At 59.9% G+C, this 57,671-nt stretch carries 46 protein-coding genes and 1 other RNA gene (1 of these 47 running past the window's edge); 28 read left to right on the top strand and 19 right to left on the bottom strand.

Features of this window, described 5'->3' with window-relative positions; all coding sequences use genetic code 11:
* Positions 1 to 701, bottom strand: the 5' portion of a protein-coding gene (gene pdxB / locus AC3WP4_RS20785; protein WP_074875111.1) for a 4-phosphoerythronate dehydrogenase PdxB. 442 nt of this gene lie to the left of the window's left edge; the window shows 701 of its 1,143 coding nt (coding positions 1-701); its start codon is at positions 699 to 701; its stop codon lies off the left edge, out of view.
* 331 nt (positions 702 to 1,032) lie between these two features.
* Here pdxB and AC3WP4_RS20780 point away from each other — a divergent pair, with 331 nt between their 5' ends.
* On the top strand, positions 1,033 to 2,442 hold the full coding sequence (locus tag AC3WP4_RS20780) for an MATE family efflux transporter (protein WP_102616078.1): 1,410 nt from the start codon (positions 1,033 to 1,035) through the stop codon (positions 2,440 to 2,442).
* Here the strand turns inward: AC3WP4_RS20780 and tusA are convergent.
* Together tusA and rlmM are read right to left on the bottom strand one after the other, a co-directional pair.
* A complete protein-coding gene (gene tusA / locus AC3WP4_RS20775; protein ID WP_007907805.1) occupies positions 2,439 to 2,690 on the bottom strand; it encodes a sulfurtransferase TusA in 252 nt (83 codons plus the stop codon). The genes AC3WP4_RS20780 and tusA overlap by 4 nt on opposite strands.
* A gap of 195 nt (positions 2,691 to 2,885) precedes the next feature.
* On the bottom strand, positions 2,886 to 3,959 hold the full coding sequence (rlmM, locus tag AC3WP4_RS20770; protein WP_008157308.1) for a 23S rRNA (cytidine(2498)-2'-O)-methyltransferase RlmM: 1,074 nt from the start codon (positions 3,957 to 3,959) through the stop codon (positions 2,886 to 2,888).
* Positions 3,960 to 4,181: 222 nt separating this feature from the next.
* Between rlmM and acnA the strand changes: the two genes are divergently transcribed.
* From acnA to AC3WP4_RS20755, 3 genes are all read left to right on the top strand, one after another.
* The gene (acnA, locus tag AC3WP4_RS20765) at positions 4,182 to 6,923 is read left to right on the top strand and encodes an aconitate hydratase AcnA (protein WP_074875107.1); all 2,742 of its coding nucleotides are present in this window, start codon (positions 4,182 to 4,184) and stop codon (positions 6,921 to 6,923) included.
* 242 nt (positions 6,924 to 7,165) lie between these two features.
* A complete protein-coding gene (locus AC3WP4_RS20760; RefSeq protein ID WP_102616079.1) occupies positions 7,166 to 7,957 on the top strand; it encodes a CPBP family glutamic-type intramembrane protease in 792 nt (263 codons plus the stop codon).
* A gap of 103 nt (positions 7,958 to 8,060) precedes the next feature.
* Entirely contained in the window at positions 8,061 to 9,626 is a 1,566-nt protein-coding gene (locus AC3WP4_RS20755) for a methyl-accepting chemotaxis protein (protein WP_074875103.1), read from the top strand.
* 52 nt (positions 9,627 to 9,678) lie between these two features.
* Here the strand turns inward: AC3WP4_RS20755 and AC3WP4_RS20750 are convergent, their stop codons facing one another.
* Positions 9,679 to 10,356: an alpha/beta family hydrolase gene (locus AC3WP4_RS20750; RefSeq protein ID WP_102616080.1), complete on the bottom strand. Its 678-nt coding sequence runs from the start codon at positions 10,354 to 10,356 to the stop codon at positions 9,679 to 9,681.
* Between the two features lie 109 nt (positions 10,357 to 10,465).
* On the opposite strand from AC3WP4_RS20750, the gene ccoN (AC3WP4_RS20745) reads away from it, so the two are divergent.
* From ccoN (AC3WP4_RS20745) to ccoP (AC3WP4_RS20710), 8 genes are all read left to right on the top strand, one after another.
* Positions 10,466 to 11,890 (top strand): cytochrome-c oxidase, cbb3-type subunit I, encoded by a 1,425-nt coding sequence (gene ccoN / locus AC3WP4_RS20745; RefSeq protein ID WP_074875101.1) that lies wholly within the window; start codon positions 10,466 to 10,468, stop codon positions 11,888 to 11,890.
* Between the two features lie 10 nt (positions 11,891 to 11,900).
* Positions 11,901 to 12,509: a cytochrome-c oxidase, cbb3-type subunit II gene (ccoO, locus tag AC3WP4_RS20740; protein ID WP_074875099.1), complete on the top strand. Its 609-nt coding sequence runs from the start codon at positions 11,901 to 11,903 to the stop codon at positions 12,507 to 12,509.
* 9 nt (positions 12,510 to 12,518) lie between these two features.
* Positions 12,519 to 12,731 carry a cbb3-type cytochrome oxidase subunit 3 gene (locus tag AC3WP4_RS20735; RefSeq protein WP_371916913.1) on the top strand — a complete coding sequence of 71 codons (213 nt, stop codon included), beginning with the start codon at positions 12,519 to 12,521 and terminating at the stop codon, positions 12,729 to 12,731.
* Positions 12,728 to 13,681 (top strand): cytochrome-c oxidase, cbb3-type subunit III, encoded by a 954-nt coding sequence (ccoP, locus tag AC3WP4_RS20730; protein ID WP_074875094.1) that lies wholly within the window; start codon positions 12,728 to 12,730, stop codon positions 13,679 to 13,681. The genes AC3WP4_RS20735 and ccoP (AC3WP4_RS20730) overlap by 4 nt, the downstream gene beginning before the upstream one ends.
* Positions 13,682 to 14,164: 483 nt before the next feature.
* Positions 14,165 to 15,607, top strand: a complete 1,443-nt coding sequence (gene ccoN / locus AC3WP4_RS20725; RefSeq protein ID WP_008157290.1) for a cytochrome-c oxidase, cbb3-type subunit I — start codon at positions 14,165 to 14,167, stop codon at positions 15,605 to 15,607.
* Positions 15,607 to 16,215 carry a cytochrome-c oxidase, cbb3-type subunit II gene (ccoO, locus tag AC3WP4_RS20720; protein WP_017337535.1) on the top strand — a complete coding sequence of 203 codons (609 nt, stop codon included), beginning with the start codon at positions 15,607 to 15,609 and terminating at the stop codon, positions 16,213 to 16,215. The genes ccoN (AC3WP4_RS20725) and ccoO (AC3WP4_RS20720) overlap by 1 nt, the downstream gene beginning before the upstream one ends.
* A gap of 5 nt (positions 16,216 to 16,220) precedes the next feature.
* A complete protein-coding gene (locus AC3WP4_RS20715) occupies positions 16,221 to 16,406 on the top strand; it encodes a CcoQ/FixQ family Cbb3-type cytochrome c oxidase assembly chaperone (RefSeq protein ID WP_003175465.1) in 186 nt (61 codons plus the stop codon).
* Complete coding sequence (ccoP, locus tag AC3WP4_RS20710) at positions 16,403 to 17,386, top strand: cytochrome-c oxidase, cbb3-type subunit III (RefSeq protein WP_102616081.1); 984 nt, start codon at positions 16,403 to 16,405, stop codon at positions 17,384 to 17,386. Before AC3WP4_RS20715 ends, ccoP (AC3WP4_RS20710) begins: the two co-directional genes overlap by 4 nt.
* Positions 17,387 to 17,456: 70 nt before the next feature.
* Here the strand turns inward: ccoP (AC3WP4_RS20710) and AC3WP4_RS20705 are convergent, their stop codons facing one another.
* On the bottom strand, positions 17,457 to 18,467 hold the full coding sequence (locus tag AC3WP4_RS20705) for a metallophosphoesterase family protein (RefSeq protein WP_076030365.1): 1,011 nt from the start codon (positions 18,465 to 18,467) through the stop codon (positions 17,457 to 17,459).
* Positions 18,468 to 18,939: 472 nt separating this feature from the next.
* Between AC3WP4_RS20705 and ccoG the strand changes: the two genes are divergently transcribed.
* From ccoG to AC3WP4_RS20665, 8 genes are all read left to right on the top strand, one after another.
* Positions 18,940 to 20,352: a cytochrome c oxidase accessory protein CcoG gene (gene ccoG / locus AC3WP4_RS20700; protein WP_076030364.1), complete on the top strand. Its 1,413-nt coding sequence runs from the start codon at positions 18,940 to 18,942 to the stop codon at positions 20,350 to 20,352.
* 11 nt (positions 20,353 to 20,363) lie between these two features.
* Entirely contained in the window at positions 20,364 to 20,903 is a 540-nt protein-coding gene (locus AC3WP4_RS20695) for a FixH family protein (RefSeq protein ID WP_102616082.1), read from the top strand.
* A gap of 135 nt (positions 20,904 to 21,038) precedes the next feature.
* On the top strand, positions 21,039 to 23,489 hold the full coding sequence (locus AC3WP4_RS20690) for a heavy metal translocating P-type ATPase (RefSeq protein ID WP_102616083.1): 2,451 nt from the start codon (positions 21,039 to 21,041) through the stop codon (positions 23,487 to 23,489).
* A 22-nt stretch (positions 23,490 to 23,511) separates the two neighbouring features.
* Positions 23,512 to 23,730 (top strand): cbb3-type cytochrome oxidase assembly protein CcoS, encoded by a 219-nt coding sequence (ccoS, locus tag AC3WP4_RS20685; RefSeq protein WP_102616084.1) that lies wholly within the window; start codon positions 23,512 to 23,514, stop codon positions 23,728 to 23,730.
* Positions 23,723 to 24,406 carry a sulfite exporter TauE/SafE family protein gene (locus AC3WP4_RS20680; protein WP_008146819.1) on the top strand — a complete coding sequence of 228 codons (684 nt, stop codon included), beginning with the start codon at positions 23,723 to 23,725 and terminating at the stop codon, positions 24,404 to 24,406. Before ccoS ends, AC3WP4_RS20680 begins: the two co-directional genes overlap by 8 nt.
* Positions 24,407 to 24,598: 192 nt before the next feature.
* The gene (gene hemN, locus AC3WP4_RS20675; protein WP_074880565.1) at positions 24,599 to 25,981 is read left to right on the top strand and encodes an oxygen-independent coproporphyrinogen III oxidase; all 1,383 of its coding nucleotides are present in this window, start codon (positions 24,599 to 24,601) and stop codon (positions 25,979 to 25,981) included.
* Positions 25,982 to 26,112: 131 nt separating this feature from the next.
* Positions 26,113 to 26,847, top strand: a complete 735-nt coding sequence (gene fnr / locus AC3WP4_RS20670) for a fumarate/nitrate reduction transcriptional regulator Fnr (RefSeq protein WP_008146816.1) — start codon at positions 26,113 to 26,115, stop codon at positions 26,845 to 26,847.
* 79 nt (positions 26,848 to 26,926) lie between these two features.
* Positions 26,927 to 27,475, top strand: a complete 549-nt coding sequence (locus AC3WP4_RS20665; RefSeq protein WP_102616085.1) for an adenine phosphoribosyltransferase — start codon at positions 26,927 to 26,929, stop codon at positions 27,473 to 27,475.
* 135 nt (positions 27,476 to 27,610) lie between these two features.
* Here the strand turns inward: AC3WP4_RS20665 and AC3WP4_RS20660 are convergent, their stop codons facing one another.
* From AC3WP4_RS20660 to dnaX, 5 genes are all read right to left on the bottom strand, one after another.
* Positions 27,611 to 28,759 (bottom strand): acyl-CoA dehydrogenase family protein, encoded by a 1,149-nt coding sequence (locus AC3WP4_RS20660; protein WP_102616086.1) that lies wholly within the window; start codon positions 28,757 to 28,759, stop codon positions 27,611 to 27,613.
* Positions 28,760 to 28,938: 179 nt separating this feature from the next.
* Positions 28,939 to 29,541 (bottom strand): recombination mediator RecR, encoded by a 603-nt coding sequence (gene recR, locus AC3WP4_RS20655; RefSeq protein ID WP_074875078.1) that lies wholly within the window; start codon positions 29,539 to 29,541, stop codon positions 28,939 to 28,941.
* Between the two features lie 65 nt (positions 29,542 to 29,606).
* Entirely contained in the window at positions 29,607 to 30,641 is a 1,035-nt protein-coding gene (gene curA / locus AC3WP4_RS20650; protein WP_102616087.1) for an NADPH-dependent curcumin/dihydrocurcumin reductase, read from the bottom strand.
* A gap of 276 nt (positions 30,642 to 30,917) precedes the next feature.
* Positions 30,918 to 31,256 (bottom strand): YbaB/EbfC family nucleoid-associated protein, encoded by a 339-nt coding sequence (locus AC3WP4_RS20645; protein ID WP_008028561.1) that lies wholly within the window; start codon positions 31,254 to 31,256, stop codon positions 30,918 to 30,920.
* 67 nt (positions 31,257 to 31,323) lie between these two features.
* Positions 31,324 to 33,414 (bottom strand): DNA polymerase III subunit gamma/tau, encoded by a 2,091-nt coding sequence (dnaX, locus tag AC3WP4_RS20640; RefSeq protein ID WP_074875074.1) that lies wholly within the window; start codon positions 33,412 to 33,414, stop codon positions 31,324 to 31,326.
* A 144-nt stretch (positions 33,415 to 33,558) separates the two neighbouring features.
* Between dnaX and AC3WP4_RS20635 the strand changes: the two genes are divergently transcribed.
* Positions 33,559 to 34,308, top strand: a complete 750-nt coding sequence (locus AC3WP4_RS20635; RefSeq protein WP_102616088.1) for a substrate-binding periplasmic protein — start codon at positions 33,559 to 33,561, stop codon at positions 34,306 to 34,308.
* Positions 34,309 to 34,450: 142 nt separating this feature from the next.
* Here the strand turns inward: AC3WP4_RS20635 and AC3WP4_RS20630 are convergent, their stop codons facing one another.
* Complete coding sequence (locus AC3WP4_RS20630) at positions 34,451 to 36,151, bottom strand: putative bifunctional diguanylate cyclase/phosphodiesterase (RefSeq protein WP_102616089.1); 1,701 nt, start codon at positions 36,149 to 36,151, stop codon at positions 34,451 to 34,453.
* A 283-nt stretch (positions 36,152 to 36,434) separates the two neighbouring features.
* Between AC3WP4_RS20630 and AC3WP4_RS20625 the strand changes: the two genes are divergently transcribed.
* Complete coding sequence (locus AC3WP4_RS20625; RefSeq protein ID WP_102616090.1) at positions 36,435 to 36,749, top strand: helix-turn-helix domain-containing protein; 315 nt, start codon at positions 36,435 to 36,437, stop codon at positions 36,747 to 36,749.
* A gap of 182 nt (positions 36,750 to 36,931) precedes the next feature.
* Here AC3WP4_RS20625 and ffs read toward each other — a convergent pair.
* From ffs to AC3WP4_RS20595, 6 genes are all read right to left on the bottom strand, one after another.
* An RNA gene (gene ffs / locus AC3WP4_RS20620) (signal recognition particle sRNA small type) lies at positions 36,932 to 37,028 on the bottom strand.
* 299 nt (positions 37,029 to 37,327) lie between these two features.
* Entirely contained in the window at positions 37,328 to 38,494 is a 1,167-nt protein-coding gene (locus tag AC3WP4_RS20615) for a zinc-binding metallopeptidase family protein (protein ID WP_102616672.1), read from the bottom strand.
* Positions 38,495 to 38,648: 154 nt separating this feature from the next.
* Positions 38,649 to 41,006 (bottom strand): NAD-dependent DNA ligase LigA, encoded by a 2,358-nt coding sequence (gene ligA / locus AC3WP4_RS20610; RefSeq protein ID WP_102616673.1) that lies wholly within the window; start codon positions 41,004 to 41,006, stop codon positions 38,649 to 38,651.
* 234 nt (positions 41,007 to 41,240) lie between these two features.
* Complete coding sequence (zipA, locus tag AC3WP4_RS20605) at positions 41,241 to 42,095, bottom strand: cell division protein ZipA (protein ID WP_074875062.1); 855 nt, start codon at positions 42,093 to 42,095, stop codon at positions 41,241 to 41,243.
* 258 nt (positions 42,096 to 42,353) lie between these two features.
* The gene (smc, locus tag AC3WP4_RS20600; RefSeq protein WP_102616674.1) at positions 42,354 to 45,842 is read right to left on the bottom strand and encodes a chromosome segregation protein SMC; all 3,489 of its coding nucleotides are present in this window, start codon (positions 45,840 to 45,842) and stop codon (positions 42,354 to 42,356) included.
* Positions 45,843 to 45,844: 2 nt separating this feature from the next.
* Positions 45,845 to 46,504 (bottom strand): GntR family transcriptional regulator, encoded by a 660-nt coding sequence (locus AC3WP4_RS20595; protein ID WP_102616675.1) that lies wholly within the window; start codon positions 46,502 to 46,504, stop codon positions 45,845 to 45,847.
* A 266-nt stretch (positions 46,505 to 46,770) separates the two neighbouring features.
* Here AC3WP4_RS20595 and xdhA point away from each other — a divergent pair, with 266 nt between their 5' ends.
* From xdhA to guaD, 4 genes are all read left to right on the top strand, one after another.
* Positions 46,771 to 48,225, top strand: a complete 1,455-nt coding sequence (gene xdhA / locus AC3WP4_RS20590; RefSeq protein WP_102616676.1) for a xanthine dehydrogenase small subunit — start codon at positions 46,771 to 46,773, stop codon at positions 48,223 to 48,225.
* Positions 48,218 to 50,617 (top strand): xanthine dehydrogenase molybdopterin binding subunit, encoded by a 2,400-nt coding sequence (xdhB, locus tag AC3WP4_RS20585; RefSeq protein WP_074875055.1) that lies wholly within the window; start codon positions 48,218 to 48,220, stop codon positions 50,615 to 50,617. The genes xdhA and xdhB overlap by 8 nt, the downstream gene beginning before the upstream one ends.
* Positions 50,618 to 50,745: 128 nt before the next feature.
* Positions 50,746 to 51,603: a xanthine dehydrogenase accessory protein XdhC gene (xdhC, locus tag AC3WP4_RS20580; protein ID WP_102616677.1), complete on the top strand. Its 858-nt coding sequence runs from the start codon at positions 50,746 to 50,748 to the stop codon at positions 51,601 to 51,603.
* Positions 51,604 to 51,611: 8 nt separating this feature from the next.
* The gene (gene guaD / locus AC3WP4_RS20575; RefSeq protein ID WP_102616678.1) at positions 51,612 to 52,916 is read left to right on the top strand and encodes a guanine deaminase; all 1,305 of its coding nucleotides are present in this window, start codon (positions 51,612 to 51,614) and stop codon (positions 52,914 to 52,916) included.
* Positions 52,917 to 53,088: 172 nt separating this feature from the next.
* On the opposite strand, the gene AC3WP4_RS20570 is transcribed toward guaD, so the two are convergent.
* The gene (locus AC3WP4_RS20570; protein WP_008146364.1) at positions 53,089 to 53,853 is read right to left on the bottom strand and encodes a GntR family transcriptional regulator; all 765 of its coding nucleotides are present in this window, start codon (positions 53,851 to 53,853) and stop codon (positions 53,089 to 53,091) included.
* A 358-nt stretch (positions 53,854 to 54,211) separates the two neighbouring features.
* Here AC3WP4_RS20570 and AC3WP4_RS20565 point away from each other — a divergent pair, with 358 nt between their 5' ends.
* Positions 54,212 to 55,402: a benzoate/H(+) symporter BenE family transporter gene (locus AC3WP4_RS20565; protein WP_102616679.1), complete on the top strand. Its 1,191-nt coding sequence runs from the start codon at positions 54,212 to 54,214 to the stop codon at positions 55,400 to 55,402.
* Positions 55,403 to 55,545: 143 nt separating this feature from the next.
* Here AC3WP4_RS20565 and AC3WP4_RS20560 read toward each other — a convergent pair whose 3' ends face one another.
* On the bottom strand, positions 55,546 to 55,890 hold the full coding sequence (locus AC3WP4_RS20560; protein WP_007896965.1) for a YggL family protein: 345 nt from the start codon (positions 55,888 to 55,890) through the stop codon (positions 55,546 to 55,548).
* A 233-nt stretch (positions 55,891 to 56,123) separates the two neighbouring features.
* Here AC3WP4_RS20560 and dacB point away from each other — a divergent pair, with 233 nt between their 5' ends.
* Positions 56,124 to 57,584, top strand: coding sequence for a D-alanyl-D-alanine carboxypeptidase/D-alanyl-D-alanine endopeptidase (dacB, locus tag AC3WP4_RS20555; RefSeq protein WP_074875047.1), 1,461 nt, complete (start codon positions 56,124 to 56,126; stop codon positions 57,582 to 57,584).
* Positions 57,585 to 57,671 lie beyond the last annotated feature (87 nt).

The following is a 57,671-nucleotide window of genomic DNA, read 5'->3' as shown; positions in this document are numbered from 1 at the left end:
TCCCAGACGTCCAGCACTGCTTGCAGGTCTTCACGTTGCAGCAGCACCTCGCGCAGGGCGGCGTTGTCCACCACCGGGCCACGACTGGCGTTGATCAACCAGGCGCCAGGCTTGAGCTGGTTCAAGCGGTTTTTATCCAACAGATGCCAGGTCGACTGGGCACCGTGTTTCTTCAACGGCGTGTGCAGGCTGATGACATCGCACTGCTCGATGATCTGTTCGAGGCTGACGTAATCGCCACCTTCTGCCGCTTGCCTTGGCGGATCGCAGACCAGCACGTTCCAGCCCAGACCTTGCAGAACCTTGACCAGTCGGCCGCCCACTTCACCGGCACCGACGATGCCGTAGGTGCGTTGTGCCAGGTCGGCGCCTTCGATTTCGGCCAGGGTCAGCAGACTGCCGAGCACGTAGTCGACCACGCCGCGGGCGTTGCAGCCGGGTGCACTGGACCAGGTGATGCCGGCCCGCTGAAAGTAATCCAGATCCAGGTGATCGGTGCCGATGGTGCAGGTGCCGACAAAGCGGACCTTGCTGCCTTCGAGCAACGCGCGGTTAACGTTGGTCACCGAGCGCACCAGCAGCACATCGGCCTGTTCGACGGTGGCGCGGTCGATTGAACGTCCCGGCACCCGGCGGATTTCACCGAAACCTTCGAAGAAGGCATCGAGCAGCGGGATATTTTCGTCGGCAACAATCAGCATGGCAGGCTCCTTTGGCGGATCGGCAGTGTAGGCGGAGATGGCCGGTGTGAGCCAGCAAGCATTGCACAGACCCTGTAGCAGCTGGCGCAGCCTGCGTTCGGCTGCGAAGCAGTCGTAAACCCTGTGCTCGCGGTTTACCTGATACACCGCGCTGCCTGATTTCACGACTGCTTCGCAGCCGAACGCAGGCTGCGCCAGCTGCTACAGGGTCTGCGGCGCCATAGAGAATCGAAAACCGATTACAAATCCGCAACACAGCACTTTTCCTGACCACTGCGTCAGGGCGTAGAATGCGCCGCCTTGCGCATCAATATCTCTGGACGTTTCGCCCTTGAATTCCGTGACTGACCGCCCCGCCGCTACTTCCCTCACCCGCCCGGCCCGGGTTCGCCTGGAGCTGAAAAACCTGCTCGGCCTGGCCTTGCCGATCATGATCGCGCAGCTGGCGACCACCGCCATGGGCTTCGTCGATGCGGTAATGGCGGGCCGGGTCGGGCCACGGGATCTGGCAGCGGTGGCGCTGGGCAACTCGATCTGGGTGCCGGTGTTTCTGTTGATGACCGGCACGCTGCTGGCGACCACCCCGAAAGTCGCCCAGCGTTTCGGCGCCGGCACCCACAGCGAGATCGGCCCGATCGTGCGCCAGGCTCTGTGGCTGGCATTAGTGGTGGGATTGATGGCGACCGGCATGTTGTTCAGTGCCGAACCGATTCTGCACATCATGAAGGTCGATCCCGAATTGATCGGCCCGTGCATGCAATACCTGCACGGCATCGCCACCGGTTTGCCCGCCGTTGCCTTCTACCATGTGCTGCGCTGCTTCAGTGACGGGCTGGGACGTACGCGCCCGGCCATGGTGCTGGGGCTGTGCGGACTGGCGTTGAACATTCCGCTGAACTACATCTTCATCTATGGCCACTTCGGTGTGCCGGCCATGGGCGGTGTCGGTTGCGGCTGGGCCACGGCGATCGTGATGTGGGTAATGGCGCTGGGCATGGCCGGCTGGGAGCGCTGGGCGCCGGCGTATCAGTCGAGTGAGTTGTTCAGCCGTTTCGACTGGCCGCAATGGTCGGTGATCAAACGCCTGCTGGGCATCGGCCTGCCGATCGGCATCGCGGTATTTGCCGAATCGAGCATCTTCGCCGTGATTGCGCTGCTGATCGGCAGCCTCGGCGCCACCGTGGTGGCCGGGCATCAGATCGCGCTGAATTTCAGCTCGTTGGTGTTCATGATCCCCTACTCCCTCGGCATGGCCGTGACCGTGCGAGTCGGTCAGGCGCTGGGCCGCGAGGAGCCACGTGAAGCCCGCTTCGCCGCCGGTGTCGGCATGGGCACCGCCCTGGCTTATGCGTGTTTGTCGGCGAGCCTGATGCTATTGCTGCGTGAACCCATTGCTGCGATTTACACCGCCGACCCGACGGTGATTCAGGTGGCTGCCATGCTGATTGTGTATTCGGCGCTGTTCCAGTTTTCCGATGCGATCCAGGTGACGGCTGCGGGCGCGTTGCGCGGCTATCAGGACACGCGGGTGACGATGATCCTGACGCTGTTCGCTTACTGGGGCATTGGTCTGCCGGTGGGTTACGCGCTGGGCCTGACCGATTGGTTCGGCGCGCCGAGCGGCCCGAGCGGGCTGTGGCAGGGATTGATCGTGGGCTTGAGTTGCGCGGCGTTGATGCTGTCGATCCGCCTGACGCGCAGTGCACGCAAGCGGATCCGCATCAGCCATTCGGCGGGTTAAGCGAGTTTCTTGCGGATCCAGTAGAGGTAGGTGCCTGCCTCTTCGTGCTGCGCCACCAGTTCGTGGTCGAGAAACACACAGAACTTGGGAATGTCGCGACGGGTCGACGGGTCGGTGGCGATCACCTTGAGCAGGCCGCCGGGCACCAGGTCACGGATGTGCTGGTGCAGCATCATCACCGGTTCCGGGCAGTTGAGGCCGGTGGCGTCGAGGGTGCCGTCAACCGGCGTATCAATCATTTCACTCATGATTCACTCCTGAAACTTGCCGGCATTGTCGCGCATTGCCGGGTGTTCGGTCATCTGTGGCGTTACACCGCTGATCGTTCCCACGCTCTGCGTGGGAATGCATCCCGTGACGCTCCGCGTCACATTCAAAGGCGGAACGCGGAGCGTCCCCGGCGGCATTCCCACGCAGAGCGTGGGAACGATCAGTGTGCAAGATCAGCGGGACTTGGGTTTCTTCACGTCGAGCCGGCGCAGGTGGCAGGTCACTTCTTCACGGTCGTGGTACAGCTGTTTGCAGCCGATCTCGACCCGAATCCCGCGTTCCTTGAACCCGTCGGCAATGCGTTCCAGCAAGCGCTTCACTTCGGCGTAACGCTGTTTCATCGGCAGCTTGAGGTTGACCACCGCTTCGCGGCAATGCCCTTCGCCAATCCACTCTTCCAGCATCGCGGCGTTGCGCGCCGGTTTCTCGACGATGTCGCAGACCATCCAGTCCACCGGCTGCTTGGGTTTGAAGGTGAAACCGTCGGCCATCAAGTGTTGCACCAGACCTGTGTCCATCAGGCTTTCGGCCATCGGGCCGTTGTCGATGGCAGTCACCAGCATGCCGCGGTTGACCAGTTGCCAAGTCCAGCCGCCGGGTGCGGCGCCAAGGTCGACGCCAGTCATGTCGCTGTGCAGACGCTCGTCCCACTGGTCGCGCGGGATGAAATGGTGCCACGCCTCTTCGAGTTTCAGCGTCGAACGGCTCGGCGCTTCACGCGGAAACTTCAGGCGCGGAATGCCCATCGGCCACATCGCCGAGTTGTTCGACTCGGCCAGGCCCATGAACACTTCTCGGCCACTTTTGAAAGTCAGCAGCAGGCGCGGTTTGTGGGCATCTTCAACCAGTTTTCCAGCGGCCATCAGCGCCTTGCGCAGGTGGCCTTCGAACTTCTTGCAGAAGTTCGACAGTTCCTTGCCATCGTTGGTGTCGACCATTTCCAGCCACAGGCTGCCGCACAGCGGAAAGTCCGCCATGTGCGCGAGGATCACGCTGATGCGGTCGGTTTCCGGCAGATCGATGAAGATCCCGCGAGCCCACTGCCGCGGGAAGATCAGATCGGCGAAACGCTGGCCACGCATCAGGCGCTCGGCACCGTCTTCTTCGGTGCAGATGAATTCGGCGCAGGCGCTGGCGGTCTTGGCCTTGGCATAACCGGCCACGTTCAGCCGCGCGGCGTGTTCGGAAATCTCGGAACAGACTTCGCCTTCGAAGCCCGGCCGGCAATGCATAAAGAGGGTGTTCATTCTTACTCCTGGGCAGATGGCGAGAAATTCAACCACTGCGCGATGCCCAGACTTGCGTTGAAGCAAAGCCTGTCACGAAAACCGGCGCATGATAGCCGAGTTCGGAACCCTGGGCTTGGCCATAGAGTCCAGTTATTAGCGTTAACGAATGAACAGGGCTAGGTTAAAGGCTCTGTCTGTCCCGTCAGTCCGTAGCCGTGCGGACTCAAAGGAGTCATTTCAATGCCGTCCCTCGATAGCCTGAAAACCCTTAAAACCTTACAAGTCGACGACAAGACCTATCACTATTTCAGCCTGCCGGATGCCGCCAAAAGCCTGGGCGACCTGGACAAGCTGCCGATGTCGTTGAAAGTGCTGCTGGAAAACCTGCTGCGCTGGGAAGATGAAAAAACCGTCACCGGCGCCGACCTCAAGGCGATTGCCGCCTGGCTCAAGGAGCGTCGCTCCGACCGCGAAATCCAGTACCGTCCCGCGCGGGTGTTGATGCAGGACTTTACCGGCGTTCCCGCGGTGGTCGATCTGGCCGCCATGCGCGCCGCGATGGCCAAGGCCGGCGGCGACCCGCAGCGTATCAATCCGCTCTCCCCCGTGGACCTGGTGATCGACCATTCGGTCATGGTCGACAAATTCGCCAGCGCCAGCGCCTTCGAACAGAACGTCGACATCGAAATGCAGCGTAATGGCGAACGTTATGCGTTCCTGCGTTGGGGCCAAAGCGCCTTCAACAACTTCAGCGTGGTACCGCCGGGCACCGGGATCTGCCACCAGGTGAATCTGGAATACCTGGGGCGCACGGTCTGGACCAAGGACGAGGACGGTCGCACCTACGCCTTCCCCGACACCCTGGTCGGCACCGACTCCCACACCACCATGATCAACGGTCTCGGCGTACTCGGCTGGGGTGTCGGCGGGATCGAAGCGGAAGCGGCGATGCTGGGTCAACCGGTGTCGATGCTGATCCCGGAAGTGATCGGCTTCAAACTCACCGGCAAGCTCAAGGAAGGCATCACCGCCACCGACCTGGTGCTGACCGTCACCCAGATGCTGCGCAAGAAAGGCGTGGTCGGCAAATTCGTCGAGTTCTACGGTGACGGCCTCGCCGACCTGCCGCTGGCCGACCGCGCGACCATCGCCAACATGGCCCCGGAATACGGTGCCACCTGCGGCTTTTTCCCGGTGGATGACATCACCCTGGACTACCTGCGTTTATCCGGTCGCAGCAGCGAAACCGTGAAACTGGTCGAGGCCTACAGCAAAATCCAGGGCCTGTGGCGCCTGCCGGGTCAGGAACCGGTGTTCACCGACAGCCTGGCGTTGGACATGGGCAGCGTCGAAGCCAGCCTTGCCGGGCCGAAACGCCCACAAGACCGGGTATCGCTGCCGCATGTCGCGCAAGCGTTCAGTGACTTCGTCGATCTGCAATTCAAACCCACCAGCAAGGAAATCGGTCGTCTCGAAAGTGAAGGCGGCGGTGGCGTTGCGGTGGGCAATGCCGACCTGGCTGGTGAAGCCGACTACGAGTACGAAGGTCAGACCTATCGATTGAAAAACGGTGCGGTGGTGATCGCGGCGATTACCTCCTGCACCAACACTTCCAACCCGAGCGTGATGATGGCCGCCGGCCTGGTGGCGAAGAAAGCCGTGGAAAAAGGCCTCAAGCGCAAACCGTGGGTCAAGAGTTCGCTGGCCCCGGGCTCGAAAGTGGTCACTGACTACTACAAGGCTGCCGGCCTGACTCAATACCTTGATGAACTGGGTTTTGCCTTGGTCGGTTACGGCTGCACCACCTGCATTGGCAACTCCGGGCCATTGTCGGAGCCGATCGAAAAAGCCATTCAAGCCGCCGACCTGACCGTCGCCTCGGTGTTGTCGGGCAACCGCAACTTCGAAGGCCGCGTGCATCCGCTGGTGAAAACCAACTGGCTGGCCTCACCGCCGCTGGTCGTCGCCTATGCGCTGGCCGGGACGGTGCGCATCGACATCAGCAGCGAGCCTTTGGGTACCGACAAAGAGGGCAATCTGGTGTATCTGCGGGACATCTGGCCAAGCACCAAGGAAATCGCCGACGCGGTGAACCAGGTCAATACCGCGATGTTCCACAAGGAATACGCCGAAGTGTTTGCCGGCGATGAGCAATGGCAGGCAATCGAAGTGCCGCAAGCGGCGACCTATGTCTGGCAGGACGATTCGACGTACATCCAGCATCCACCATTCTTCGACGACATCGGCGGGCCGCCGCCGGTGGTCAAGGACGTCGCCGGTGCCAGAGTCCTCGCGCTGCTGGGTGATTCGGTGACCACCGACCACATCTCCCCGGCCGGCAACATCAAGGCCGACAGCCCCGCAGGCCACTACCTGCGCGACAAAGGTGTGGAACCACGGGACTTCAACTCCTACGGCTCGCGACGGGGCAACCACGAAGTGATGATGCGCGGCACCTTTGCCAACATCCGCATTCGTAACGAGATGCTCGGCGGCGAAGAAGGCGGTAATACGATTTACATTCCTACCGGGGAGAGGATGCCGATCTACGACGCGGCTATGCGTTATCAAGCCTCGGGCACGCCGCTGGTGGTGATTGCCGGGCAAGAATACGGCACCGGTTCGAGTCGCGATTGGGCGGCGAAGGGCACCAATCTGTTGGGGGTCAAAGCGGTCATTGCCGAGAGCTTCGAACGGATTCACCGTTCCAACCTGGTGGGCATGGGCGTGTTGCCGTTGCAGTTCAAACTGGATCAAAACCGCAAGAGCCTGAACCTGACCGGCAAGGAGACGCTGGATATTCTCGGCTTGACCGGCGTGGAGCTGACGCCGCGGATGAACCTGACGCTGGTGATCACCCGTGAAGACGGCAGCCGCGAGAAAATCGAGGTGTTGTGCCGGATCGATACCCTCAATGAGGTGGAGTACTTCAAGGCCGGGGGGATTTTGCATTACGTGTTGCGGCAGTTGATTGCCTCGTAATAGCCAACTGACACAGACACCGCCTTCGGGCGGTGTTTTTGTTTGGGCCGCGAGCCACCCTATACTCCCGCGCCCTATGTAGCAGCTGCCGAAGGCTGCGTTCGGCTGCGAAGCAGTCGTAAACCCTGAATCCACGATAAATCTGAAAGACCGCGGTGCCTGATTAGCGACTGCTTCGCAGCCAAACGCAGCCTTCGGCAGCTGCTACAGGTTATCCGCTGACCAAAAACCAAGGACTTCAAATAATGACTCTGCCATGGAACTACCTGGCCCTTCTTTCTATTGGCTATGGTCTGGCACTGAGCTACGGCCATCTCGGATGGCTCGCCGGGATATCCGTCGCGCTGCTGCTGACTGCCGGTTTTGCGGTGCGCCAACAACAGGTGCGGATCGGCCACTACCTCGGTCATGGCTTGTTCATTTTCATGGCCTTGGCGTTGGCGCTGCACTGGCTCCCCGGGTTCTACAACGGTCGAGGGATCAACCCTCAACGTTTTACCGATGATGCCGTGACGTTTGCCATGTACCTGAATCTGGACAAGCCCCTGATCGGTTTCTGGCTACTGCTGGTCTGCCCGTGGATTGTCGGCCGACGTTCGCTGCGCCTCGGCGTTTATGCCTCTGCGCTGGCGCTGTCCCTGAGTGCCGTGCTGGCCTTGGGTGGCGCACTGTTGCTGGGCGTGATCAGTTGGGCACCGAAGTGGCCGGATCAAGCCTGGTTGTGGCTACTGAACAACCTGCTGCTGGTGACGCTGGTCGAGGAAGCGCTCTTTCGCGGCTATATCCAGGGTGGTCTGACCCGGTGCTTCAAAAACCTGCCCTACGGTGAAAACCTCGCCCTGCTCCTCGCCTCGCTGCTGTTCGGTCTGGCGCATGTGGGGGCCGGGTGGCAATGGGTGTTGCTGGCGAGCCTGGCAGGTGTCAGCTATGGTCTGGCCTACCGTTTTGGTGGCTTGGGTGCGGCCATCGCCACCCATTTCGGCCTGAACCTGCTGCATTTCGGACTGTTCACCTATCCGATGCTTGCCAGCTGACGCAAGGGTCGTTTTGCGACGCGCCACTGATTACCGAAAAATAATCTCAATAAATGGCTGACGATGCCGACAACCCGTCAAAGCCTTGCGGATTGAAAAAGCCATGCGTAACAACCAGCCAATTACACAACGCGAACGGACCTTCCCGGCTCAGCAACGGTTGATTTCCACCACCGATGCCAAGGGCGTGATCACCTACTGCAACGACGCTTTCGTCGAAATCAGCGGGTATTCTCGTGAAGAGCTGATCCGTGCGCCGCATAACCTGGTCCGTCACCCTGACGTCCCGGCCGCGGTATTCGCGCACATGTGGGGCACACTGAAACAAGGCTTGCCATGGATGGGCATTGTCAAGAATCGCTGCAAGACCGGTGATCACTACTGGGTTAACGCCTATGTCACGCCGGTTTTCGAAGGCAATCAGGTGGTCGGTTACGAATCGGTGCGGGTCAAACCCACCGCCGAGCAGATCCGCCGTGCCGAAGCGCTCTACCAACGCATCAACCAGGGCAAGTCGGCGATTCCTTCAACGGACAAATGGCTGCCGGTGCTACAGGACTGGCTGCCGTTCATTCTGGTCAGCCAACTGAGCTTCATGATCGGTGCGTCGCTCAATTCCCAATGGGGTTTTGCGTTGGCCGCCGGTCTGTCGGTGCCATTGGGTCTGTTGGGGTTGAGCTGGCAACAGCGCGGCCTCAAGCGTCTGCTGCATCTGGCTGGGCAGACCACCTCCGACCCGCTGATCGCGCAGATGTACACCGACAGCCGCGGCGCTCAAGCGCGTCTGGAGATGTCGATCCTCAGCCAGGAAGCCCGCCTGAAAACCTGCCTGACCCGTCTGCAGGACACCGCCGAGCACCTGAGCGAACAAGCGAAACAGTCCGACACCCTGGCGCATAACAGCTCCAATGGTCTGGAACGCCAACGCGTCGAAACCGAGCAAGTGGCCACTGCCGTCAATCAGATGGCCGCCACCACGCAGGAAGTCGCCAGCCACGTGCAGCGCACGGCCGATGCGACTCAAGAAGCCAATCGCCTGACCGGTCGCGGTCGCGACATCGCCGGGGAAACCCGCGAAGCCATCCAGCGCCTGTCGGTGGTGGTGGGTGAAACCGGGCTGACCGTGACCCAACTGGCCAAGGACAGCGACGAAATCGGTGGCGTGGTCGATGTGATCAAAGGCATCGCCGACCAGACCAACCTGCTGGCCTTGAACGCGGCTATCGAAGCGGCCCGTGCCGGTGAAATGGGTCGTGGCTTCGCGGTAGTCGCCGACGAAGTTCGCCAACTGGCGCAACGCACCAGCGAATCCACCGGGCAGATCCACGCGTTGATCGCCAAGCTCCAGCAAACCGCCAGCACCGCGGTGCAAACCATGGAGGCTGGCCATCGCCAGGCCGAAGAAGGTGTGGCGCGGGTTCTGGAAGCGGATCAGGCGCTAGTGGGGATCAGCGAAGCGGTGGCCAACATCACCGACATGACCACCCAGATCGCGGCGGCGACCGAAGAGCAAAGCGCTGTCGCCGAAGAGATCAGCCGTAACATCAGCAACATCTCGCACCTGGCGGATCAGACCTCGGAACAGGCGCAACACTCGGCATTGTTGAGTGAAGAGCTGACGAAGACGGCGAATACCCAGTATTCGTTGGTGGAGCGGTTTAACCGCTGATAGCGCCTCGCCTGATCCTGATCGTTCCCACGCTCTGCGTGGGAACGATCGCTTAGCGCAGGAAATCAGCAACCTTCTGCGCCGCAGCCTCCAAATGCTGCTCATGGGTAAACCCGGAAGCCTTCAACGGCTTCAAATCATGATCCCCCGCGACCAGCCAGAACACCTCGATACTCGGTGCCAACGTGTAAGCCTCGACGGCCTCACGATTGCCCAACGCATCCCGCTCGCCCTGCACAATTAACGTCCGCGTCTTCAGCCCGGCCAAATGCTCGACCCGTGGTTTCTCAGGTTTCCCTACCGCATAAAACGGATATCCGAGGCACACCAACGCATCGGCCTCCAGTTCATCCGCCAACAAACTCGCCATCCGCCCGCCCATGGACTTGCCACCAATGGCCAGACGCCCAGCGACATGGCGTCGCACCACGGCATAGACCTCACGCCAGCACTCGAGCAGTTTCGGCGCTGGGTTCGGTGGACGTTTACCCCCATCAACACGCCGTTGCGCCATGTACGGAAACTCGAAGCGCAGCACGTTGATCCCAGATGCAGCAAGGCGCGCAGCCATGTCGTTCATCCAGGCGCTGTCCATGGGTGCGCCGGCACCGTGAGCGAGAATCAGCGTCGCCGATGCTGGAGTGGTGGCGGCATTCCATAACCATCCATGATCCCGTACACACCGCGCCCATTGATCCTCGTCAATACTGGCCTTGTGCTCTTTGTCCATGCTTGCCTCGCTTTTAGTCTGCCTATAACTCCAGGCGAAGGGAGCGTCTGCCGTGCGGCTTACTCGCAAAGGCAGGCCCTCACTTCGGCTGAACCGTGGATGGGGAACCATGAACACTTCTATCAGTACCGCCTACAACTACAAGGTGGTCCGCCAATTCGCCATTATGACGGTGGTGTGGGGCATCGTCGGAATGGGGCTCGGGGTTTTTCTCGCGGCTCAATTGGTCTGGCCTGAACTCAACTTCAATCTGCCGTGGACCAGCTTCGGGCGTCTGCGCCCGCTGCACACTAACGCAGTGATCTTCGCCTTCGGCGGTTGCGCCCTGTTCGCCAGTTCGTTCTATTCGGTGCAACGCACCTGCCAGACCCGACTGTTCGCGCCGAAAATCGCCGCATTCTGTTTCTGGGGCTGGCAGCTTGTGATCCTGCTGGCGGCCATCAGCCTGCCGCTGGGTTACACCAGTTCCAAGGAATACGCCGAGCTTGAATGGCCGATCGACATTCTGATCACCATTGTCTGGGTGGCCTATGCCGTCGTGTTCTTTGGCACGATCATGCAACGCAAGACCAAACACATCTATGTCGGTAACTGGTTCTTCGGTGGCTTCATCATCACCGTGGCGATCCTGCACATCGTCAACAACCTGGAATTGCCGGTGAGTTTCACCAAGTCCTACTCGCTGTACGCCGGTGCGACTGATGCCATGGTGCAGTGGTGGTACGGGCACAACGCCGTAGGCTTTTTCCTCACCGCCGGTTTCCTCGGGATGATGTACTACTTCGTGCCGAAACAGGCTGAGCGTCCGGTGTACTCCTATCGCTTGTCGATCGTGCACTTCTGGGCGCTGATCACCCTGTACATCTGGGCCGGTCCGCACCACTTGCACTACACCGCGCTGCCGGACTGGGCGCAGTCGCTGGGCATGGTGATGTCGCTGATCCTGCTGGCGCCGAGCTGGGGCGGGATGATCAACGGCATGATGACGCTCTCGGGCGCCTGGCATAAGTTGCGCAGCGACCCGATCCTGCGCTTCCTCGTGGTCTCGCTGGCGTTCTACGGCATGTCGACCTTCGAAGGGCCGATGATGGCCATCAAGACGGTCAACGCCCTCTCCCACTACACCGACTGGACCATCGGCCACGTTCACGCTGGCGCCCTCGGTTGGGTCGCGATGATCTCCATCGGCGCGCTGTACCACATGATTCCGAAAATCTTCGGTCGCACGCAGATGCACAGCATCGGCCTGATCAACGCGCACTTCTGGCTCGCGACCATCGGCACCGTGCTGTACATCGCTTCGATGTGGGTCAACGGCATTGCCCAGGGCCTCATGTGGCGCGCGGTCAACGAAGACGGCACGCTGACCTACTCCTTCGTCGAAACCCTGGTGGCCAGCCACCCTGGCTTTGTCGTGCGTCTGGTAGGCGGTGCGATCTTCTTCAGCGGCATGTTGCTGATGGCCTACAACACTTGGCGCACCGTGCGGGCCTCGCAGCCTGCCGAAGCCGCCGCTGCCGCGCAGATCGCCTGAGGAGTCCGCCATGAAACACGAAACAATCGAGAAAAACGTCGGCCTGCTGATGCTGCTGATGGTCTTGGCTGTGAGCATCGGCGGTCTGACCCAGATCGTCCCGCTGTTCTTCCAGGACGTGACCAATAAACCAGTGGAAGGCATGAAGCCCTACACCGCGCTGCAACTGGAAGGTCGCGACATTTACATCCGCGAAGGCTGCGTTGGTTGCCATTCGCAGATGATCCGCCCGTTCCGTGCTGAAACGGAACGCTATGGCCACTACTCGGTGGCCGGTGAAAGCGTCTGGGATCACCCATTCCTGTGGGGCTCCAAGCGCACCGGTCCGGACCTGGCCCGCGTCGGCGGTCGCTACTCCGAAGACTGGCACCGCGCGCACTTGTACAACCCGCGCAACGTGGTGCCGGAATCGAAGATGCCGGCCTACCCGTGGCTGGTGGACAACAAGGTCGATAGCAGCCACACCGAAACCAAGATCCGCGCCATGCGCACCCTCGGCGTGCCGTACACCGATGAAGACATCACAGGTTCAGTCGCCTCGCTCCAGGGCAAGACCGAAATGGACGCACTGGTCGCTTACCTGCAAGTGCTCGGCACATCCATCAAGAGCAAGAGGTGAGCCATGGCCATGCCCTTTGAAATCGTAAGCGTAATGAGCAGTGGAATGATCCGCGGCCTGGGCACGGTCGTGGTGTTCCTGGCCTTCGTCGGCCTGACGCTGTGGGTGTTCAACAGAAAGCGCAATCCGGAATTCGCCGAAGCGCGCTTGCTGCCGTTCGCCGATGAACCCCTGCCCGATGACGCCACCCAAGAACCTGAAACAAGGAGTACCCGGCCATGACCACTTTCTGGAGTACGTGGATCTGCGTACTGACCATTGGCAGCCTGATCGGCCTGACCTGGCTGCTGATCGGCACCCGCAAGGGCGAAACCAAAGGCAGCGTCGACCAGACCATGGGCCACAGCTTCGACGGCATCGAGGAGTACGACAACCCGCTGCCGCAATGGTGGTTCCTGCTGTTCGCCGGCACGCTGGTGTTTGCCGTCGGTTATCTGGTGCTTTATCCGGGCCTGGGCAACTGGAAAGGCATTCTGCCGGGTTACGAGAACGGTTGGACCGGCGTCAACGAGTGGGAAAAGGAGATGAACAAGGCTGACGCGAAGTTCGGGCCGATCTTCGCCAAATTCGCGGCGATGCCCGTGGAAGAAGTGGCGACGGACCCGCTGGCGTTGAAAATGGGCGGTCGCCTGTTTGCCTCCAATTGCGCGGTTTGCCACGGCTCGGATGCCAAGGGCGCTTTCGGCTTCCCGAACCTGGCGGACACCACCTGGCGCTGGGGCGGCAACGCCGAAACGATCAAAACCACGATCATGGGTGGTCGCATGGCCGCGATGCCGGCCTGGGGTGAAATCCTGGGTGATGCCGGGGTGAAAAACGTTGCGGCTTATGTGCGCCATGACCTGGCCGGACTGCCGTTGCCTGCCGACAACGGCGCCGATCTGCACGCCGGACAGCAAGCGTTCAGCACCATGTGCGTAGCCTGTCATGGGGCAAACGGCAAGGGCACTGAAGCCATGGGTGCGCCGAACCTGACGCAACCGGCCGGCTTTATCTACGGTACAAGCCTGGCGCAGTTGCAACAGACCATTCGTCATGGCCGCCAAGGTCATATGCCGGCGCAGAACGAACTGCTCGGCAACGACAAAGTGCAACTGCTGGCGGCTTACGTTTACAGCTTGTCCCACGGTTTGAGCACCGAACGTTTGCAGGCTGAAGGCAAACACGAATAAATCTCGACTGCTCTGCTGCCGCATTCTCCCGGATGCGGCAGTTCCCTGCCCCTTTGCGACCAAGTGTCGCACCCCTGCGCGGGTCCTCCTTTCAGTTCCCCGGATTCAGGTCTAAGCTTCCCCCGATGCGGACTGGCATGAGCCGGTTCCAGGTCGACCCGACCCGATGTGTTCGACGAATCTACTCGATGACAGGCCGCAAAGGCTGGTAGATACCGGCTGTCATGCCAATTGCCATCTGTCACCCGATCGTCGGGTTTGAACACACCCCGTTACATCCGACCTGACCCCCTCACCCATTTCGTCTGCTGCGACATTTTGCCCTTGGCCAATTTTGTCCTTACGCGGCGCATGGAAAGGCCGCAGAATCAGCTTTTGAAAGCATTGACCCAGGTCATGGCGCGTTGCAATGACCCCCCGCTTTCTCCATACTTGCGGCCGATTTTTACTCCTAATAAAACACCCAAACCGTGGAACCTTAGAATGAGCACAGCAATCAGTCCGACTGCTTATAACTATAAGGTAGTCCGCCAGTTCGCCATCATGACGGTGGTCTGGGGGATCCTTGGCATGGGGCTTGGTGTCTTCATCGCCTCACAGCTTGTATGGCCGGAATTGAACTTCGGTCTGCCGTGGACGACTTTTGGACGCTTACGCCCGTTGCACACCAACCTGGTGATTTTCGCCTTCGGTGGTTGTGCTCTGTTTGCCACTTCTTATTACGTCGTGCAGCGAACCTGCCAAACGCGACTGATTTCCGACAGCCTCGCCGCCTTCACCTTCTGGGGTTGGCAAGCGGTGATCGTCGGCGCGATCGTTACCTTGCCGTTGGGTTACACCACCACCAAGGAATACGCGGAACTGGAATGGCCCCTGGCTATCCTGCTGGCCATCGTCTGGGTTACCTACGGTCTGGTGTTCTTCGGCACCATCACCAAGCGCAAGACCAAGCACATCTATGTGGGTAACTGGTTCTACGGTGCCTTCATCGTTGTGACGGCGATGCTGCACATCGTCAACCACGCCTCCCTGCCGGTCAGTTTCTTCAAGTCCTACTCGGCCTACGCCGGTGCGACTGATGCGATGATCCAGTGGTGGTACGGCCACAACGCGGTGGGTTTCTTCCTGACCACGGGCTTCCTGGGGATGATGTACTACTTCGTTCCGAAGCAGGCCGAGCGTCCGATCTACTCCTATCGCCTGTCGATCGTGCACTTCTGGGCGTTGATCACCCTGTACATCTGGGCCGGTCCGCACCACCTGCACTACACCGCGCTGCCGGACTGGGCTCAGTCCCTTGGCATGGCGATGTCGATCATCCTGCTGGCACCGAGCTGGGGCGGCATGATCAACGGCATGATGACCCTGTCAGGCGCCTGGCATAAGCTGCGCACCGACCCGATCCTGCGCTTCCTCGTGGTATCGCTGGCGTTCTACGGCATGTCGACCTTCGAAGGCCCGATGATGGCCATCAAGACCGTCAACTCGCTGTCCCACTACACCGACTGGACCATCGGCCACGTGCACGCTGGCGCCTTGGGTTGGGTAGCGATGATCTCGATCGGCGCGATCTACCACATGATCCCGAAACTGTTCGGTCGTGTGCAGATGCACAGCATCGGCCTGATCAACACGCACTTCTGGCTCGCAACCATCGGTACCGTGCTGTACATCGCTTCGATGTGGGTCAACGGCATCACCCAGGGTCTGATGTGGCGTGCAATCAACGACGACGGCACCCTCACCTATTCGTTCGTCGAAGCGCTGCAAGCCAGCCATCCTGGTTTCATCGTTCGCGCCCTGGGCGGTGCGTTCTTCGCCAGCGGCATGCTGTTCATGGCCTACAACGTATGGCGTACCGTACGTGCCTCGAACCCGGCTGAAGCCAAAGCTGCTGAACAGATTGCTGTAGTTGGAGCTCACTGATGAAGCATGAAGCAGTCGAGAAGAACATTGGCCTGCTGGCCTTCTTCATGGTTATCGCCGTCAGCATCGGCGGCTTGACCCAGATCGTTCCGCTGTTTTTCCAGGACGTCACCAACAAGCCGGTCGAAGGCATGAAGCCTCGCACCGCCCTTGAACTGGAAGGCCGCGACATCTACATCGCCAACGGTTGTGTCGGCTGCCACTCGCAGATGATCCGCCCGTTCCGTGCTGAAACCGAACGTTATGGCCACTACTCGGTCGCTGGTGAAAGCGTCTGGGACCACCCGTTCCTGTGGGGTTCCAAGCGTACCGGTCCGGACCTGGCCCGTGTCGGCGGTCGTTATTCCGATGACTGGCAGCGTGCGCATTTGTACAACCCGCGCAACGTGGTGCCTGAGTCGAAAATGCCGGCCTACCCGTTCCTCGTGGAAAACAAGCTCGACGGCAAAGACACCGCCAAGAAAATGGAAGTCTTGCGCACGCTCGGCGTCCCTTACACCGACGAAGACATCGCCGGTGCCCAGGATGCTGTGAAGGGCAAAACCGAAATGGACGCGCTGGTGGCCTATCTGCAAGGCCTGGGCACCATCATCAAAAGCAAACGGTGATTTAGATGGATATTGGGATGATTCGTGGCCTGGGCACCGTTGTTGTGATGGTGGCCTTCATCGGTCTGGCGTTGTGGGTATTCAGCCCCAAGCGCAAGTCGGAGTTTGAAGACGCGACCTTGCTGCCTTTCGCGGATGATCCCGAAGCCATCAAGCACGTCGAGCAAGCTTCTAGGAGTAACAAAGAATGACTACGTTCTGGAGTCTGTACGTCACAGTCCTCAGTCTCGGCACGATCTTCGCCCTGACCTGGCTGCTGCTGTCCACCCGCAAGGGCCAGCGCAGCGAAGCCACCGAAGAAACGGTTGGCCACTCCTTCGACGGGATCGAGGAGTACGACAACCCACTGCCAAAATGGTGGTTCATGCTGTTCGTGGGCACCATCATCTTCGCCCTCGGCTATCTGGTGCTATACCCGGGCCTGGGTAACTGGAAAGGCCTGCTGCCGGGGTACAACTACCTCGATAACGAAAAGCAGACCGCGTTCGCCAACGGCCAGAGCGGCTGGACCGGCGTTCACGAGTGGGAAAAGGAAATGGCCAAGTCGGACGCCAAGTTCGGCCCGATTTTCGCCAAATTCGCTTCCATGCCGATTGAAGAAGTCGCCAAGGACCCGCAAGCCCTGAAGATGGGTGGCCGCCTGTTCGCCTCCAACTGCTCGGTCTGCCACGGTTCCGATGCCAAGGGCGCCTACGGCTTCCCTAACCTGACCGACGCCGACTGGCGCTGGGGCGGCGAAGCGGAAACCATCAAGACCACCATCATGGGCGGTCGTCACGCGGTCATGCCGGCGTGGGCTGAAGTGATCGGCGAACAAGGCGTTGCGAACGTTGCCGCGTTCGTACTGACCAATCTCGATGGTCGCAAACTGCCGGAAAACACCAAGGCCGATCCGGTTGCCGGGCAGAAACTGTTCGCTGCCAACTGCGTGGCGTGCCACGGTCCGGCCGGCAAAGGTACGCCAGCCATGGGCGCACCCGACCTGACCCACCCGGGCTCGTTCATCTACGGTTCGAGCTTCGCGCAACTGCAGCAGACCATCCGTTACGGCCGTCAGGGCCAGATGCCTGCGCAAGAACATCTGCAAGGCAACGACAAGGTTCACCTGCTGGCCGCTTACGTCTACAGCCTCTCTCACGGTGAGAAAGCGCCAGAAGCGGACGCCCAGTAAGGCAAACGCCTGACTGCAACACTAAACGGCCCCGCCAATGAGAATTGACGGGGCCGTTTTCATTTCATGCTTACTTGAGCAGCGGGATGACCCTGTCGACTTTGCGACTTGGCCAATTGCTGTTTCGAACGACGCTGACAGTGAGCGACTGCTTCTCAATGGAAAGATCAGCAATCAAATACGTTTGCTGCGAAGCGGAGCCGCTGAGGAATACCGGCACATCACCAAAATGCTTGGTTCGATCCCAAGAGTAATAAGTCCCCGCGCCCCAGTGGTCATGCCCACCGAAGACCGCCGTCACCTTGTATTGCTCGATCATCTGCTTGAATCTCGAAATTTGCTCATCGTTACCGTTCCACCGGTAAACCTTGTGCATATTCAGAATGATGATCTTGCCCTGCTCCCGAGCCTTTTTTAAATCGTTCTCCAGCCAGTCAAGCGCAGGCGTGATTTCAAAGTCTGTGGGAAAAAGCGGATTGCCAGAGCTAAAACTGACGGTATAGGTCGGCTCGTTATTCAATTGAACGAAATGCACATCCCCGACACTTTTCGAGTAGGCGAGACTGCCGTAATAGATCTTTCCCAGGCCTGAACTTCTTGCCGCCAGATCCATGGATTCGACCTTCCCCCAGTAACGATCCTTGAGGTCGTTGACACTTCCCGCCGCACAGTTATTCCAGAAGCATTCATTCACATTATTGGCATAGTCATGATTACCCAAACCATAGTCATAGAGCCCCTCCAGTTTGTTATCGAAAACCGACTTTATGTATGAGCGCTCGCCTCCATGACCAAATGCAGTGATGTCACCATTGATCATCACCGGTATACGGGACGCACCGCCATTCAGCTTCCTGAAGCTTGAAATATCGGAGTATTGCAACTCTATTAGTTCCTTTGAGCGCGCTTCCTTATTTGGGTCGGTGATGTCTTGATCGGTAAGATCACTCCAGGGGTATTGCGAGTCTGAAGCAAACACCAGGTGGTGCGGTGTTTCTGTAGAGGAGGCTCCATAGGCCACGGGAACAACGATCGCCAACGCAAAACACACCAACAACTTACTCTTTTTATAAAGCTTCATAGAAATCCATTTCGTTTAATATTTATCAGCCACCCAATGGCAGCAACTGCAAAATATATCGACACCTGACAATTAACAAACAAATAGCCCTTTTAGATCAACAGAAGATATGTCCAACACTTTCTGACACTTACAAGTTCAAAGAACATTAAAAACAAGCCCTATGCATTACAACTCATATAAATGCAAAGACCGGATAAGATATGCAGCAAGCAAACCGGATTCGTTACGCCCCTTGCGGGCGCACTGACGCAACCCCTGCTGAGCGGGCAGCTATACTCAATAAGTCAATTGACCTGCATCACGTTTTGTTACATCTGCTACACCATTCGTGATTTTTCCCCAACGCGACCAAAGGTCGCACCCCCGGACTAGAGCTACAGGCGTATCATTGCGCCACTGCAGCACCTCTTTTTGACCGCGGTCGGCATGTACTGACCGGGGCATTTTTCCACTGCCGTGGGATGCAATGATGAGCAATCAGATTCCGGTACACGACGTCACCCCTGCCAAGAACGCGAACACCAGCGTCGATCTTTACGCCTCTCGAGAAAAAATCTACACCCGCGCCTTCACCGGTCTGTTCCGCAACTTGCGGATGATGGGCGGTGCCGGGCTGTTTCTGCTGTATTTCGGTACGGTCTGGCTGAACTGGGGTGGCCATCAGGCCGTCTGGTGGAACCTGCCGGAACGCAAATTCTTCATCTTTGGCGCCACCTTCTGGCCTCAGGACTTCATCCTGCTTTCGGGGATCCTGATCGTCAGCGCCTTCGGCCTGTTCTTCATTACCGTGTACGCCGGCCGGGTCTGGTGCGGTTATACCTGCCCCCAGAGCGTCTGGACGTGGATTTTCATGTGGTGCGAAAAGGTCACCGAAGGCGACCGCAACCAGCGCATCAAGCTCGACAAAGCGCCGATGAGCGCCAACAAATTCCTGCGCAAACTCAGCAAACACTCGATGTGGCTGTTGATCGGCTTCGTGACCGGCATGACCTTCGTCGGTTACTTCTCGCCGATCCGCGAGCTGACCATCGACTTCTTCACCGGCGAAGCCGACGGCTGGTCGTATTTCTGGGTCGGCTTCTTCACCCTCGCCACCTACGGCAATGCCGGTTGGTTGCGCGAGCAGGTGTGCATTTACATGTGCCCGTACGCGCGCTTCCAGAGCGTGATGTTCGACAAAGACACCCTGATCGTTTCCTACGACCCGCGTCGTGGTGAAAGCCGCGGCCCGCGCAAGAAAGGCGCCGACTACAAGGCCATGGGCCTGGGCGACTGCATCGACTGCACCATGTGCGTCCAGGTCTGCCCGACCGGGATCGACATCCGCGACGGCCTGCAAATCGAGTGCATCGGTTGTGCGGCCTGCATCGATGCCTGTGACAGCATCATGGACAAGATGGATTACCCGCGCGGTCTGATCAGCTACACCACCGAGCACAACCTGTCCGGGCAAAAAACCAATAAACTGCGCCCGCGACTGATCGGCTATGCCATGGTGCTGCTGGCAATGATGGGATTGCTGATGACCGCGTTCTTCATGCGTTCGCTGGTCGGTTTCGACGTCAGCAAGGACCGCGTGCTGTACCGCGAGAACGCCGAAGGCCGGATCGAAAACGTCTACAGCCTGAAGATCATGAACAAGGACCAGCGCGACCACACCTACCTGCTCGAAGCCACTGGCCTGCCGGACCTCAAGCTGCAAGGCAAGCGCGAGATCAAGGTCGCCGCCGGGGAGATTTTCAGCCAGCCGGTCGAACTGTCCAGCGCACCGGAGAAACTGCCATCGAGTACCAACGAGGTGAAATTCATCCTCAAGGATGCCGATGACGACAGCGTCCACATTGAAGCCAAGAGCCGGTTCATCGGCCCACAAGTTCGTTGAGAGAAGTGATCATGCCCACAGCAACTGCCGCAAGCCCCTGGTACAAGCACCTTTGGCCGTGGATCATCATCGCCATCCTGGCGTGTTCCGTGACCCTGACCTTGTCCATGGTGACGATCGCGGTGAACAACCCGGACAACCTGGTCAACGATAACTATTACGAGGCCGGCAAAGGCATCAACCGCTCCCTGGACCGTGAGTTGCTGGCGCAGACCCTGCTGCTGCGCGCCAGCATCCATCTGGACGACGTGACCGGCGAAGTCGACCTGCGCCTGAGCGGCAACAGCCAACCGAAAACCCTGGAACTGAACCTGATTTCGCCGACCCAGCCGGAGAAAGATCGCAAGATCACCCTGGCACGCAGCGAAACCGAACAGGGCCGCTACATTGGCCAGTTGAACGACAAGGTCGACGGACGCCGTTTCGTAGAGCTGCTGGGCGTACAGGATGACAAGACCTGGCGCATGTTCGAAGAAGAACAGGTCAGCCATGACAAGGATCTGCTGCTGGGTGATGAACCGCTGCAAGGCGCGGAAGACCTGAAGAAGTAAGCCTTACACTGATCGTTCCCACGCTCTGCGTGGGAACGCAGCCAGGGACGCTCCGCGTCCCAGCCGAAGCGGACGCGGAGCGTCCGGGGAGGCATTCCCACGCAGAGCGTGGGAACGATCATCGGACAACGCCTCATGACCACCCAACTCCCCTGCTACCACTGCGCCCTGCCCGTCCCGGCCGGCAGCCGCTTCACCGCTGCCGTCCTCGGTGAAACCCGCGAGTTCTGCTGCCCGGGTTGCCAGGCCGTGGCCGAAGCCATTGTGGCCGGTGGACTGGAAACCTATTACCAGCATCGCAGCGAGTCATCGGCTAACCCCGAAGCGCTGCCAGTGCAGTTGGTGGACGAACTGGCGCTGTACGACCGCGCCGACGTGCAAGCCCCTTTTGTTCGCCACGAAGGCGAACTGGCCGAAACCACCCTGCTGATGGAAGGCATCAGTTGCGCCGCGTGCGGCTGGCTGATCGAGAAACACCTGCGCAGCCTGCCCGCAGTGGCCGAAGCGCGCCTGAACCTGTCCAACCATCGCCTGCATGTGCGCTGGGCCGATGCGCAACTGCCGCTGAGCCAGGTACTCAGCGAATTGCGCCACATCGGTTACGCCGCGCACCCGTATCAAGCCGACCGTGCCAGCGAACAACTGGCCAGCGAAAACCGTCTGGCCCTGCGCCAGCTCGGCGTCGCCGGGCTGCTGTGGTTCCAGGCGATGATGGCGACCATGGCCACCTGGCCGGAATTCAACATCGACCTCAGCCCCGAACTGCACACCATCCTGCGTTGGGTCGCGCTGTTTCTCACCACCCCGATCGTGTTCTACAGCTGCGCGCCCTTCTTCAAAGGCGCCATGCGCGACTTGCGCACCCGCCACCTGACCATGGACGTCTCGGTGTCGCTGGCTATTGGCAGTGCCTACATCGCCGGGATCTGGACCTCGATCACCGGCGTCGGTGAGCTGTACTTCGACGCGGTCGGCATGTTTGCACTATTCCTGCTGGCCGGACGTTATCTCGAACGTCGCGCCCGCGAACGCACCGCCGCCGCCACCGCACAACTGGTCAACCTGTTACCTGCCTCGTGCCTGCGCCTGAGTGCCGACGGCCAAAGTGAGCGGATCCTGCTCAGCGAACTGCGCGTGGGCGATCAGGTGCTGGTGCATCCCGGCGCGATCCTCCCGGCTGACGGCAAGATCCTCGACGGCCAATCGAGCATCGACGAATCCCTGCTCACTGGCGAATACCTGCCGCAACCGCGCATGCCAGGCGATGCGGTTACTGCCGGCACCCTGAACGTCGAAGGCGCGCTGACCGTGGAAGTCCTGGCGCTGGGTCAAGATACCCGACTGTCCGCCATCGTCCGCCTGCTGGACCGCGCCCAGGCCGAGAAGCCGCGACTGGCGGAAATTGCCGACCGCGCCGCGCAATGGTTTTTGCTGCTGTCGCTGATTGCCGCGGCCGTCATCGGCCTGATCTGGTGGGAACTGGATTCGGCACGAGCCTTCTGGATTGTGTTGGCGATGCTCGTTGCGACCTGCCCGTGCGCCTTGTCCCTGGCCACGCCAACCGCCCTCACTGCCGCCACCGGCACGCTGCACAAACTCGGTTTGCTGCTGACTCGCGGTCATGTGCTGGAAGGCCTCAATCAGATCGACACGGTGATTTTCGACAAGACCGGCACGCTGACGGAAGGTCGCCTGGCCTTGCGCTCGATTCGCCCGCTCGGCGCGCTCAACAGCGATCAGTGCCTGAGCCTCGCCGCCGCCCTGGAAAACCGCTCCGAACACCCGATCGCCCGCGCGTTTGGCCGGGCGCCGCTGGCCGCCGAAGAAGTCCACAGCACGCCGGGGCTAGGCCTCGAAGGGTTGGTCGGTGAACAACGCCTGCGCATCGGTCAACCGGGTTTTGTCTGTGAACTCAGTGGCGCGACCGTGCCATTGATGCCAGATGAAGCCGGCCAATGGCTACTGCTCGGCGACAGCCAGGGACCGTTGGCATGGTTTGTTCTCGACGATCGCCTGCGTGCCGACGCTCCCGCGCTGCTCGCCGCCTGCAAGGCTCGCGGCTGGCGCACATTGCTGCTGTCCGGTGACAGCTCGCCGATGGTCGCCAGTGTCGCCGCGGAACTGGGCATCGATGAAGCCCGAGGCGGCTTGCGCCCAGACGATAAATTGCAGGTCCTGCAACAGTTGCACAAGGAAGGTCGCAAGGTGTTGATGCTCGGTGACGGCGTCAACGACGTGCCCGTGCTGGCCGCCGCCGACATCAGCGTAGCCATGGGTTCGGCCACCGATCTGGCGAAAACCAGCGCCGACGCGGTATTGCTGTCAAACCGCCTCGACGCCTTGGTCCAGGCCTTCAGCCTGGCTCGACGCACCCGCAGGGTAATCATCGAGAACCTGCTGTGGGCCGGGCTGTACAATGGCCTCATGTTGCCGTTCGCCGCCCTCGGCTGGATCACCCCGGTATGGGCCGCGGTCGGCATGTCCATCAGTTCGTTGACCGTGGTGCTGAACGCCCTGCGCCTGACACGCATGCCCAACACGCCTGCGCTCAGCGCCACGCCAGAAACCCGTCCGCTGCCGGCCTGAGCCGCGCGGGCATGGAGTCAAGATGCCAGCTCTCTACGTGATGATCCCGGCCGCGCTGCTGATCGTGGCCATCGCCATTTACATCTTCTTCTGGGCAGTCGACAGCGGTCAGTACGACGACCTCGACGGCCCGGCCCACAGCATTCTGTTCGACGACCAGGACCCGAACCACAAAGCCGCGGTGGACGAAGCCAGCGGTCAGCCAGCCAAACCGGACGACAAGGCGCCACCTCATGCTTGAATTGGCGCCGCTGCTGGTGTCTGCGGTGATTCTCGGCCTGCTCGGCGGCGGGCATTGCCTGGGCATGTGCGGCGGCTTGATGGGCGCGTTGACCCTGGCGATTCCCAAGGAACAACGCAGCCGGCGTTTTCGACTGCTGCTGGCCTACAACTTGGGGCGAATCCTGAGCTACGCAACGGCGGGCCTGCTGATAGGTCTGGCCGGCTGGGCGGTGGCCAACAGCCCGGCGGCGATGTTCATGCGCGTCATCGCCGGATTGCTGTTGGTCGCCATGGGCCTGTACCTCGCCGGTTGGTGGAGCGGCCTGACTCGCATCGAAAGCCTCGGTCGCGGCCTGTGGCGGCACATCCAGCCCGTTGCCAACAAACTGCTGCCGGTGTCGAACGTCCCCCGCGCGTTGCTGCTGGGCGCGCTCTGGGGCTGGCTGCCGTGCGGGTTGGTTTACAGCACCCTCCTGTGGTCGGCGAGTCAGGGCAATGCACTGGACAGTGCGCTGTTGATGCTCGCGTTCGGGCTCGGCACCTGGCCGGTGCTGCTCGCCACGGGGCTGGCGGCTGAGCGGGTCACGGCGCTGTTGCGCAAACGTAGCGTGCGGATGACGGGCGGATTGCTGGTGATCCTGTTCGGCATCTGGACGTTGCCGGGGCCGCATCAGCATTGGCTCATGGGCCACTAGGTCGGCGGCGCCCCCATCGCGAGCAGGCTCGCTCCCACATTGAAATGCATTCCCCTGTGGGAGCGAGCCTGCTCGCGATGAGGCCGGCACCAACAACACAAATCCTGACCGTTGATGCAAATCAAGATGCCCCACCGCCGCGCCCCCTAGACTCGCCGACATTGCCAGCCTATCCGGGGGAATGCCCGCATGATGCTCGACGCCATTCGTTGGGACACCGATTTGATCCGCCGTTACGACCTGGCGGGACCGCGCTACACCTCCTACCCGACCGCGGTGCAATTCGACGGCCAGGTAGGCACGTTCGACCTGTTCCACGCCCTGCGCGACAGCCGTAAAGCCCTGCGCCCGTTATCGCTGTATGTGCACGTGCCGTTCTGCGCGAACATTTGCTACTACTGCGCCTGCAATAAAGTCATCACCAAGGACCGCGGCCGCGCCCAGCCCTATTTGCAACGCCTTGAGCAGGAGATCCAGCTGATCGCCTGCCACCTCGACCCTGCACAGAAAGTCGAGCAACTGCACTTTGGCGGCGGCACTCCGACTTTTCTCAGTCACGATGAACTGCGCCAGTTGATGGCCCAGTTACGCAAGAACTTCAACTTGCTGGACGACGATTCCGGCGACTACGGCATCGAAATCGACCCCCGCGAAGCCGACTGGTCGACCATGGGCCTGCTCCGTGAACTGGGTTTCAATCGGGTCAGTATCGGCGTGCAAGACCTCGACCCGGCAGTGCAACGAGCCGTCAATCGCCTGCAAAGCCTGGAGGAAACCCGAGCGGTGATCGACGCTGCCCGCACGCTGCAGTTTCGCTCGATCAACATTGACCTGATCTACGGCTTGCCAAGGCAGACACCCGAGAATTTTGCCCGCACGGTTGATGAGGTGATCAACCTGCAACCGGACCGTCTCTCGGTATTCAACTACGCGCACCTGCCGGAGCGCTTCATGCCGCAACGGCGAATCAACAGCGACGAACTGCCGACACCCGCGCAAAAACTGGAAATGCTCCAGGGCACCATCGAGCAGCTGACCAAGGCCGGCTACCGCTACATCGGTATGGACCACTTCGCGCTGCCCGACGATGAACTGGCGATTGCACAGGAAGAGTCAACCCTGCAACGCAACTTCCAGGGCTATACCACCCACGGTCATTGCGACCTGATTGGCCTGGGCGTATCGGCCATCAGCCAGATCGGCGACCTGTATTGCCAGAACAGCAGCGACCTGAATCAGTACCAGAACACGCTGGCCAGCGCGCAACTGGCCACCAACCGTGGCTTGCTGTGCAACGCCGATGACCGCCTGCGACGTGCGGTCATCCAGCAACTGATCTGCAGTTTCAGCCTGGAGTTCGCCGAGATCGAACACGCCTTCAACATCGACTTTCAGGGTTACTTCGGCGAACTCTGGCCCCAGTTGCAGGCAATGGCTGCAGACGGCCTGATCGAACTGGATAACGAACGGATCAACGTATTGCCCGCCGGACGATTGTTGGTGCGCTCGGTGTGTATGGTGTTCGACGCGTACCTGGAACAGCACAATCGCCAGCGGTTTTCGCGGGTGATCTAGCCGTCATCTCACCGGCCAGCCTATGAAACACTGACTTTACGACCCTGCGACAAAATCGCCGCGTGCCTGAATGTCCTCCCGTGAGTTACCCTTACGGCTTATGTGTGTTTTTTCCCACAAGGATTGAAGAAATGTCCGAGCCAGTAAAGCTGCGCGCTCATAGTCAGGCCCATTGCAAGGATTGCAGCCTGGCCCCTCTCTGTTTGCCACTTTCCTTGAATCTGGAAGACATGGAAGCGCTGGACGAAATCGTTAAACGTGGCCGCCCGCTGAAAAAGGGCGAATTCCTGTTCCGCCAGGGCGACACCTTCGATTCTGTTTATGCAGTACGCTCTGGCGCCCTCAAGACCTTCAGCCTGAGCGATGGCGGTGAAGAACAACTCACCGGCTTCCACTTGCCTAGCGAACTGGTCGGCCTGTCGGGCATGGACACCGAAAAACACCCGGTCTCGGCGCAAGCCATGGAAACCACTTCGGTGTGTGAAATCCCTTTCGAACGCCTCGACGAACTGGCGCTGCAACTGCCGCAACTGCGCCGTCAGTTGATGCGTGTGATGAGTCGCGAGATTCGCGACGATCAGCAAATGATGTTGCTGCTGTCGAAAAAAACCGCCGACGAGCGCATCGCCACATTCCTGGTCAACCTGTCGGCCCGTTTCCGCGCCCGGGGTTTCTCGGCCAACCAGTTCCGCCTGAGCATGTCGCGCAACGAAATCGGCAATTACCTGGGCCTGGCGGTGGAAACCGTGTCCCGGGTGTTCACGCGCTTCCAGCAAAACGAACTGATTGCGGCTGAAGGCAAGGAAATCCACATCCTCGACCCGATCCAGCTCTGCGCCCTGGCCGGCGGCTCGCTGGACGGCTGATCTCGGCGACGGCGGCTGAGCGAAACGGTTCAGCCGCCGTTATACTGCGTCGTTTGCAGCCTGCCAGGACACCTCGACGATGGTCTTCGACTCCTTCGACATCAAATCCCTCATCCGCCCTGTGATCGACTTTCCCAAGCCGGGCGTGATCTTTCGCGACATTACCCCGCTGTTCCAGTCGCCCACGGCCTTGCGCCTGGTGATGGACAGTTTCGCCCATCGTTATGTCGAGGCCGACTTCACCCACATCGGCGCGATGGACGCCCGTGGTTTTCTGATCGGTTCGATCCTGGCCTATCAGCTGAACAAGCCGCTGGTCCTGTTCCGCAAGCAAGGCAAGTTGCCGGCCGACGTACTGGCCGAGGGTTATGCGACCGAATACGGCGAAGCCTTCCTCGAAGTCCACGCCGACAGCCTGTGCGAGGGCGATTCGGTGGTGATGTTCGATGACCTGATTGCCACGGGCGGGACGCTGATTGCGGCGGCGAACCTGGTTCGACGCATGGGAGCGCGCGTTCATGAAGCGGCGGCGATCATCGATTTGCCGGAGCTGGGCGGATCGCAGCGCCTGGAAGACATGGGGATTGCGACGTTTTGCCTGACGCAGTTTGCGTTGTCTGATAAATAGGCGGCGTCTGGGCTGACGCCATCGCGAGCAGGCTCGCTCCCACAGGGGATTGTCGTTAGATACAAATCTTGCATACGACAAAGATCACTGTGGGAGCGAGCCTGCTCGCGATAGCGTCAGCCGCTACACCTCCGATCAAAGTCCCATCTGCTTGCTGATGATCTCGTTCATCACTTCCCGCGTCCCGCCGCCGATCGACAAAATCCGGTTATCGCGGTACAGCCGCTCCACCAGGCTCTCGCGCATGTACCCGAGGCCACCCAAAATCTGCACCGCATCCGTGGTAATCCGATCAGCCGTGTCGGTGGCAAAATTCTTGGCCATGGAAATCTCCTTGATCACACTCTGCCCCGCCGCCATTTTCGCTGCCTGGCGGTAGGTGAATTCCCGTGACACCTCCAGCGCCGTGGCCATTTCGGCGAGACGATGCTTGAGCACCTGAAACTTGCCGATGGGTTTGCCGAAGGCTTCACGCTGGCGAGCCCATTTCAGGCTTTCTTCCAGAGCCAGTTGCGCAGTCATGTTGGCCATTAGCGCCAGCGCCAGGCGTTCACTCTGGAAGTTGCCCATGATGCAGGCGAAGCCCATGTTCTCAGCGCCGATCAGATTTCCTGCCGGCACCCGGCAATCGTCGAAGAACAGTTCGGCAGTGTCCGACGCCCACCACCCCATTTTCTTCAACTGGCGGCCGACGGTGAAACCCGGCGTGCCCTTCTCGATCAACAGCAGGCTGATGCCAGCGAAACCCGGCGCACCGGTGCGCACCGCGACGGTGTAGAAATCCGCGCGGACGCCACTGGTGATAAAGGTTTTACTGCCGCTGACCCGGTAGAACTCGCCCTCACGCACGGCGCGGGTTTGCAGGTTGGCGACGTCGGAGCCACCACTGGGCTCGGTCACGGCCAGGGCGCTGATCTTCTCGCCGGCGAGTACCTGAGGCACAACACGATCGCGGACTTCGGGTCTGGCCCACTTGAGGATCGGCGGCAGGCCGATGTCCAGCGAGCCAAGCCCCGCCACCAAGCCGCCGGAGCCACAACGCATCAGCTCTTCGCTGGCGGCGACCTTGGCGAACAGATCACCTTCATGGCTGCCACCCAGGGCTTCGGGGTAACCGATCCCCAGAATCCCCGCCGCGCCGGCCTTGGGGTAGAGCTCGCGGGGAAAGCTTTCGGCTTCTTCCCACTGGTCGATGTCCGGCAAGATCTCGCGCTCGACGAAGCGTCTGACGCTGTCGCGGACCAATTGATGGCTGGGGTCGAAGTATTCCTGAAAGGCAGGCATCGGCGAGCTCCACTGAAGGTTCAGCGAAGTTAACCGAGCGCTTGCTTGGTTTTCAAGAAGATTGTCTGAATCAGATAGATCAAGGCGCCTGCATCGCGGGCAAGCCCGCTCCCACAGAATCTGCGGTGGCCACAATACCTGTGGGAGCGGGCTTGCCCGCGAAAGCGTCAGTTCAGACGCTACAAGGTAATGGGTTTACGCCCAGCAAACGAATGCGCCAACGTCCCGCCATCCACCAACTCCAGCTCGCCACCCAATGGCACGCCGTGGGCGATGCGCGAGGCGATCAGGCCTTTGTTGTTGAGCAACTGGGCAATGTAATGCGCTGTCGCCTCACCTTCCACGGTCGGGTTGGTCGCCAGAATCACTTCAGTGAACGTGCCCGCCTCTTCGATCCGCGCCAGCAGTTGCGGAATACCGATGGCCTCAGGCCCGAGTCCATCGAGTGGCGACAGATGCCCCTTGAGCACAAAGTAGCGACCACGAAAGCCGGTCTGCTCCACCGCGTAGACGTCCATCGGCCCTTCCACCACGCAGAGCAAGGTGTCGTCGCGACGGGTATCGGCGCATTGCGGACAGAGATCGTCTTCGGTGAGTGTGCGGCACAACCGGCAATGGCCCACCCCTTCCATGGCCTGGCTCAGTGCCGAGGCCAATCGCGAGCCGCCGCTGCGATCACGCTCGAGCAGCTGCAACGCCATGCGTTGGGCAGTTTTCTGACCCACACCTGGCAAAATTCGCAGGGCATCGATCAGTTGGCGAATCAAAGGGCTGAAGCTCATGGGGAAAAGTCCGACAAAACAACGAGACGCGGTTTATACCCGCGCCTCTGTTTAGCGTCAATTATTCAGTCCTGGGTGACCCGCACAACCAGTTTGCCGAAGTTGCGTCCTTCCAGCAGACCGATGAACGCTTCGGGTGCCTGCTCCAGGCCATCGACCACGTCTTCGCGGAACTTCACCTTGCCGTCGCGCACCCACGGCGCCATGGCGCTGACGAATTCCGGCTGACGATCACCGTAGTCGTCGAACACGATGAAGCCCTGGATTCGCACGCGCTTGGTCAACAGCGTGCGCTGCAATTGCGGCAGTCGATCGGGGCCGGTCGGTGCTTCTTGAGCGTTGTAGGACGCGATCAGACCGCAGAGTGGAATTCGCGCCTTGGGATTGAGTAACGGCAGCACGGCATCGAACACCTTGCCGCCGACGTTTTCGTAATAGATGTCGATGCCTTCGGAGCACGCCTTGGCCAATTCATCGGCGAAGTTCGGGCTCTTGTGATCGATGCAAGCATCAAAACCCAACTCCTCGACCACATAACGGCACTTTTCCGCGCCACCGGCCACGCCGACCACGCGCAAGCCCTTGATCTTCGCCACTTGACCGACCACCGAACCGACGGCGCCGGATGCAGCCGCCACCACCAGGGTTTCACCTTCCTTTGGCTGGCCGATGTCCATCAGCCCCATATACGCGGTCATTCCGGGCATGCCCAACACACCCAGCGCCATCGACGGGCTCGGCAGCCCGGACGGCAGCGGAATGATGTCGCGACCGTCACTGATGCTGTGGCTTTGCCAACCGGTGGAGCCGACCACCAGGTCACCTTCGTGGAATTTCGGATTCAGCGAGCGCTCGACCCGGCTGACAGCGCCACCGGTTATCACCTCGCCGATTTCAACCGGTGCGGCGTAGGACGGCGCGTCGCTCATGCGTCCGCGCATGTAGGGATCAAGTGACAGGTAGAGGGTCTTAAGCAGCACCTGACCGTCAGCCAGTTCCGGCAGCGCAACGCGCTCCAGACGGAAATTCTCCGGCGTCGGCGCGCCTGCCGGGCGGGATGCCAGGACGATACGTTGGTTGAGGGTCAATGCTTGTGGCATGTGAGCTTCTCCTTTTGATCGATGAATTCGGCGGTATAGGGAGCAGACCTTTTTGACGCTGGTGCGTTCGATGTTTCTGACTCATCAGCTCTGATCGTTCTCACGCTCTGCGTGGGAATGCGGCCCGGGACGCTCGGCGTCCCTTGCGAAGCGGACGCAGAGCGTCCATTGAGGCATTCCCACGCAGAGCGTGGGAACGATCGGTGCGGCAGAAACAAAAATGCCAGGCGCGATGCCTGGCATTTTTTTGTAGCCCATCCGAAACGCTTCAGCGCATCAGAATGGCAGTTTCATACCCGGTGGCAGTTGCATGCCAGCGGTCATGCCGGACATTTTGTCCTGGCTGTTGGCTTCGATCTTGCGCACGGCATCGTTGACGGCGGCGGCGAACACAGCCTCCAGCATCTCTTTGTCGTCTTCGCTCAAGCCTTCGACCAGGCTTGGATCGATGGTCACGCGCTTGACGTCGTGACGACCGGTCATCACCACGGTGACCATATCGCCACCGGCTTTACCGGTGACTTCGGCGTTGGCCAGTTCTTCCTGCATCTTGGCCATTTTTTCCTGCATCTGCTGCGCCTGCTTCATCAGGCCGGCCATGCCACCTTTCATCATGGGAATCACCTCAAAAGTACTTGGATAAATACAGCGCCCGGCCCTTTCGGCCGGACACCTTCAGTTATTAGCCCTGAGTGACCAGGGTCTCGACAGGTTCAATAGTATCGTTACGGACCACCGCACCGAACTGCTGCATCATTTGCTGGATGAACGGATCACCATGAATCGACTCCTCGGCCTCGCGCTGACGGTTCGCACGGCGACGGGACGCGGCCTGGGCCGGGGTTTCCTGCTCGGGCTTGATCAGTTCCATGCGCAAGGTCAGCGTACGTCCGTGAAACTGGTTCAACGCATCGTTCAAGCGGCGCTGTTGAGTCGCGTTGAACAGTGCGCTGTGGGCCGGGTCGAGGTGCATCAGCCAATTGTCACCCTCGACGGCGATCAGCGTGCAGTTGGCGGCGATGCTGCCGGTCATGCCGGAGATCGGCAGTTTCGGGAACAGCTCCAACCATTGCGCCGCCAGACCGGTGGCCGGCATGGCGGCCGGTTCAGGTTCGGCTTCCGGCGCTGGCTCGGCAGTGTGTTCGCTGGCCAGTTCATCGAGGTAGCTGTAAGCCGACTCCATGTCCGGCTCGATATAGTCCTCGTCCAGCGGCGGCTCGTCGTCCAGGTCCATGCCCGGCGTCGCGGCATCGACGTCGGCCACCGACGGCTCTGGAATCGGCGCAGCGGCCCACTCCGGCGCGTCAGGCACCGCGCTGTCCGGCGTCGGCAAAGGCATCGGCTGCAATTCGGGCTGTTCGCTGGCGGTTTCCAGCACCGGCTCGACGGCAGGCTGCTGAACGGCTTCAGGTTCTATCGGGTCATTCCAGGGCAAATCGACAACGGCTTCGACCGGTGCTGCTTCAATGACAGGCTCAGGCGCAACGACGGGCGCAACCGGCTCAGGCTCAGGCTCGGGCGCTGGTACTGGAGCAACCACTGCCGCAACCGGCACAGGCGCGACGGGTGCAACTGCCGCAGCGACTACCGGCGCAACAACCTGCGCGGCAGCCACTGAATTTGCGGAATCAACTGTGGCCTGGCTGATCCCCACTGTCTTTAGCGGTTGCCTCGGGGCGTCCGCGGTGTCTGCCGGGCGGAACGCCAGCATCCGCAACAGAACCATTTCGAAGCCACCACGCGGGTCCGGCGCCAGCGGCAAGTCGCGCCGACCGATCAGGCCCATCTGGTAATAGAACTGCACGTCTTCGGCCGGCAATGCCTGGGCCAGTGCCAGCACCCGGTCACGGTCGCCATGACCGTTGTCGACGCCTTCAGGCAGGGCCTGGGCGATGGCGACACGGTGCAGCACGTTGAGAATTTCCGAGAGCACGCCGTTCCAGTCCGGGCCTTGTTCGGCAAGGTGACGGACGGCTTCGAGCAAGGCCTTGGCGTCGCCTTCGATCAGCGCATGCAGGACATCGTAGACCTGACCGTGATCGAGCGTGCCAAGCATCGCCCGTACGTCGGCAGCCATGACTTTGCCTTCACCGAAGGCAATGGCCTGGTCGGTCAGGCTCATGGCGTCGCGCATCGAACCGTCGGCAGCACGGCCCAGCAGCCACAGTGCATCCTCGTCGAACGGCACGTTCTCGACACTCAGCACGTGGGTCAAATGCTCGACCACGCGCTCCGGCGTCATGTTCTTCAGAGAGAACTGCAGGCACCGCGAAAGAATCGTTGCCGGAAGTTTCTGCGGATCGGTGGTCGCCAGGATGAACTTGACGTAGGGCGGCGGCTCTTCAAGGGTTTTCAACAGCGCATTGAAGGAATGGCTGGAGAGCATGTGCACTTCGTCGATCAGGTAGACCTTGAAGCGCCCGCGGCTCGGCGCGTACTGAACGTTGTCCAGCAGTTCGCGGGTATCCTCGACCTTGGTCCGGCTCGCGGCGTCGATCTCGATCAGGTCGACGAAGCGACCCTCATCGATCTCGCGGCACACCGAACACTCGCCGCAAGGCGTTGAAGTGATACCTGTTTCACAGTTCAGGCATTTGGCGATGATCCGCGCGATAGTGGTCTTGCCGACCCCGCGGGTGCCGGTAAACAGATAGGCGTGGTGCAGCCGCTGGCTGTCCAAGGCATTGATCAGAGCCTTGAGCACATGGGTCTGGCCGACCATTTCGCGGAACGAGCGCGGACGCCATTTACGTGCAAGAACCTGATAACTCATCGAAAACCGTCGCAACGAAGGAACACAAGCGGCTAATGCTAGCGGAGCAAGGCTAAAATTGCATCCGGTGCGCTCGTCTAATCTGGCTAAGATGGTCTTTTGGGGGCTTTTATCGGCTCGGGTTTTATCAGTACCGGAGCGTTTATGCGGCTGGCCTTTGGGGCACTGCTATTGATCAGCCTGAATATCGCTGGCGCCGAACCGCCATTGCGCTTCGTGGTGCCCGACAGTTGGGCAATGCCGATGACGCAACTGGAACGCGGGCATCCAACCCAAGGCATCCTGCACGACGTGATGATCAGCCTCGCGACCCAGGTCGGTATGCCGGCCGAATTTCACGTGCTGCCGCGGGCGCGGGTGCAACACGCCATGGAACACGGCGAGGTCGATATCCGCTGCTATGCGGCGCAGTCCTGGCTGCCGAATCAGTCCGGGGACTACATCTGGAGCATCCCACTGTGGTTTCAGCGTGACATGCTGATCAGCCGGTCCGATCCGCTGACCTCAGTGATACCTGCGGACTTGTCGCAACAACCCATCGGCACGGTACTCGGCTACAGCTATCCGACCCTGCAACCGCTGTTTGACGCCAGCCGACTGCATCGCGAAGACGCGCGCAACCAGGAGCAGGTGCTGGAAAAACTCCTGGCCGGACGCTATCGCTACGCCGTGAGCAATCAATGGACGCTGGACTGGTTCAACCAGCGCCTGCTGCCTGGCCGGCAACTGCAAGGCGTGGCGGTCTTGCAGGAACAGAGTGTCGGTTGTTATGTGCGCAACGATCCCAAAGTGCCGGTGCAGCGAATTTTGCGCACCTTGGTACGAATGAAAATGTCCGGGGAAATCGACGACATCATCCGGCTCTATATAGGCTCCGAGCCAAGCACACCCTAAGCGATCCCTCTGATCGACACGAGACCAATGTGGGAGCGAGCCTGCTCACGATAGCGGTATGTCAGCCCCATCAATGTTGAATGTAAGACCGCTATCGCGAGCAGGCTCGCTCCCACATGGGGCCGGTGTTGGCCACAAAAATTCAGCTTACCTGATCCAGCACCTGCCATTGCAATGGCGCGACAAACCCCGCAACCCAGCCCGCTACTTCGGCGGGCGGCATGGGCCGGGCAATGAAACAGCCTTGAGCCACTTCACACCCCAGGCGCAGCAGCAATTCACCTTGTTCGATACTTTCCAGCCCTTCGGCGATCACCTGGCGGCCAAAGGCCCGAGCCAGGCCAATGACCGCCATGGTCAGGGCCAGATCATCACGATCGTTAACGATGTCGCGCACAAACGACTTGTCGATCTTGATGGTTTGGGTTCGCAAACGTTTGAGGTAGCTCAGGGACGAATAACCGGTGCCGAAGTCCCCCAGTGAAAACTGCACCCCCAGCGCCTGACAGGCCTGTAAACAAGCGCTGACATGCTGAATATTCTCAATCGCCACCGACTCGACGATTTCCAGATCGAGCATCTGCGGAGCCACCTGGGCATGCCGGGCGAGCATGTGCTTGAGCCGGTCGACAAAATCCGCGCGCTGGAAATGTCGTGCCGCAATATTAATGCTGACTGGCCAGCCCTGCCCCGCTTGCTGCCAATGGTGCAACTGCGACAAGACCTGATCCATCATCCACTCACCAATTTCGATGATCAGGTCCGTTTCTGCCACCAGCGGCAAAAACTCACGGACCGGCACCATGCCGCGTTGCGGATGCTCCCACCGCAACAACGCCTCGAAGCCGACAACCTCGCCAAGACGCATGTTCACCTTGGGCTGGAAATGCACACGCAACTCACCGCCAGCCAGCGCCTGGCGCACTCGCCCGACCGTTTGATGAGTGGCCTTGACCTCCTGATCCCGCGACACATCGAACAAATGAAAGCGATTTCGACCGCGTTGTTTCGCCACGTACATGGCCTGATCGGCATGACGTAAAAGGGTTTCGGCATCTTCATTGTCGTCGGGGAACAAGGTGACGCCGATACTGGCAAACACATTGACGTCTTTACCATGCAGCGAGTACGGCGCCGAAATGGCGCCGAGTACCCGGTTCAACGCCGCACGCAGTTCCGGCAGGTCTCGCACGTAGCGCAGCACCAGCACAAACTCGTCACCGGCCAACCGTGCCACCACATCCTCGCCGCGAACGATGGTTCGCAAACGCTTGGCCACTTCGACCAACAGCAGATCGCCGCTGGCATGCCCGTAGCCATCGTTGACCGCTTTGAAACCGTCGAGATCGAGCATGCAAACTGCCAGCGGGATGTTTTCGTGACGGGAAAACTCCAACGCCTGATCCAGCAAATCCGAGAGAAACGCGCGATTCGGCAGCCCGGTCAGCACGTCATGCCCCACCCGCCATTGCAGTGAATGCAGCAACTGGCGTTTTTCGCTGATGTCGAAACGAATCGAAAGATAACGGTCAACCCGCCCGGTGGCGTCATCGAGCACCGGCACCATGGTGCTGTCGACCCAATACAGGCTGCCGTCCTTGGCGCGATTACAAATCTCGCCTTTCCAGACCTTGCCCAAGGCGATGGTGCGCCACATCGCCGCGAAGAAATCGGCGGAGTGCAGACCCGAGTTGAGGAGACGATGGTTCTGCCCGAGAAGTTCTTCGCGGCTGTAGCCGGATACGGCACAGAACTGATCATTGACGTGGGTGATCCGGCCGCTCAGATCGGTCTCGGAAAAAATCGCGGCGGCATCCACGGCCCTGCGGTATTTCTCATCCATGAGTCAGGCTCGCTGTGGCTAGCGGTGATACCGCTCGACCAGTGCAGGATGCCCGGAAGAGATGTTTGAATAGATAATGCGCAGCAACACGATATCACTCCATGAACAGCGTTTGATGGCCTCCTGACAGCAGAGATCAACTAACCTTAAAGGCCCCAAATCTCCATTTCGCGCGGCGATTCTACGAAATGCATCACATTTTGCAAAGCAAGGTGATGGATCATGCAGTTGTCTAATGCAAAAATCTATCGTTAAGTTCTTGATTCTAAATGGGAATTAAGCGATGCAAATTTCAAGTTTGGGTGCGGCCATTCGGCGCTACCGCAAGGTCGCTGGGCTTACTCAGGCTGAACTCGGTGAAAAAACCGGTTTTGACCCCAAAACCATCAGCCGCTTCGAAACCGGCACCTACACCCCCAGCATAGAAACCTTGTTCCTGTTTGCCGATGTGTTGGGTGTGAAGCTGAAAGCCTTTTTCGCAGATTTAGGCGATGAAGATGAACAGCGGGCGTATCTGTTCGGTGTCATACATAAAGCCACCCCGAAGGATCTGGGAAAGCTGATTGCAGCGGTTGACCAGGCCTTGTCCAAGCCTTAGCACCAAAAATAAAAAAGGAGGCCGAGCTGTCGCACTCGACAGCTCGGCCTCCTTTTATATGCACGCCCTGAAAAGCGGAAACGAGAAAACACCGCCCTGGACGAGATCCATGGCAGAGCAACAGGTATGTGTTTTTGAGACAGATAACGCGAAAGAGGATTCGCGGTGCGTTATGGAGGCAACCCCACCAGCCACACCCCGGCACACAATGTTCCCGCTGTGGCTGCTTCCTTCCGGATCTGACCAGGTTCACGGGTAATCGTTGCGGGGGGACCGATGGGGTCACCATAACGACGCTCACCTGACGGCGAGCCGCGCCATTGTACCTATCTGAGACGAAGTTACAACCGTTCGGGCGGATTAAAAATATGTGCCGCTTCAAGGACATGCATATCTCTTGAAAAGATCGCGACCTGTAGCAGCTGGCGTAGCCTGCGTTCGGCTGCGCAGCAGTCGTCAGTACGGTGATCGTGGTTTGCCTGAAAAACCGCACGGTCTGTTTTTACGGCTGCTGCGCAGCCGGACGCGGCCTCGCAGGCTCGACCGCTGCTACATTAAGTGAGCGCCGTGGCGGGGGGTTACAAGTCCTGCAACACCTCATCCGCCCGGCCGCCCTCCTGCTGGATCACCAGATGGATGAAGTGCAGCTTGGCGATCACTGCCGGCGGCAGGACAAACGGATAGAAATCCGGCTGCCCCATGCTGCGCGACAACTCATTGAGCATGCCCGCCAGTTCGATCCACGCATTGACGAACGACAGGAACGCCGCGCCGCCGGGATGCTGTGGGTCGTAGAGGGTGCTTGGAGGAAACGGCTGATAGTCGAAATCCATCTCCCGGGCACTCATTCCGAACCCCAACGCCGTATCCACTGCATCCATCATGTGCAGGTAGTGAGCCCAGGTTTCGGCCCAATCCTCCCACGGATGCATGGTCGCGTAGGCGCTGACGTAATGTTGCTGCCAATCGAGCGGTGCGCCTTGCTGATAATGCCGTTCGAGAGCGTCGGTGTAGCTGGCGCGCTCGTCGCCGAACAGGCTGCGAAATGGTTCCAGCCATTGGCTTTTGGCGATCAACCGATCCCAGTAGTAATGCCCGACTTCATGCCGAAAATGTCCGAGCAGCGTGCGATAAGGTTCGTGCATCTGCACCCGAACCTGCTCGCGATGAGCGTCGTCGGCTTCCTTGATATCGAGGGTGATCAGACCGTTGGCGTGACCGGTGGTTGGCGGCTTGCCTTCGAGGTCGACACCAATGAAATCGAAAGCCAGCCCCGTCTCTTCGTCCACGGTTTTGGGAATCACCTGTAAACCCAGGCTGACCAACTGTCCGACCAGACGACGCTTGGCCGTTTCAACCTTGCGCCAGCGTTCGTGGTTTTCGGCAATCGACAGGTCGGGAATGGTGTGGTTCAGGCTACAGGCGATGCATAACGCATCGTGGTCATTGGCGGGCAATAGCCAATTGCACGCGGCCGGGGAATCGAGGTTGGCGCAGCGGCGAAAGACCCCAGCGTCGGGATCGGCGTCGAGCAACCAGGTATCAGCCTGCAAGCCGGGCTGCAGCGACGACAGGCGACTTTGCTCCGGTTGATAACCCAACGCCGCGGAACACGCCAGGCACTGGCTGTTACGAAAAAACAGCGACTGCCCGCAACGGCACTGCCAGACCTTGCTGTTGCGCGAGCTTTCGCCGATGAAAGGCGCGGCGATGCGTGAACTGAGCTGTTCGAAGAAGCGGTACATGACGATCTCTCCCTGAGGCTTGCCAAGACTAGATCATTACTCGCGGATGATCGTTCCCACGCTCTGCGTGGGAATGCCGCCCCGGACGCTCCGCGCCCGCTGTGACGCAGAGCGTCACGGGATGCGTTACCACGCGGAGCGTGGGAACGATCGACTAAACAGAAATACCGTGTTTTTTCAGGAACTCGACAAACGCTTCTTCATCGAGCACTTTCAATCCCAGCTCATTAGCCTTCGTCAACTTGGAACCTGCACCCGGCCCAGAGACCACACAATGAGTCTTGGCCGACACTGAGCCCGCCACCTTGGCACCGAGGCTTTCAAGTTTGTCCTTGGCGATGTCGCGGCTCATCAACTCCAGCGAACCGGTCAGCACCCAGGTCTGCCCGGCCAGCGGCAAGCCTTCGACGACTTTCTTCTCGCTCTGCCAATGCATGCCGAAATCGCGCAGCTGTTTCTCGGCGGCTTCGGCAATCTGGCGATTTTGCGCAACCGCAAAAAACTCTCGAACCGAAGTGGCCTGTTTTTCCGGCAGTGCCTGGCGCATATCCAGCCAGTCGGCGCTGAAAACACCCTCAAGCGAACCAAACTTGTCCGCCAGCTTCTGCGCCCCGCCCGGCCCGACCGAAGGAATGTGCAGCTTGTCGAGGAAGCCACCCAACGTAGTGCTGGCGGAAAACTCGGCACCGAGTTCTCCCTGATCCTGAATCTGCATGCCGTGCTTGAGCAGATCCTTGATCACCTGCTGGTTATGCGCATCTTCGAAGAAGCTGTGAATCTCATGAGCCACTTCCAGACCCACATCCGGCAAATACGTAAGCACTTGCGGCAAGGCTTGCTGAACCCGCTCCAGCGAGCCGAGAGAACGCGCCAGTACCTTCGCCGTCTCTTCGCCGACATCGGGAATCCCGAGGGCGTAGATGAAGCGCGCCAGGCTTGGGTGCTTGCTGTCTTCGATGGCGCTGAGCAAGTTCTTGCTCGACAACTCGGCAAAGCCTTCCAGATCGACAATCTGCTCGAACGTCAGCGCGTACAAATCAGCCGGCGAACTCACCAGCCCTTCGTCCACCAGTTGCTCAACGCTCTTTTCGCCCAGGCCTTCGATGTCCATGGCGCGACGGGAGACGAAGTGAATGATGGCCTGCTTGAGTTGCGCACCGCACGCCAGACGACCGACGCAGCGGTACACCGCGCCTTCGCTGACGGTCTCGCGACCTTTGCTGCGCTTGACCAGTTGCGTGCGCTCGACATGCGAGCCGCAGACCGGGCATTTCTCGGGAATCTGTACTGGCCGTGCGTCGTCCGGACGGCGCTCGATGACCACTTGCACCACCTGCGGAATGACATCACCAGCGCGGCGAATGATCACCGTGTCGCCAATCATCAGGCCCAGGCGCGCCACTTCGTCCATATTGTGCAACGTCGCGTTGGCCACGGTCACACCCGCGACCTTGACCGGCTTCAAGCGCGCCACCGGCGTCACTGCACCGGTACGACCGACCTGGAATTCCACATCGAGCAATTCAGTGAGTTCTTCCATCGCCGGGAATTTGTGCGCGATCGCCCAGCGCGGTTCACGAGCACGGAAACCCAGCTCACGCTGGGAGGCAATGCTGTTGACCTTGAACACGACGCCGTCGATTTCGTAGGGCAGCGAATTTCGGCGCTCACCGATGTCGCGGTAATAATCCAGGCATTCAGCGATGCCGTGAGCCAGTTTCAACTCATGGCTGATCGGCATGCCCCAAGCCTTGAGCTGCTTGAGATTGCCAATGTGCGTATCCGCAATGTCGGCCGAAATCTGACCGAGGCCATAGCAGCAGAACTCCAGCGGACGGTTGGCGGTGATCTTCGAATCGAGCTGGCGCAAGCTACCCGCCGCCGCGTTGCGCGGATTGGCGAAAGTCTTGCCGCCGACTTCCAGCTGCGTGGCGTTGAGGCGCTCGAAACCGGCCTTGGACATGAACACTTCGCCGCGCACTTCCAGGGTCGCTGGCCAGCCAGTACCGTGCAGCTTGAGCGGAATGTTGCGCACGGTACGGACATTGACGCTGATGTCTTCGCCAGTGGTGCCGTCGCCACGAGTCGCGCCGCGCACCAATACGCCATCCTGATACAACAAACTGACCGCCAGGCCATCGAGTTTGGGTTCACAGCTGTATTCCACCGCCGCGCCGCCGCCGAACAAGTCGCCCACCGGCAGGTCGAGACCTTCGGTTACCCGCCGATCGAACTCGCGCATGTCGGTTTCTTCGAAGGCGTTGCCGAGGCTGAGCATCGGCACTTCGTGACGCACCTGTGTGAACGCCGACAGCGCCGCACTGCCGACGCGCTGGGTTGGCGAGTCGCTGGTGATCAGTTCGGGATGGGCCGCTTCGAGGGCCTTGAGCTCGTGGAACAACCGATCGTATTCGGCGTCCGGAATACTCGGCTCGTCCAGCACGTGGTAGCGATAGTTGTGCTGATCGAGTTCAGCGCGCAGCTCTAGAATGCGGTTTTTGGCGGCGGTCATGGGTGTTCTCTCATAAAGCAAAAGAGCAGCCGAGGCTGCTCAATTTTCTAATCACGATAGCCTGATGGCTTGCACTTTGTGGCGAGGGGGCTTGCCCCCGTTCGGCTGCGAAGCAGTCGTAAAACCAGAGAGTGCGATGTATTTGAATAACGGAGCTACCTAAATGAAGGGGCTGCTTCGCAGCCCAACGGGGGCAAGCCCCCTCGCCACAAGAGCCCGCTCCAACCTTTTGAATCAACGTTTCTGGGTCAGGGCGCGGCGTTCGAATTCAACGATGCGCTGACGGTAATGCTCAATCGTCTGGGCGGTGAGCACGCTGCGCTGGTCGTCTTTCAGTTCGCCGTTCAGCTCCTGGGACAGTTTGCGCGCCGCGGCCACCATCACGTCGAAGGCTTGCTTGGGATGACGCGGGCCTGGCAGACCGAGGAAGAAGCTCACTGCCGGTGTGCTGAAGTGGTCGATGTCGTCCAGATCGAAAACGCCCGGCTTGACCGCATTGGCCATCGAGAACAGGACTTCGCCATTGCCAGCCATGCTTTCATGGCGGTGGAAGATGTCCATCTCGCCGAAACGCAGACCGCTTTCCAGAATGTTCTGCAACAGCGCCGGACCTTTGAAGCCGGCGGCGTCGCGGCAGATCACGCTGATCACCAGCACTTCTTCGGCTTGCGGTTGTTCCTTCTCGCTGGTCGAACTCGAAGCCTTGGTGTCATCCGGGAAATCGTCGTCCCGACTGCTGAAGCTCGGGCCGCCGTCCAGATCCAGACTGAGGTTCATGTCGCCTTGCGAAGGCTCGCCATGGCCACGCTTGCCGCGCTTGGAACCCGACTCACGCGGCTCACGGGCAGGCATGCTCACCGACGGCAGATCGTGCTCGTCCAGTTGCGGCTCTTTATGTGTGTCCAGCACACGGGGCGGGCCCAACAGCTCGGCGCTGGTGTCCTCGTCCGGCAAGTTGGACAAACTTCGGTCGAGACGGAATTTCAGTTTCCCCTTGCCGCCGCGCATGCGACGCCAGCCATCGAAAAGAATACCGGCAATGACAATAATGCCGATGACGATCAGCCACTCGCGCAGACCGATTTCCATGTAATCCCGTGCCTCTATAAAAAATGCTGAAAAATAAGGGGTTTACATTGTGTAAACCGCTTTAAAACGTGGCGCCAACCCTATGTTCTGACAGGCGTTTTGCCCACGTATACGAAAAATTGACATTAAACTAGCACGACCAAAGGCAACTTTACACCGTCTGTCACAATGGCTTGCGCGAATATGTCGATTGGCCAGCAAGTCAGGACAGGTAAATAAGTCCTACAACTCACAAATACCTCTCCTACAAACGCCGACTCAGGCATCCACCATCGCCATCGCCTCCTCGACATCCACTGCCACCAGACGCGAGCAACCCGGCTCGTGCATCGTCACCCCCATCAGTTGCTCGGCCATTTCCATGGCGATCTTGTTGTGGGTGATATAGATGAACTGCACCGTCTGCGACATCTCCTTGACCAGCCGTGCGTAGCGTCCAACGTTAGCGTCATCCAATGGCGCGTCAACCTCATCGAGCATGCAAAACGGCGCCGGATTCAACTTGAAGATGGCAAAAACCAGAGCCAGGGCTGTCAGGGCTTTTTCGCCACCGGAGAGCAAATGGATGGTGCTGTTCTTCTTTCCTGGCGGCTGCGCCATGATCGTTACCCCTGTATCGAGTAGATCTTCGCCCGTCAGTTCCAAATACGCGCGTCCTCCACCGAAAACTTTTGGGAAAAGGGCCTGTAAACCGCCATTGATCTGATCAAAGGTATCTTTGAAGCGGTTTCGGGTTTCCTTGTCGATCTTGCGAATCACGTTCTCGAGCGTGTCCAGCGCTTCCACCAAATCGTCGTTCTGCGCATCCAGATAACGTTTACGCTCGGATTGTTGCTGGTATTCGTCGATGGCCGCCAGGTTGATCGCACCGAGACGCTGAATTCGCGCGGCGATGCGTTCGAGTTCTTCTTCGGCGTCTTTCTCGTTGGCGTCGGCCACCAGGGTGGCGAGCACGCCGTGGAGGTCGTAACCGTCTTCCAGCAACTGATCTTCCAAGGTCTTGCGGCGCACGGTCAGGGCCTGCCATTCCATGCGCTGGGTTTCCATCTGCCCTCGAATCAACTGCGATTGCTGCTCGGCCTGGTTGCGACGTTTTTCCGCATCGCGCAATTCGCGGTCAGCGTCTTCCAGAGCGATCTGCGCCGTCTTGAGTTCTTCGTCGACGGTCATGCGCTTGTCGAGCAGTTCTTCAAGTTTCAACCGCAGTTCTTCCAGCGGCGCCTCGCCCTCTTCCAGGTTGAGACTGAGCTGTTCGCGCTTCTCGGTCAGGCGCTCGGATTGCATTTCCAGCCGTTCCAGCGCCTGACGCGTCGAGTCGTGCTGTGCCTTGAGCGACCCCAGACGCACCGCCAGTTGATGGGCGTGATCCTTGTGCTGCCGGGCTTCTTGCCGCACCCGATCAAGTCGCTCGCGCAAGCTGTCACGCTGGGCCAGCAGTAACTCGCGCTGCTCGGTGTCCAGCGCCATGCTGTCGAGGGCTTCCTGCAATTGCAGACGCGCCTCGCCGATATTTTCGTGCTCCAGAGCGCGTTGCTCAGCCAACTCCGTGAGCTCTTCGTCCAGGCGTGTACGGCGCAAGGTCAGTTGTTCGGCCTTGGCTTTACCGGCGGATAATTGCGCCTTCAACTCACCTTGCTGACGGGCTTCGTCTTGCAGCAGACGGCGCAGATGCTCGCGACCGTTTTCCTGCTGACGCTGTTGCGCCCTGAGGTTCTGAAGTTGGGTTTCCAGGGTTTCGACCGTGGCTTCGCGCTCTTCGCGCTCAAGGCCCAGACGCTGGATTTCCTGACCACGAGCCAGCACGCCGCTTTCCGCTTCGCTGGCACGGCGGACACGTAAAAAGTGCCGACCGACCCAATAACCATCGCGACTGATCAGGCTTTCGCCAGGTGCCAATTGACCACGCAAGGCCAAAGCCTGTTCAAGACTGTCGACCGGTTTGACCTGCCCCAGCCATGGCGACAAATCAATCTGCGCCTCGACCTTATCGAGCAAGCTGCCCGCCACTCGCACGCCATCGCTGCCGGGACTGAGCAAGCGTAAATCGCCCTGGGCAAAACCGGCCAGATCGAAATCGCCGAAGTCATCCACCAGCACCGCTTGCAGGTCGGCGCCGAGCACGGTTTCTACCGCCAACTCCCAACCGGCGTCGACTTTCAGGCCTTCGGCCAGACGCGGTCGGTCGGCCAGATTCTGTTCACGCAACCATTCGGTGGTGCCGGTGCCCGGATCGAGTGCGGCTTGTTGCAAGGCTTCAAGGGAGGCGAGACGACCGTTCAGACGCTGTAAATCGCCTTGGGCCTGTTGCTGCGCCGTCAGCGCGTGCTGCAATTCCTGACGCAGTTGTTCAAGCTTTTCGACCTGAGCTTGTTCACTGGTCTGCAAATCCTCAAGCGTCGCTTCGGATTCAGCGAGCTGCTCGCTGAGTTCCATGATCGCCGCGTCTTCCGGGTCTGCCGAGAGCAACGCGCGCTCCTCGCCCAGACGCTTCTGACGATCGGCCAAACGCTCCATGCTGGTTTCCAGCTGCTGGATGCGCGATTGCTGAACTTCGGATTGGCGACGCGGTTCGGCGGCCGTCAGGTTGAAGGTGTCCCATTGCTCTTGCCAGGCGTGCATGGTGGTTTCGGATTCTTCCAGCGCGGCGGCAGCCTCTTCGGCGGCGGCGCTGGTGACTTCCTGTTCGGGGGTGAGCATGTCCAGCTCTTCGCCCAAGGTCAGCAGCAAGGTGCGGTCGTGACCCAGGTGCGACTCGGTTTCCAGACGCGCCCGCTCGGCTTCTTTCAGATCGTCCTGCAGTTGGCGCAGGCGTTGTTGACCGTGCTGGATGCTCTGTTCGACCCGGGCAATGTCGCCACCGACCGAATAGAAGCGCCCCTGCACCAGATTGAAGCGTTCGGACAGGTCGTGGTGCCCGTCCCGCAAGCGTTCGATAGCCGCATCGGCGTTACGCTGCTCGGCCACCAGCGCTTCGAAGGTGACTTCCTGATTGCCGATGATCGCTTCGCGCTGACCGACCTGTTCATTCAACGCCTGCCAGCGCAGGGCCGACAGTTGGGCCTTGAGCTGACGCTCCTCGCCTTTGTATTCCTGATACTTCTTGGCGGCCTCGGCCTGGCGGTACAAGCGTTCAAGCTGGCGCTCGAGCTCTTCGCGCAGGTCGGTCAGGCGGGCCAGGTTTTCGTGGGTGCGGCGGATGCGGTTTTCGGTCTCGCGCCGGCGCTCCTTGTACTTGGAGATGCCCGCCGCCTCTTCAATAAAGTTGCGCAGGTCTTCGGGCTTTGACTCGATCAGCTTGGAGATCATCCCCTGCTCGATAATCGAGTAGCTGCGCGGGCCCAGGCCGGTACCGAGAAAGATGTCAGTGATATCGCGACGGCGGCATTTGGTGCCGTTGAGGTAGTAAGTGGTCTGGCTGTCGCGGGTCACTTTGCGGCGAATGGAAATTTCCGCGTAGGCCGCGTATTCGCCGAGCAGGGTGCCGTCGGAGTTATCGAACACCAGCTCGATACTTGCCTGGCTCACCGGTTTACGGCTGGTCGAGCCGTTGAAGATGACGTCGGTCATCGATTCGCCGCGCAGGTTCTTGGCCGAACTCTCGCCCATCACCCAGCGGACAGCGTCGATGATGTTCGACTTGCCGCAACCATTGGGCCCGACCACCGCCGCCATGTTACTGGGGAAGTTCACCGTGGTCGGGTCGACGAAGGACTTGAACCCCGCCAGCTTGATGCACTTTAGCCGCACGCTCAGGCGTCCGTCAGGGCAGAAACCACCAGATCACTGCTGCGCTGGGCATACGCCGTCAGCACAAGGCGGATCTGCGGAAAATCACGGGCAAGCACGGCGGCGAGCAAACGTTCGAACAGTTCAAGGAACTCGCTCATCGAGGCCTTGCGCTGATCCAGGGCGAGGAAATACGCGCGGCTCATCGCTGGCTGCAGATTCTCGACGGTTTCCTGCAAGTACGGGTTGTTGGCGAACGGGTACGCGGCGCGCATCACACTGAAGCTGTCATCGACAAATGTGCGAATGTCCTGGCGCTCATAGCTGGCCGTCAGACGCTGCTGGATTTGCACGAACGGCGCCATGTCGGCCTGGACTTGCCAGCCGCTGGCCACTGCATTGCCCAGCAGGATGTAAAGCTCGCTCATCAGCGTGCACAGGCTCTGGACCTTGTGGGCCGTCAGCTCGGTCACATGGGCGCCACGTCGCGGCAGGATCGCGATCAAGTGGCGGCGCTCGAGGATCAACAAGGCTTCACGGACCGAACCGCGGCTGACATTGAGGGCCAGCGTGACCTTCTGTTCCTGGATGCGCTCCCCGGGCTTCATTTCGCCGCGAATGATACGTTCGGCGAGGTGGTGAGCAATTTGCTCGGCGAGGCTGTCCGGCGCCTTGAACGTCATGGTTGTCCTTCAAACTCTTCGATTTGCACAAGCGGCGCAGTGTAGCGCAATTGATACGACATGGCGGAGTGCCCACTCAGCGGTTTTTGGCACGAATCCAGCAAAAAGCAGGCTATCCCGAGAGGGTCAATAATGAAGGAACGAGTCGTTGATCGACAAAATGCTATTTCCTGACCTTTAAGTCAGAAAATCATTGACCGAAAAGTCAGACCTGATAAATTCGGTTCAAGTCGGTTAACAACAATAATGAGTCTGCGAGGCCTTCCGTGATCCAGTTTTTACTTAACCAGGAACTCCGTAGCGAGCACGCCCTGGACCCAAACCTGACCGTGCTCAATTACCTGCGCGACCATGTGGGCAAACCCGGCACCAAAGAAGGCTGCGCCAGCGGTGACTGCGGCGCCTGCACCGTGGTGGTTGGCGAGCTGCAAACGGATGACGATGGCCGCGAACACATTCGCTATCGCAGCCTCAACTCGTGCCTGACGTTCGTTTCGTCATTGCACGGCAAACAATTGATCAGTGTCGAAGACCTCAAGCACCAAGGCGAGCTGCACAGCGTGCAAAAAGCCATGGTCGAGTGCCACGGCTCGCAATGCGGTTTTTGCACACCCGGTTTCGTCATGTCGCTGTTCGCGCTGCAAAAGAACAGCGATCAACCGGATGCTCATAAAGCTCACGAAGCACTGGCCGGCAACCTCTGTCGCTGCACTGGCTATCGGCCGATTCTGGCGGCCGCCGAACAATCCTGCTGCGGCAAGCAAACGGACCAGTTCGACGCCCGTGAAGCCGACACCATCGCTCGCCTGAAGGCCATCGCCCCCACCGATATCGGCGAACTCAACAGTGGCGACAAACGCTGCCTGGTGCCGCTGACCGTGGCCGATCTGGCTGACCTCTATGACGCCTATCCACAAGCCCGCCTGCTGGCCGGCGGTACGGACCTGGCGCTGGAAGTCACACAGTTCCACCGCACCCTGCCGGTGATGATCTACGTCGGCAATGTCGCCGAGATGAAGCGCATCGATCGCTTTGACGATCGCCTGGAAATCGGCGCCGCCACCACCCTCTCCGATTGCTATGAGGCCTTGAAAGCCGAGTACCCGGACTTCGGCGAACTGCTGCAACGCTTTGCTTCCCTGCAGATCCGCAACCAGGGCACCCTCGGCGGCAACATCGGCAATGCCTCGCCGATCGGTGACTCCCCGCCCCTGCTGATTGCCCTCGGTGCGCAGATCGTTTTGTGCAAAGGCGAAGTCCGCCGCACGATGGCGCTGGAAGATTACTTCATCGATTACCGGGTCACCGCCCGTCAGGAAAGCGAGTTCATCGAAAAGATCATCGTGCCGCGTGCCAGCGCCGAACAACTGTTCCGCGCCTACAAAGTCTCCAAGCGTCTGGACGATGACATTTCCGCCGTTTGCGCCGCGTTCAACCTGCGCATCGACAACGGCGTGATCGCCGACGCTCGCGTAGCGTTCGGCGGCATGGCCGCGATTCCGAAACGTGCGAATAACTGCGAAACGGTGTTGCTCGGCGCGCCATTCAATCACGACACCGTTGAACGCGCCTGCGCTGCACTCGCCGAAGATTTCACACCGCTCTCGGACTTCCGCGCCAGCAAGGAATACCGCCTGCTCAGCGCGCAGAACCTGTTGCGTAAATACTTCATCGAACTGCAAACACCGCACATCGAGACTCGGGTGACCGCTTATGTCTAATCATCACGCTGTAGAGAAGACCCAAGCCGAATTGGCTGAACTGTTCGCCAAGGACCTGACCACCGGTGTCGGCCGCAGCGTCAAGCACGACAGCGCCGCCAAGCACGTGTCCGGTGAAGCGCAGTACATCGACGACCGGCTGGAATTTCCGAACCAGTTGCACGTTTACGCACGCCTGTCGGACCGTGCCCACGCGAAAATCATCAGCATCGACACCAAGCCCTGCTACGCCTTCGAAGGCGTGCGCATCGCCATTACCCACGAAGACGTGCCAGGCCTGAAAGACATCGGCCCCTTGCTGCCGGGCGACCCATTGCTGGCCATCGATGACGTGCAATTCGTCGGTCAACCGGTACTGGCCGTTGCGGCGAAAGACCTGGAAACCGCACGCAAAGCCGCGATGGCCGCGATCATCGAATACGAAGACCTCGAACCCGTTCTGGACGTGGTTGAAGCCCTGCGCAAACGCCATTTTGTGCTCGACAGCCACACGCATCAGCGCGGTGATTCGGCCGCTGCCTTGGCCACGGCGGAACATCGTATCCAGGGCACATTGCACATCGGCGGCCAGGAACACTTCTATCTGGAAACCCAGATCTCTTCGGTGATGCCGACCGAAGACGGCGGCATGATCGTCTACTGCTCGACGCAGAACCCCACCGAAGTGCAGAAGCTCGTCGCCGAAGTGCTCGATGTGTCGATGAACAAAATCGTCGTCGACATGCGCCGCATGGGCGGTGGTTTCGGCGGCAAGGAAACCCAGGCCGCGAGCCCCGCGTGCCTGTGCGCAGTGATCGCGCACCTCACCGGCCAGCCGACCAAGATGCGCCTGCCGCGGGTCGAAGACATGCTGATGACCGGCAAGCGTCACCCGTTCTACATCGAGTACGACGTGGGCTTCGACAGCACTGGTCGGCTGCATGGCATTGCCCTGGAACTGGCCGGTAACTGCGGTTGCTCGCCGGACCTCTCGGCATCGATTGTCGACCGCGCGATGTTCCATGCCGACAACTCTTATTACCTGGGCGACGCGACCATCAACGGTCATCGCTGCAAGACCAACACCGCGTCGAACACCGCTTACCGTGGTTTCGGCGGCCCGCAAGGCATGGTCGCCATCGAAGAAGTGATGGACGCCATCGCCCGCCATCTGGGCCTTGATCCGCTAGCGGTGCGCAAGGCCAACTACTACGGCAAGACCGAGCGCAACGTCACCCATTACTACCAGACCGTCGAGCACAACATGCTCGAGGAAATGACCGCCGAACTTGAAGAAAGCAGCCAGTACGCCGAACGCCGCGAAGCGATTCGTCGCTACAACGCCAACAGCCCGATCCTGAAAAAAGGCCTGGCGCTGACCCCGGTGAAATTCGGTATTTCCTTCACCGCCAGCTTCCTCAACCAGGCCGGTGCGCTGATCCACGTCTACACCGACGGCAGCATCCACCTGAACCATGGCGGCACCGAAATGGGCCAGGGCCTGAACACCAAAGTCGCGCAGGTCGTGGCTGAAGTGTTCCAGGTGGAAATGGACCGTGTGCAGATCACCGCGACCAACACCGACAAGGTGCCGAACACCTCGCCGACCGCCGCTTCCAGTGGCGCTGACCTGAACGGTAAAGCCGCACAGAACGCAGCTGAGATTATCAAGAAGCGCCTGGTGGAGTTTGCCGCGCGGCAGTACAAAGTCAGCGAAGAAGACGTGGAATTCCACAACGGTCATGTTCGCGTTCGCGATCACATCCTGACGTTTGAAGCGCTGATCCAGCAGGCGTATTTCGCCCAGGTTTCGCTGTCGAGCACCGGGTTCTACAAAACTCCGAAAATCTTCTACGACCGTAGCCAGGCGCGGGGCCGGCCGTTCTATTACTACGCCTTCGGCGCAGCGTGCTGCGAGGTGATCATCGACACCCTCACCGGCGAGTACAAAATGCTGCGCACCGATATCCTCCACGACGTCGGCGACTCACTGAACCCGGCGATCGACATCGGTCAGGTCGAGGGTGGTTTCATCCAGGGCATGGGGTGGCTGACCATGGAAGAACTGGTGTGGAACAACAAGGGCAAACTGATGACCAACGGCCCGGCCAGCTACAAGATCCCGGCGGTGGCGGACATGCCGCTGGACCTGCGGGTGAAGCTGGTGGAAAACCGTAAAAATCCGGAAGACACGGTGTTCCACTCCAAGGCCGTGGGCGAGCCGCCGTTCATGCTCGGCATCGCGGCGTGGTGTGCGATCAAGGACGCCGTGGCCAGTCTGGGCGACTACAAGCATCAACCGAAAATCGATGCGCCGGCGACACCGGAGCGGGTGTTGTGGGGCTGTGAGCAGATGCGGCAGTTGAAGGTGGCGAAGGCTGTTGAAGCCGAGGCTGAGTTGGCTTCGCTCTAAACAGCGGCGCGGCCAATCGCCAGCAGGCTGGCTCCCACAGGATTTGCGTATGTGGACACCACAAACCCTGTGGGAGCTAGCCTGCTAGCGATGACGGCCGAACAGACAACAGAAATGTTGAGGTGAATATGTACAACTGGATCGACGCCCTCGCCGACCTGCAATCCCGGGGTGAACCCTGCGTGTTGGTCACCATCATCGAAGAGCTCGGCTCGACGCCGCGTAATGCCGGCTCGAAGATGGTCATCAGCGCCAACCAGACCTTCGACACCATCGGTGGCGGGCATCTGGAATACAAGGCCATGCAAATCGGCCGCGAGATGCTGGCCAGCGGCAAGCAGGACACGCACCTTGAACGCTTCAGCCTCGGCGCCAGCCTGGGACAATGCTGCGGCGGCGTGACCGTATTACTGTTCGAACCGATGGGCCAGGTTCAGGCGCAGGTCGCCGTGTTCGGTGCCGGCCACGTCGGCCGGGCGCTGGTGCCGCTGCTCGCCAGCCTGCCCTGCCGGGTGCGCTGGATCGATTCGCGGGAAGCCGAATTCCCGGAACAGATCCCCCACGGCGTACGCAAAATCGTCACCGAAGAACCGGTGGACGAAATCGATGACCTGCCCGCTGGCAGCTACTGCATCGTCATGACCCACAATCACCAACTCGACCTCGAACTCACCGCTGCGATCCTCAAGCGCAACGACTTCGCCTACTTCGGCCTGATCGGTTCGAAGACCAAACGGGTGAAATTCGAACATCGCTTGCGTGACCGTGGTTTCGACAGCGCCGTGCTGCAACGCATGCGCTGCCCGATGGGCATCGGCGAAGTCAAAGGCAAGTTGCCTGTGGAAATCGCCATCTCCATCGCCGGCGAAATCATCGCTACCTATAACGCCAATTTCGGCCAGCACACTGCCCGCGCCGGATCATCGATCGCCAAACTGCTGCCTGCCTCACGCCGCAACCAGGCTTCGAACCAAGCCACGAATTGAGAACGACAATGCCTTTGACTCGCAAAGCCTACCGCGCCGCCATTCTGCACAGCATCGCCGACCCCGCCGAAGTGGGCATCGAAGCCTCTTATGAGTATTTCGAAGAAGGCTTGCTGGTGGTCGATAACGGCCAGATCAGCGCCCTTGGTCACGCCAGCGACTTGCTGCCGACCCTGCCAGCCGATATCCAGATCACCCATTATCAGGACGCGCTGATCACCCCGGGCTTCATCGACACCCACATTCACTTGCCGCAAACCGGCATGGTCGGCGCCTATGGCGAACAGCTGCTGGACTGGCTCAACACCTACACCTTCCCGTGCGAAAGCCAGTTTGCCGACAAGAATCACGCTGACGAAGTCGCGGACATTTTCATCAAGGAACTGCTGCGCAACGGCACCACTACAGCCCTGGTGTTCGGCAGCGTGCATCCGCAGTCGGTGAACTCATTCTTTGAAGCCGCCGAACAGCTGGACCTGCGGATGATTGCCGGCAAGGTGATGATGGACCGCAACGCGCCGGACTACCTGACCGACACCGCCGAAACAAGCTACGTCGAAAGCAAGGCGCTGATCGAACGCTGGCACGGCAAGGGTCGCCTGCACTACGCAGTCACCCCCCGCTTCGCCCCGACCAGCACCCCGGAACAGCTGACCCTCGCCGGCCAGTTGCTCAGCGAATTCCCAGACCTGTACATGCAGACCCACATCAGCGAAAACCTCAAGGAAATCGAGTGGGTCAAGGAACTGTTCCCGGAGCGCAAGGGCTACCTGGACGTCTATGACCACTACAAACTGCTCGGCGAACGTTCGGTATTCGCCCACGGCGTGCATCTGTGCGATGACGAATGCGCGCGACTGGCGGAAACCGGCTCGGCGATCGCCTTTTGCCCGACGTCGAACTTCTTCCTCGGCAGCGGCCTGTTCAACCTGCCGATGGCCGAGAAGCACAAGTTGAATGTGGGCATCGGTACGGATGTCGGTGGCGGCACCAGTTTCTCGCTCCTGCAAACGCTGAACGAAGCGTACAAGGTGATGCAGCTGCAAGGTGCGCGACTGAGCCCGTTCAAATCGTTGTACCTGGCGACCCTCGGCGGTGCTCGTGCGCTGCGTCTGGAAGACAAGATCGGCACCCTGCAACCGGGCACTGATGCGGACTTCCTGGTACTGGACTACAACGCCACGCCACTGCTGAGCTATCGCTTGAAGCAGGCCAACAACATTGCCGAGACGTTGTTTGTGTTGATGACGCTGGGGGATGACCGGACGGTGTTGCAGACGTATGCGGCGGGGAATCAGGTGCATCAGCGCTAGTTTTCTTCGGGCATAAAAAATCCCCCGTACTCTTCAGTCCGGGGGATTGATCGTTCCCACGCTCCGCGTGGGAATGCAGCCCGGGACGCTCCGCGTCCCAATCCAGAACCGAACGCAGAGCGTCCGTTGAGGCATTCCCACGCAGTCCGGGGAAACGATCAGTGTCAGGAAGTCAGAGTTTCGCAGCAGGCCGCCCTGGCTTTTTGGTCTGCAACAAATGCGAGAACACCGCATGCAAATCATCCGACGCGCTTTCTTCGTCGAGGTTGAGTTTGCTGTCGATGTGATCCATGTGATGCATCATCAGATCCACCGCCAGCTCAGCGTTGCGCGCTTCGATGGCGTCGATCAACTGGGTGTGCTCGTCGTAGGAACAGTGGGAGCGATTGCCGCTTTCATACTGGGCAATGATCAACGAAGTCTGGGACACCAGGCTGCGCTGGAAGCTGATCAGCGGCGCGTTTTTCGCCGCTTCGGCCAACTTCAAGTGAAACTCGCCCGACAGACGAATACCGGCGCCGCGATCGCCACGAGAGAAGCTGTCGCGTTCGTCGTTGACCATCTGGCGCAACTCGGCAATCTGCTCGGCAGTGGCGTGCTGCACCGCCAATTCAGTGATCGCACGCTCCACCAGACGCCGGGCCATGAACACCTGGCGAGCCTCTTCGACACTCGGGCTGGCCACGACAGCGCCACGGTTCGGCCGCAACAGCACGACGCCTTCATGGGCCAGGCGCGACAACGCGCGGCGAATGATGGTGCGACTGACCCCGAAAATTTCCCCCAGCGCTTCTTCGCTCAACTTGGTACCGGGCGCCAGACGCTGTTCGAGGATGGCCTCGAAAATATGCGCGTAGACGATATCGTCCTGGGTACCGCTGCGGCCGGCTTTGCCTGCTCGCGGTTGTTTCTTGAGGGGTTGCAACTGTTCGTTCATGGGCACTCGAGTCGGAAGAACTGCGGCGAATTGACCGTGACTGTAATACGGCACAGTGGGTCGCTGGCAAGTATCGCGTAAAAAACACTGCGATTGTACACAATGGATGGTGGCAACACGACTGTACGGCTGTTTGTCACTTCCGCTGTATTGCAACGACTCCTTACGTTTGAGTTTAGGCTTGAACGCAGAATCCGCCGCCTAAATGCAATCCCCTGTGGGAGCGTGGCTTGCCCGCGAAGGCGTCGTGTCAGTCAACATTGATATCGACTGACACGACGCCTTCGCGGGCAAGCCACGCTCCCACAAGGTTCAGCGTTGATTCGACATCTTTATCAGAACAAGGAACACCGCTGTCATGAACGACGCCACGCACACGCAGATCCGCCCTTTTGCCGATACGTCGCCTTCTGCGATCGTCGCCGGCTTCATTGCGATGATGACCGGTTACACCAGTTCGCTGGTCCTGATGTTCCAGGCCGGGCAAGCGGCGGGGCTGACCAGCGGGCAGATTTCCTCGTGGATCTGGGCGATCTCGATTGGCATGGCGGTGTGTTCGATCGGCCTGTCCCTGCGTTATCGCACACCGATCACCATCGCCTGGTCGACACCCGGCGCGGCGTTGCTGATCACCAGTCTGGGCGGCGTGGCCTACGGCGAAGCCATCGGCGCCTACATTACCTGCGCGGTGCTGGTGACGATCTGCGGCCTGACCGGCAGCTTCGAGCGGCTGATGAAAAAGATTCCAGCGGCATTGGCCGCGGCCCTGCTGGCGGGGATTCTGTTCAAAATCGGCAGCGAAATCTTCGTCGCCGCGCAGCATCGCACCGCACTGGTGCTGGGCATGTTCTTCACTTACCTGGTGGTCAAACGCCTGTCGCCGCGTTACGCCGTTCTCGCCGCGCTATTGATCGGGACGGCACTTTCCGGGCTCATGGGCCTGCTGGATTTCAGCGGTTTTCATCTGGAAGTGGCGACGCCGGTCTGGACCACGCCACACTTCTCCTTCGCCGCGACCATCAGCATCGGTATTCCGCTGTTTGTCGTAGCAATGACCTCGCAGAACATGCCCGGCATCGCCGTATTGCGCGCCGACGGTTATACCGTACCGGCTTCACCGCTGATCACCACCACAGGCATCGCTTCATTGCTGCTGGCACCGTTCGGTTCCCACGGGATCAACCTGGCAGCCATCAGCGCGGCGATTTGCACCGGGCCGCATGCCCATGAGGATCGCAACAAACGCTATACGGCGGCCGTGTGGTGCGGGATTTTCTACGGGATTGCCGGGGTGTTCGGCGCGACACTGGCGGCACTGTTTGCCGCGCTACCGAAAGAACTGGTGCTGTCGATAGCGGCACTGGCGTTGTTTGGCTCGATCATCAATGGCTTGAGCATCGCCATGAGCGAAGTGAAGGAACGTGAAGCGGCGCTGATTACCTTTATGGTCACGGCGTCGGGGCTGACGCTGTTTTCCATTGGTTCGGCGTTCTGGGGGATTGTGGCGGGGGTTCTAACGATGGTGATTCTGAACTGGCGCAAAAGCTAAAAGCACGCAGCCTCGTTTCACTCGACAGCTGCTACATGGATTGCATTGCCATGTAGCAGCTGTCGAGTGAAACGAGGCTGCGATCTCTTGATCTTCCGGGCATAAAAAAACGGCGACCCTTGGGTCGCCGTTTTTTTACAACATCAAGCTACCGGATTGATCGGCTTTTCCGGGTACCAGACGTCGATCAGCGGGCTGACAGTCGCTTCGGTCAGTTCGCTGCGGCCTTTGAGCCAGGCTTCAACAGCAGCACGCTGCTCTTCGGACACCGAGCCACGCTTCTGCAGGCAAACCAGACCGAAGTCGTCGCCGCCAACATAGCCCAGACCGTTGGCTTCCATGGCTTCTTTGAGGAACGCGTCGAGGAAAGCATCAATGGCTTCATCAGCCAAATCTTCTTTGAAATCCAGGTTCAGTTCGAAACCCAGCTCTTGAAATTCATCGACGCACAGTTTTTTGCGCAGACGCTGGGAACGGTTAGTCGCCATTGGAACAATCCTCATAAGTAATAACGGGCGGCACTTTAGCAGTTTAAGGCGCCGATTGCCCGTTTCTCTGGGCTGCAAGCCCTACCGTCGGTAAAAAATAGCGGATTGGAAGGCCAGCGCACGGCACAAGCCGCTACACCTTGGGGCATAATGCCGACACTTTCATGACCGCTGAGGGAATTTATCTTCATGCCCTCGTCTTTTTCCCCCTCGGCTGTAGGGTTTTATTTCAGATGATCAAATCTTTGCGTCCACTGTTACTGGCCGGTTTTCTGCTCCCACTGGCCTTCTCTGTTTCCGCCGCCCAGATCAATACCGCGCTGTCGCCCAACGTTGAAAAAGCCCTCAAGGCCAGCAAAATGCAGGACAACGCCCTGTCGCTGGTGATGATCCCGCTCAACGGCCCTGGCACCCCGACGATTTTCAACGCTGACGTCTCCGTCAATCCGGCCTCGACCATGAAACTGGTCACCACGTACGCGGCGCTGGAAATGCTTGGCCCGAACCACCAGTGGAAAACCGAGTTCTACACCGACGGTACGCTCAGCGGCGGCATCCTCAACGGCAACCTCTACCTCAAGGGTGGCGGCGATCCGAAGCTGAACATGGAAAAACTCTGGTTGCTGATGCGTGACCTGCGCGCCAACGGTGTGACGCAAATCACCGGCGATCTGGTACTGGACCGCAATTTCTTCGCACAACCGCAATTGCCGCAGTTCAACGACGACGGCAATGACGATAACAAGCCGTTCCTGGTCAAACCTGACGCGCTGATGGTCAATCTCAAGGCCCTGCGCTTTGTGGCGCGCAACGACAACGGCCGGGTGCTGGTGTCGGTGGAACCGCCGATTGCCAGCATTCGCATCGAAAACCAGGTCAAAGCCGTCAATTCCAAGCAATGCACCGGTGGCGTGCGTTACAACCCGGTGACCCAGCCCGATGGCAGCGTGACCGTGACGGTTGGCGGCCAGTTGGGCGAGGGTTGCAGTTCCCAGACCTACCTGTCGCTGCTCGACCACGCGACTTACACCGCAGGGGCCGTACGAGCAATCTGGAAGGAACTGGGCGGCAGCATTCAGGGCGTGGACCGTATGGCGCCAACACCCAAAGGCGCCAAGGTCCTGGCTCGGGCTTTCTCGCCGGACCTGGCGGAAATCATCCGCGACATCAACAAATACAGTAACAACACCATGGCCCAGCAGCTGTTCCTGAGCCTGGGTGCGCAGTACCGCACCGAGGCCGACGGTGACGATGCCAAGGCTGCACAGCGTGTCGTGCGTCAGTGGCTGGCGAAGAAAGGCATCACCGCGCCACATCTGGTGATGGAAAACGGTTCCGGCCTGTCCCGTGCCGAACGAGTGAGTGCGCGTGAATTGGCCGGCATGCTGCAAGCAGCCTGGAAAAGCCCGTATTCGGCCGAGTTCATCAGTTCGATGCCGATTGCCGGCACCGACGGCACCATGCGCAAACGCCTGAAGACCACGGCGATGCGCGGTGAAGCGCACATCAAAACCGGCACCCTCAATACCGTGCGGGCGATTGCCGGTTTCAGCCGCGACATCAACGGCAATACCTGGGCGGTCGTGGCGATCCTCAACGACAAGGCACCGTTTGGCGCGTCGTCGGTACTGGATCAGGTGCTGCTGGACCTGTATCGCCAACCGAAACTGCCGCAAACGGCTTCGGTGCTCTAACCCCCACACCTGATCGTTCCCACGCTCTGCGTGGGAATGCAGCCCGTGACGCTCCGCGTCACTGGACGCAGAGCGTCCCTAGAGGCA

The organism is Pseudomonas sp. FW305-20, from assembly GCF_058788075.1.
This window is presented reverse-complemented; position numbering and strand designations above follow the sequence as displayed.

Bases quoted from the DNA above. Each gene is read 5' to 3' on its own strand.
- tusA (WP_007907805.1), bottom strand. From the start codon at position 2,690: ATGAGTGAAATGATTGATACGCCGGTTGACGGCACCCTCGACGCCACC.
- rlmM (WP_008157308.1), bottom strand. From the start codon at position 3,959: ATGAACACCCTCTTTATGCATTGCCGGCCGGGCTTCGAAGGCGAAGTC.
- acnA (WP_074875107.1), top strand. From the start codon at position 4,182: ATGCCGTCCCTCGATAGCCTGAAAACCCTTAAAACCTTACAAGTCGAC.
- AC3WP4_RS20755 (WP_074875103.1), top strand. From the start codon at position 8,061: ATGCGTAACAACCAGCCAATTACACAACGCGAACGGACCTTCCCGGCT.
- AC3WP4_RS20750 (WP_102616080.1), bottom strand. From the start codon at position 10,356: ATGGACAAAGAGCACAAGGCCAGTATTGACGAGGATCAATGGGCGCGG.
- ccoN (WP_074875101.1), top strand. From the start codon at position 10,466: ATGAACACTTCTATCAGTACCGCCTACAACTACAAGGTGGTCCGCCAA.
- ccoO (WP_074875099.1), top strand. From the start codon at position 11,901: ATGAAACACGAAACAATCGAGAAAAACGTCGGCCTGCTGATGCTGCTG.
- AC3WP4_RS20735 (WP_371916913.1), top strand. From the start codon at position 12,519: ATGCCCTTTGAAATCGTAAGCGTAATGAGCAGTGGAATGATCCGCGGC.
- ccoP (WP_074875094.1), top strand. From the start codon at position 12,728: ATGACCACTTTCTGGAGTACGTGGATCTGCGTACTGACCATTGGCAGC.
- ccoN (WP_008157290.1), top strand. From the start codon at position 14,165: ATGAGCACAGCAATCAGTCCGACTGCTTATAACTATAAGGTAGTCCGC.
- ccoO (WP_017337535.1), top strand. From the start codon at position 15,607: ATGAAGCATGAAGCAGTCGAGAAGAACATTGGCCTGCTGGCCTTCTTC.
- AC3WP4_RS20715 (WP_003175465.1), top strand. From the start codon at position 16,221: ATGGATATTGGGATGATTCGTGGCCTGGGCACCGTTGTTGTGATGGTG.
- ccoP (WP_102616081.1), top strand. From the start codon at position 16,403: ATGACTACGTTCTGGAGTCTGTACGTCACAGTCCTCAGTCTCGGCACG.
- AC3WP4_RS20705 (WP_076030365.1), bottom strand. From the start codon at position 18,467: ATGAAGCTTTATAAAAAGAGTAAGTTGTTGGTGTGTTTTGCGTTGGCG.
- ccoG (WP_076030364.1), top strand. From the start codon at position 18,940: ATGAGCAATCAGATTCCGGTACACGACGTCACCCCTGCCAAGAACGCG.
- AC3WP4_RS20695 (WP_102616082.1), top strand. From the start codon at position 20,364: ATGCCCACAGCAACTGCCGCAAGCCCCTGGTACAAGCACCTTTGGCCG.
- AC3WP4_RS20690 (WP_102616083.1), top strand. From the start codon at position 21,039: ATGACCACCCAACTCCCCTGCTACCACTGCGCCCTGCCCGTCCCGGCC.
- ccoS (WP_102616084.1), top strand. From the start codon at position 23,512: ATGCCAGCTCTCTACGTGATGATCCCGGCCGCGCTGCTGATCGTGGCC.
- AC3WP4_RS20680 (WP_008146819.1), top strand. From the start codon at position 23,723: ATGCTTGAATTGGCGCCGCTGCTGGTGTCTGCGGTGATTCTCGGCCTG.
- hemN (WP_074880565.1), top strand. From the start codon at position 24,599: ATGCTCGACGCCATTCGTTGGGACACCGATTTGATCCGCCGTTACGAC.
- fnr (WP_008146816.1), top strand. From the start codon at position 26,113: ATGTCCGAGCCAGTAAAGCTGCGCGCTCATAGTCAGGCCCATTGCAAG.
- AC3WP4_RS20665 (WP_102616085.1), top strand. From the start codon at position 26,927: ATGGTCTTCGACTCCTTCGACATCAAATCCCTCATCCGCCCTGTGATC.
- AC3WP4_RS20660 (WP_102616086.1), bottom strand. From the start codon at position 28,759: ATGCCTGCCTTTCAGGAATACTTCGACCCCAGCCATCAATTGGTCCGC.
- recR (WP_074875078.1), bottom strand. From the start codon at position 29,541: ATGAGCTTCAGCCCTTTGATTCGCCAACTGATCGATGCCCTGCGAATT.
- curA (WP_102616087.1), bottom strand. From the start codon at position 30,641: ATGCCACAAGCATTGACCCTCAACCAACGTATCGTCCTGGCATCCCGC.
- AC3WP4_RS20645 (WP_008028561.1), bottom strand. From the start codon at position 31,256: ATGATGAAAGGTGGCATGGCCGGCCTGATGAAGCAGGCGCAGCAGATG.
- dnaX (WP_074875074.1), bottom strand. From the start codon at position 33,414: ATGAGTTATCAGGTTCTTGCACGTAAATGGCGTCCGCGCTCGTTCCGC.
- AC3WP4_RS20635 (WP_102616088.1), top strand. From the start codon at position 33,559: ATGCGGCTGGCCTTTGGGGCACTGCTATTGATCAGCCTGAATATCGCT.
- AC3WP4_RS20630 (WP_102616089.1), bottom strand. From the start codon at position 36,151: ATGGATGAGAAATACCGCAGGGCCGTGGATGCCGCCGCGATTTTTTCC.
- AC3WP4_RS20625 (WP_102616090.1), top strand. From the start codon at position 36,435: ATGCAAATTTCAAGTTTGGGTGCGGCCATTCGGCGCTACCGCAAGGTC.
- AC3WP4_RS20615 (WP_102616672.1), bottom strand. From the start codon at position 38,494: ATGTACCGCTTCTTCGAACAGCTCAGTTCACGCATCGCCGCGCCTTTC.
- ligA (WP_102616673.1), bottom strand. From the start codon at position 41,006: ATGACCGCCGCCAAAAACCGCATTCTAGAGCTGCGCGCTGAACTCGAT.
- zipA (WP_074875062.1), bottom strand. From the start codon at position 42,095: ATGGAAATCGGTCTGCGCGAGTGGCTGATCGTCATCGGCATTATTGTC.
- AC3WP4_RS20595 (WP_102616675.1), bottom strand. From the start codon at position 46,504: ATGACGTTCAAGGCGCCGGACAGCCTCGCCGAGCAAATTGCTCACCAC.
- xdhB (WP_074875055.1), top strand. From the start codon at position 48,218: ATGTCTAATCATCACGCTGTAGAGAAGACCCAAGCCGAATTGGCTGAA.
- xdhC (WP_102616677.1), top strand. From the start codon at position 50,746: ATGTACAACTGGATCGACGCCCTCGCCGACCTGCAATCCCGGGGTGAA.
- guaD (WP_102616678.1), top strand. From the start codon at position 51,612: ATGCCTTTGACTCGCAAAGCCTACCGCGCCGCCATTCTGCACAGCATC.
- AC3WP4_RS20570 (WP_008146364.1), bottom strand. From the start codon at position 53,853: ATGAACGAACAGTTGCAACCCCTCAAGAAACAACCGCGAGCAGGCAAA.
- AC3WP4_RS20565 (WP_102616679.1), top strand. From the start codon at position 54,212: ATGAACGACGCCACGCACACGCAGATCCGCCCTTTTGCCGATACGTCG.
- AC3WP4_RS20560 (WP_007896965.1), bottom strand. From the start codon at position 55,890: ATGGCGACTAACCGTTCCCAGCGTCTGCGCAAAAAACTGTGCGTCGAT.
- dacB (WP_074875047.1), top strand. From the start codon at position 56,124: ATGATCAAATCTTTGCGTCCACTGTTACTGGCCGGTTTTCTGCTCCCA.